Source organism: Rhizobium sp. WW22 (genome assembly GCF_047041135.1).
In the GTDB taxonomy this organism is placed as follows: Bacteria; Pseudomonadota; Alphaproteobacteria; order Rhizobiales; family Rhizobiaceae; genus Rhizobium.
In genome coordinates this window covers 1,694,885-1,751,730 of the sequence record NZ_CP178198.1, presented here as the reverse complement: position 1 = coordinate 1,751,730, position 56,846 = coordinate 1,694,885, and the positions used below count along the sequence as shown (strand labels likewise).

The window sequence follows — 56,846 nt, the reverse complement described above, 5'->3', positions numbered from 1 at the left end:
TGTTGGCGTCGGCGGAGACGAGCATGTCGACCACGAAGGGCGGCAGGCCGGCGCCGGTAAGGCCGGCGGCAAGCTGTTCGTCATTGACCTGAACGACTTCGAGAGGACGACCGGTGATCTTGCTGACGACGCTTGCGACGTCGTCGATGGTGACGGCGGTCGAGCCCGTCAGCGTGTAGGTGGCGCTGCCCGTTGCGTCAGAAGCCAGGGCAGCGGCGATGGCGAGCGCGCAATCTTCGCGGCTGATATTGCTTACGCGGCCGCCACCGGTTGCCGTGTACCATTTGCCGACTTCGAGGCTGTGCGGCAGGCCCATCAGATAGTTATCGAAGTACCAGGCGTCGCGCAGGATCGTATAGCCGATGCCGCTTGCCTTGATGGCGTTTTCCGTGCCGAGGTGGTCGGGCGCGAAGCTGACGAGCGAACCTTCCGGGGCAGGCATAGAGGTATAGAGAACATGCTTGACGCCAGCCTTCTTCGCGGCTTCGACGGCAGCCGCGTGCTGCTTCAGGCGCAGGCCGGGCACGGCGAGCGCATCGGTGCTGATCATCAGCAGCCGGTCGACGCCGGCGAAAGCGGCCGGCAGGGCGTCGGAGTGGTCGAAATCGGCCTTGCGGGTGACGACGCCCTTGGCGGTCAGGTCGGCAAGCTTCTCCGGGCTGCGCGTGGCCGCAATGATGCGGCCGGGTGCGACCTTGTATGTCTCGAGAAGGTGATGGATGACGCGCTGGCCAAGCTTGCCGGCGGCGCCGGTGACGAGAAGAGTGCTGCTCATGTGTTTTCCCTTGTTCGACCGCCGCACATTCGCAGAGGCCTTGTTGCTCTCAAAAAGAGACTAGCACTAGAATAGGAATTGACTTCGCAGTGTAAAGGAGGCAGTTTTTCGGCTCCAAGTTACCAAAAGGGAACCGGCATGGCAGCTAGCGCCGTCGTCAATCTGCGTGACAGCATAAATCCGCCGTTACGCGACGTCGATCTCAGCAATCTCGATTTTAGTAACTGTCCGGTGCGGGATCTGATCTCGCAGATCGGCGGAAAATGGTCAGTGCTGTTGCTGGAGACACTGGCCAAACGGCCATACCGTTTCGGCGAGTTGCGCCGTCTTGTGCCCGATATCTCCCAACGCATGCTAACACAAACCCTGCGCGACCTCCAGCGCGACGGCTATGTCGATCGCGAGGTCTTTCCCACCAAGCCGCCAAGCGTCGAATATCGCATGACGGCTCTCGGCCATTCGCTTTACGAGCCACTGGCGCTGCTTCTGAATTGGGCGGAAGCCAATCATGGGGCCGTAAAGGCCGCAAGAGCTCGTTTCGATCAATCGCCGGACTGAGCTGTCACAGTGAAGCCCTTGAAGATCGCCATCGTCGGCGCCGGGCCTGCCGGTCTTGCCGCCTCTCTCTTTCTCACTCGCGCCGGCCATACGACTGATATCATCGAACGGTTCGATAGCCCGGCTCCCGTCGGCTCAGCGCTGATGCTGCAGCCGACTGGATTGACCGTGCTGGAATCGCTCGGGCTTGGTCCCGCCATCCACGCCGCCGGCAACCGCATCGATCGATTGTTCGGCACGGAAACCACACGGGGGCGCATCGTTCTCGATGTGCGCTACAATGCCTTGCCGGGCGGGCGCTATGGGCTTGGCGTTCATCGTGCGGCCCTGTTCGATACGCTTTACGACGAAGTCTCCGCGCGGCAACATCCGATCCATACCGGCCAGCGTGCTATCGGTGTGGCGGAGGAGGGCGGTGAAAGCTATCTCTCTGTCGAAGGTGGCGAGCGCCTCGGACCTTATGATCTCGTCATCGACGCCAGCGGCGCGCGCTCGGAACTGGTGACGGCATCGCCCGTTGCGCCGCGTGCACGCAACCTCGTCTACGGCGCCTTTTGGGCGACGCTCGATTGTCCGGATGGGCTCGTGGATCAGGCGGCGCTGACGCAGCGCTATGACAAGGCAAGCGTGATGATCGGTGTATTGCCGATCGGCAGCAGAAGGCCGGATTTGCCGCAGCGGGCGGCTCTGTTCTGGAGCCTGAAGGTGGCGGATGCGGATGAGGTACGCAGGCGTGGGCTTGAGCGCTGGAAGCAGACAATCCGCGGCTACTGGCCTGAATGCGAGCCTTTGCTGGAGCAGATTACAGACTGGGACCAGTTGACGCTGGCGCGTTATGCCCATCGCACGGTGATGACGCCCTATAGCGGGCGGACTGTTTTCGTCGGCGATGCGGCCCATTCCACCAGTCCGCAGCTCGGGCAGGGCGCCAACATGGCGTTGCTCGATGTGGCCGCGCTCGCACATGCTTTAGCAGGACATGAAACGATCGATGCCGCTCTTGCTGCCTATGCCAAGGCACGGCGGATGCATGTGCGGTTGTTTCAGCTGCTCTCAGCGGCCTTCACGCCCTTCTATCAATCGGACTCTGCGGCACTGGCCTGGATCCGCGACCGACTGGTCGCAACCATCGCCAAAGTACCGCCGGCACCGCAGATCCTGGCCGGCATTGTCTCCGGCACCCTGGTCGATCCGTTTCACGGCGCAGGCTTGCGGGAATGTGACTGGCTGCGGCAGGCGGTGCCGCAGCCGTCCTGATCATTTCTCGCGCTCGGTTAGAAAGGCAAGCAGCGCAATGACCGGGAAGGCGACGCCGATCCAGGAGGCCATGCTCCAGCCGCCGGTGGCATAGGCCCAGCCGCCGAGCGCCGAGCCAAGGGCGCCGCCGGCGAAGAAGGTCGCCATATAGAGGCCGTTGAGGCGACTGCGATGTTCGGCGCTGAGCGCAAAGATGGCGCGCTGACCGAGCACGAGATTCGTCTGGACGCCGAAGTCGAGCATGATGCCTGACAGCGTCAGCGTGATTAACGCCAGCAATGAACCGCTGCCGGAAAAATGGCCGATCAGGAAGGCGATGATGGCGAGCACTAGGGCGAAGGCTGTGGCAAGCTTCGTCCAGCCACGGTCGGCAACGCGTCCGGCAATCGGCGAGGCGACGGCGCCGGCGGCTCCGGCAAGTGCGAAGAGGGCGATGCCATTCTGTGTCAGGCCGAAGGCAGGGCTTGCCAGCAGCAGCGGCGTCGTCGTCCAGAAGAGGCTGAAGGCGCCGAACATGCAGGCCTGATAGAGCGCCCGCCGCTGCAGGACCGGCGTGCGGAGCGCGAGGTGGCCCATGGAGGACAGCAACTGCCCATAATGCAGTTTCGTATGGGGCACGCGGGTCGGCAGAACAAGGCGCAGGATAACGATCAGCCCGATCATGACACCCGCCGAGATGATATAGACCGCGTGCCACGACAAAAGCTCGGACAGGAAGCTCGCAGCCGGACGGGCCAGCATGATGCCGACGAGCAGGCCGCTCATGACATTGCCGACGACAGCGCCGCGGCTGGCGTCAGGCGCCATATGAGCGGCAAAGGGAACAAGGACCTGCACAGCGACGGATGCAAGGCCTATGCAGAGCGAGGCGAGCAGGAACAGCGACGGCGACCATGCGAAGGCCGCGCCGACAAGCGCGACGGCGGCGAGCGCCACCAGCGTCAGGACCAGTTTCCGGTTCTCGAGAAGATCGCCCAGCGGTACGATCAGCAAAAGGCCGAGGCCGTAGCCGATCTGGGTCAGCGTGACGATGAGGCCGGTCGCCGCCGGGCTGAAGCCGAGTGACTGGCTGATGGGGCCGGCAAGCGGCTGGCCATAGTAGAGATTGGCGGCCACCAGCCCGCAGGCGGCGGCGAACATGAATGTCAGCAGCGGCGAAATGGTTTTTTCCGGGAGCGGCGTGCTCTCCCGTCTGGCAGCGGCAGTTGCGGGCATGTCTCGTCCTCAATAGGAGCGGGGTTACGTTCCCCGAAATTTCAGTGAAAATCAGTTCAGCAGTTTCATGGATGTCTCGGCGACGGCGAGCATCTGTTCGGTCTTGCGGCCGGTCTTGCCGATCACGCGCATGCCCTTCGTCAGGGCCAGCAGCGTGCAGGCGGTGCTTTCCGGATCGACATGCTTCGATATGGAGCCATCCTCCTGTCCGAGACGGATCAAATTGAGGATACGCCTTTCGTCGAAATCGAAGGCGACGCCGACGCGACCGGCGACTTCTTCGTCGAAAAGTGCAAGTTCGGTTGCGCTTCCGACGACAAGGCAGCCGCGGCGGCCGATCTCCCCGCATGAGGCCTCCGCGAAGAACGTCACCAAGGCACGAAGTTTTTCATGAGCATTCGGAGCTTCCGCAAGCGTCTCGTCGATGAGTTGCTGGCGGACCTGACGATACCGGCTGAACGCGGCGAGGAAGATCCCGCGCTTGTCGCCGAAAGCCTTGTAGACGCTTCCTGCGGTCAGACCCATGGCCTCGGTCAATTCGCTGATCGAGGCGGCATAATAGCCGCGCTCGGAAAAAACGCGCAGCGCCTCGTCCAGCGCGGAATCCATGTCGAATTCACGCGGACGTCCACGAAGCTTCGGTGCGATGTCGAGCGTGTCTGTCGTCATGTCACTCTTTTAGGAAATGATCGTTTCCAAATCAAGCGAATTTTTGCATCGCAGCAAGAATCGGAAGAATACTGATTGCGACCGGTCCCGCTACTCGTGGAAAAACGCCATGTGGATCGCGTCCTTATAGCGGCCGTCGATGCGTACGGAATTGCGGGCGAGGCCCTCGCGGATGAAGCCGACTTTTTCGTAGAGCGCGACGGCCCTGCTGTTGTCGGCATGCACGCTGAGTTCGACGCGTTCTATTCCTGCATCCCGCGCGGCTCGCAGCGTCGCCTCTAACAATCGACGTCCCAATCCCCGGCCGCGATAGGTGGGGATGATGCCTATGCCGAGCTTGCCGGCGTGGGCATGGGAAGGAAAGCCATGACGGCTGATATCACACCAGCCGACAACTTTCCCATCGTCTAGGGCGACGAACTGCGGATTGCCTTTTTTGATCATGCCAAGCACGAAAATGCGTGTTTCTTCCAGCGGAAAGGCTTCGAGCAGCGACAGATATTCCCGCTCACGCGCGACCGTGTCGAGCGCCCTGTGAAAACCTTCGATATGCTCGGCTGATATGGGTTCTATCCGGATTTCGCCACTTTCGGCCATCGTTGGTATCTCATTGCAAATCAGGGAAGCATTGAGGATATGGGCAAAACCAGAGGGTGTCCATTCACGCAGTCAGCCGCCTGCGTTCAGAGATCGAGTTCCCATGTCTGACCGTTCAGTTCCGGGCCGAACATGCGGTGCTTCTCCTCTGCGGCGAGCTTGAAGCCCGCCTTGATGTAGATGGCGCGTGCAGTATCGAGAATGTCATTGGTCCAGAGCGAGAGTGTTCTATAGCCGGCATCGCGCGAGAAACGGATGCATTCATCGACCAGCATCTTACCGAGGCCGAGGCCGCGCGCTGTCTTGTCGACATAGAGCAGCCGAAGCTTTGCGATGTCGTCGCCGCCATCGGTGATCATGGCGGACCCGACATTGAGGCCGCCTCGCTCGGCAATCCAGCACCGATCTTTTTGCGGGTTGAAATTAGACAGGAATTTGCCGGCGACTTCGGCTACCAAGCCTTCGAAGCGATCGTCCCAGCCGAATTCTTCGGTGTAGAAGCGCGCCTGGCTTTGTACGATCCAGCCGATATCACCGGGTCGGTGATTACGAATGAGCGCGGGAGGCGCTGCGGTTCGATCGGGGCCGAGTGTTTCCTGTATCGTCTGCATCGCTGCAACGACACGCTCGGGTTCGCCAGGCGCGAGTTTTTCGAAATAGCCGGCGATCTGCGCGCGTGAGCGGCGGACGAACTCCTCGAACTGCGCCTGTCCCTTGTCGGTGACTTTTATGACCTGGCTGCGCGCATCGTTCGCATCCGGTGTCGTTTCGACCAGCCCGTCCTCGCGAAAGCGCTTGACGATACGGCTGAGATAGGCGGGGTCGAGATGCAGCTCGCGTGTCAGCGCGGAAGCTGCGACGCCACCGCGGAAGCCGACTTCGAACAGCACGCGCACATCCGTGAGCGTATAGGGGCTGTCGAGATAGGCCTTGTTCAGGACGCCGAGGAAATTCGTATAGAAGCGATTGAAGTTACGGACGGCATCGATGGTCGTGAAATCGGCAGCGGCGGGCATGACATCGTCTCCTCAGGTATGGAGACGATGTTGGTTATTTATTGGACTCAGTCAAGTAAATTGATCGAGGTCAGGCAGCGCAGCTTTTGCTGCTCTTTTCATTCGCAAGCGCGAAGTCGACGGCCGCCTCGGCATGGATCGTCGTCGTGTCGAAGCCTGGCAGGATCAGTGCCTTCGGATCGAGGATGAGGCAGATCTCGGTGCAGCCGAGAATGACGCTGTCGGCACCTTCCGCCTTGGCGCGCTCGATGATGCCGTTCAGCTTCCGGCGCGACTCGTCCTTGATGATGCCAGCGCAGAGTTCGTTGAAGATGATATCATGCGTGACGGTGCGATCCTCGGGACCGGGCACCATGATGGAGACGCCGTTTTCAGCCATACGCTCGGCATAGAAGCCGTGTTCCATCGTGTAGCGTGTGGCGAGCAGCAGCGGCTTGACCCTGCCGGCGGCCTTCAAGGCCGCGGCGGTCTCATCGATGATATGGATGAGCGGAGCTGAAACGCGTGCGGCAACCTGAGGTGCGATCAGGTGCATGGTGTTAGTGCAGATGAGCACGCATTCGGCCCCGGCCTTTTGCAGGCCTTCCGCCGCATCGCCGAGGCGCTCGGCGGCATCGTTCCAGCGCCCGGCCTTCTGTAGCGCGACGATTTCCTCGAAGTTGACGGAGTACATGACCAGCTCCGCAGAGGAGAGGCCGCCGAGGCGCTCGCGGACCATTTCGTTGATCAGGCGATAGTAGACTGCCGAACTCTCGAAACTCATGCCGCCGATCAGGCCAATAGTGCGCATAATGCTGTTCTCCGCTCGTGGATTTTGAATGGAGGAATAGTGCGGCGATTCACCCGCCGCATGTTTGCGTTTTTTGAAGCTTATCAGGATCTCTCTGCAAATGTTTGCGCATTTTTCGATTTATGTGCAAAATATTGGCGTATATATGAGGAGTTGCCGTACATGCTTGATGAACGTGACCGAAAGATTCTCGAATTTCTGCAGGCGGATGCCGGCATCTCCGTCACCGAACTTGCCGATCGCGTTGCCCTGTCGGTGTCGGCCTGCTCGCGCCGCATACAGCGGCTTGAGGAAAGCGGGCATATCGCCCGGCGTATCGTCGTGCTCGATCGCGAGAAGATGGGAGTGCCAACCACGGTCTATGCGATGATCAAGACGGCGCATCACGCCGACGAGTGGATAGAATCCTTCCGCAAAGTCATCGGTGATATCCCCGAGATCGTCGAGGCGCATCGGCTTACCGGGAATTATGATTATATCCTCAAGATCGTCTTGCCGCGCGTCGAGCATTACGATGTCATCTATAAGCAGCTCGTGCGCAAGATCGAGCTCTTCGACGTCTCGGCGTCGATCTCGATGGAGGAACTTAAAAGCGGCGCCTCCGTTCCTGTCGGGTATGCACAATAGGCGCCTTGACCATATCGTAGCCGTGCAGAGGTGCCATGCATAAAAGATGGTTGCTGCATATCCTTCTCAACCCTACGTTTTTGAGCAGAGTTAATCGCGAGGTGTTGCCATGCAGGATCATCATGTCGTCGTGGTCGGAGGCGGCTTTGGCGGGGTACAGCTCGCCAATGATCTGAAGGGTGCTCCCGTCCGCATCACGATGATCGATCGGCGCAATCATCACCTCTTTCAGCCACTCCTCTATCAGGTCGCAACCACTCTGCTTGCGACCTCCGAGATCGCCTGGCCGATCCGCAATTTCTTCCGCGATCGACCTGACGTGACGACCTTGCTCTGCGAGGTTGTCGGCGTCGATAGCGCGGCGCATGAGGTGCTTCTGAAGAACGGTCAGAAGATCCATTACGACACGCTGGTGCTGGCAACCGGCGCTACCCATGCCTATTTCGGCCATGACGAGTGGGAGCCGGTGGCGCCTGGATTGAAGACGTTGGAGGATGCAACCACCATCCGCCGGCGCCTCTTGCTGGCCTTTGAGCAGGCGGAAATGGAAACCGACCCTGCCGTCCGCGAGGCACTGTTGACCTTCGTGATTGTCGGCGCCGGTCCTACCGGGGTTGAACTCGCCGGGATCATCTCGGAACTGGCGAGGACGACATTGCCGAAGGAATTCCGCAATATCGATACCCGCAAGGCGAAGATCCTGCTCGTGGAGGCCGGTCCGCGGGTGCTGCCGGCTTTTGCGCAGGAACTCTCCGACTATGCGCACAAGGAACTCGAGCTGCTGGGCGTCGAGGTCCGTTTCGGCAAACCCGTCACCTCATGCTCGGCAGAAGGCGTGACGATCGGCGACACCTTCGTGCCGTGCCGCACCATCGTCTGGGCGGCTGGCGTCGAGGCGTCGCCGGCGGCGAAATGGCTTGGCATTCCAGCCGATCGTGCCGGCCGCGCCATTGTCGACAAGGATCTGAGGGCGCCGGGCAAGGAGGATATCTTCATCATCGGCGATACCGCAGCCGTCATGCGTGACGATGGCAGCCCCGTGCCGGGGATCGCTCCGGCTGCCAAGCAGCAGGGCGCTTATGTCGCCAAGGTCATCAAGGCAAAGCTTGCGGGCCAACCGGCGCCGGGACCGTTCCACTATCGCCATCAGGGCAGCCTTGCGACGATCGGCAAAAGTGCTGCGATCATCGATTTCGACTGGATCAAGCTGAAGGGATGGCTCGCGTGGTGGGTCTGGGGGCTTGCCCACATCTATTTCCTGATCGGCGTGCGTTGGCGCATCGCCGTCGCCTGGAGCTGGCTTTGGATCTATATCAGCCGGCAGCACAGCGCCCGGCTGATCACGCAGAAGGAAACCATGCGCGAGGAATGAAAAAGGGCAGCCGTAGCGGCTGCCCTTTTTCGTATGAGTTGCTGCGCAACAGCGCTTATGCCAGCGAAGCGATGTCGATGACGAAGCGGTAGCGCACGTCGCTCTTCAGAACGCGCTCATAGGCTTCGTTGATTTCCTGGATGTTGATCTTTTCGATCTCGGCTACGATGTTGTGCTCGCCGCAGAAGTCGAGCATTTCCTGGGTTTCCTTGATCGAGCCGATCATGGAGCCGGAGAGGCTGCGGCGGCCGGGGATCAGCGAGAAGGCATGCACCGGAACCGCATGTTCGGGAACGCCGACCAGCACCATGCTGCCATCATACTTCAGCAGGTTGAGATAGGCGTTCCAGTCGATCGCCGTGCCGACCGTGTTGATGATCAGATCGAAGGTGCCGGCGAGCTTGGTGAAGGTCTCGGCATCGCTGGTGGCGTAGTAGTCCTTCGCGCCCAGCTTGAACCCGTCTTCCTTCTTCGACAGCGTCTGGCTCAGAACCGTGACATCGGCGCCCATGGCATGGGCCAGCTTCACGCCCATGTGGCCGAGGCCGCCCATGCCGACGATCGCGACCTTCTTGCCCGGCCCGGCTTTCCAGTGGCGCAGCGGCGAAAAGAGCGTAATGCCGGCGCAGAGCAGCGGTGCGCCCGAATCGAGCGGGATATTGTCGGGAAAGGAGAGGACATAGCCTTCCTTGACGACGATCGAGTCGGAATAACCGCCGAAGGTCGGCGTCTTGCCGTCGGCTTCGACGTCGTTGTAGGTCTGGACGAGACCGGGCATGTAATGTTCGTAATCCAGGTCACGTGTGGCGCAGGTCGTGCAGGAATCGACGAAGCAGCCGACGCCGACGCGGTCGCCGACCTTGAACTTCGTGACCTCGGAACCTACGGCGGTCACGATGCCGGCGACTTCATGGCCGGGCACCATCGGATACTTCGAGCCGCCCCATTCGTTGCGGGCCTGGTGAATGTCGGAATGGCAGACGCCGCAATATTTGACGGAGATGACGACGTCGTCCGCGTTCGGGTCGCGACGGTCGAAAGTGAATGGTGTGAGCGGCTTGGACGCGTCGGTTGCTGCATAACCCTTTGCGATAGGCATGGGAGATTTCCTTATCTTTTCGGATGGGTTGGGAGTAGAATTTCGATGCCCCACCATGCATCAGGTCCGGGCCACAGCGTTAGAGCGATCCTGCAAGCTTTATGTACGATCCTGCGAATCTAAATAAGCAGCGGGTCTTTCGCGATCGAACGGTGCTACCTAGATAGGCATCGATATCTGCTCGAAAACAGTTGGTTGCGCATGACACTGCCTTTCAATCCCAATCAGGAACTCGCGTCGATCGTTGCACGTTTCGCCACGGAAGACGGCGAACACCGCACACCGATAGACAATCTCAATCTCTATCGGCAGTCGGCTGCGACCGTATGGCAGCATGGGGCCTATCGGCCCTGTTTTGCAATCGTGGTTCAGGGGCGCAAGAACCTGACAATCGGCGCCGAGACCTACAATTACGGTGTCGGCGAGTATATTTTGACCGCGCTCGACCTTCCAGTATCGACGCAGGTCACCAATGTCGGCAGCGATACGCCTTATCTTTGTTTCGGTATGGCGCTCGACAGCGAACGGTTGAAGGAGCTCCTGTCGCGCGTCAGCATTCCGCGTCAGGCGGTGACCGAGCCTGTGCGCGGAATTGCGGTCAATGCCGCCTCGCCGGAACTGCTCGATGCCTCGCTACGGCTGCTCCGATTGCTTGATCGGCCCGAAGATATTCCAGCCATGGCGCCTTTGATCGAGCAGGAAATCCTCTATCGCCTGCTTATCGGTCCGAATGGCCCTCGGCTGCTGCAGATCGCGATGGCGGAGAGCCAGAGTAACCGGGTGGCGCGGGCCGTCGCCTGGCTCCGCGGCAACTATACGCAGCCGCTGCGTATCGAAGAACTCGCCGAGCGCGTCGGCATGAGCGTTTCGTCGCTGCATCACCATTTCAAGACTGTTACGGCACTATCGCCGATGCAATATCAGAAGCAGCTTCGGCTTCATGAGGCGCGCCGGCTGATGATCGTCGAGCAGCTTGATGTGGGATCGGCCGGCCATCGCGTCGGATATCAAAGTCCCTCGCAATTCAGCCGGGAATACAGCCGCCTTTATGGCCTGCCGCCGCTGAAGGATGTCGAGGCGATGCGCAATAGCGTGGTTGCCGCTGAGTAGGTAGTGTTTCCGACCGATCATTTGCGTCGAGCTCTCTTCATCAAATGACCGGCTCGCGGCAGCTGCCAGCGTTTAGCAGCGTGACAAGCACTCTCGTTTTTACCGCAATGCAGCAACGAATTCCGCTTGACGGCTGCGTCGGTGTCCTGCATAAAGCGCCACGAACCGTACCGTACGGTACGCATTTGGGAGTAACCATCGTGCTGAGCGAAGCAGGACAGTCGAGCGAGTTTTCGCCGCGCCAGAACGCCGTTCTGGAACAGGCGTTGCGTCTGCTCGTCGACGGCGGCGAGAAGGCGCTGACGACCTCGGGTGTTGCACGCGCCGCCAATTGCTCCAAGGAAAGTCTTTACAAATGGTTCGGCGACCGCGATGGCCTGCTGTCGGCGATGATCACCTATCAGGCCAGCAAGGTTCGCACCTTCGAGCGCAATGGCGAGCGGCTGAATACGATAAGTCTGCACGATCATCTCGTGATTTTCGCGCGTGATCTTCTGGAGGTTTTGGCCGGCGACGTTTCACTTGCGTTGAACCGTCTGGCAATCGGTCAGTCGAACCGTGACGGCTCCAAGCTCGGCAAGCTCCTGCTGGAGCGCGGCCGCCGGCAGATCGACCGCCGCGCCATCGGTCTCATTGATGCCGGCAAGCGGGCGGGGCTGCTGCGCTTTACCGATGCCGACGAGGCATATCACACGCTTTATGGGCTCATCGTCTCCGACCTGCATGTGCGCATGCTGCTCGGCGAGCCCGGTCTGAAGGATACGAGCCGTCAGGCTGAGAAGGCGGTCAGCGCCTTCCTCAAGCTTTACGGCACGGAAAAGGTATTGGCGGAAGCAGCAGCGACCGTCTGACAATTTAAAATCTGCACCCAGACAAGCAAAGGGAAGGACAAACAATGCGCGTCTATTACGATCGTGATGCCGATCTCAACCTCATCAAGTCGAAGAAAGTCGCCGTCATCGGCTACGGTTCGCAGGGCCGCGCTCACGCGCTGAACCTGAAGGACAGCGGCGCACAGAACCTTGTGATCGCGCTGAAGGCCGGTTCCCCCACGGTCAAGAAGGCCGAAGCCGACGGCTTCAAGGTCATGACCGTCGCCGAAGCTGCTGCCTGGGCCGACCTGATGATGATGGCGACCCCAGACGAACTGCAGGCCGACATCTACAAGGCCGACATCGCTCCGAATATCCGTGACGGTGCTGCGATCGCGTTCGCCCACGGCCTCAACGTTCACTTCGGCCTCATCGAGCCGAAGGCTTCGGTCGACGTCGTCATGATTGCTCCGAAGGGTCCGGGCCACACGGTTCGCGGCGAATACCAGAAGGGCGGCGGCGTTCCCTGCCTCGTTGCCGTTCACCAGAACGCTTCCGGCAACGCGCTTGAACTCGCTCTCTCCTATGCTTGCGGCGTCGGCGGCGGCCGGTCGGGCATCATCGAAACCAACTTCCGCGAAGAGTGCGAAACCGACCTCTTCGGCGAACAGGTCGTTCTCTGCGGCGGTCTGGTCGAGCTCATCCGCGCCGGCTTCGAAACGCTTGTCGAGGCCGGCTACGCTCCGGAAATGGCCTATTTCGAGTGCCTGCACGAAGTGAAGCTGATCGTCGACCTGATCTATGAAGGCGGCATCGCCAACATGAACTACTCGATCTCGAACACGGCAGAATGGGGCGAATACGTCACCGGTCCGCGCATCATCACCGAAGAAACCAAGGCTGAGATGAAGCGCGTCCTCAAGGACATCCAGACCGGCAAGTTCACCTCCGAGTGGATGCAGGAATACCGTTCGGGTGCTGCCCGCTTCAAGGGTATCCGCCGCAACAACGACAGCCACCAGATCGAAGAAGTCGGCGCCAAGCTGCGCGGCATGATGCCCTGGATCGGCAAGAACAAGCTGGTCGACAAGTCGGTCAACTAAGCTTTCGGCGAGAGCAGGATTGGAGGGCCGGGGCGAAAGCTCCGGCCTTTCTATTTTTGAGCTTTGACGTAGAGCCATCTCGTCGGTTCGCCATCAAAGCCGCCACCATCGGCTTCGGTCATGGTGATGCTCTTCCATCCTCTGGCGCTCAGCATAGCCTCAAGCCATACGGCGGAAGGATAGTTGTAATAGCGTCCGAACTTGTCGTGTCCCTCTGCTTCACCCGCCTTGAAGCTGGCGTGGAAGATGCCGCCCGTTTTCAGGGCGCGCAAAATGCGATCGAAGATATCTGGCAGAGCGGATCGCGGAACATGCAGCAGGCTGGCCTCCGCCCATATGCCGTCGAAGATTTCGGTAGCGTCCAAGACTTCGAAACGCATCACTCGAACGGGCCTGCCAAGACGCTTTTCCGCTTCCTTCGCAAGCTCGGCCGAACCGTCCGTCGGCGTAACGTCAAAGCCGCGCGATAGCATGTAGGCGGCATCCTGGCCGCTGCCGCAACCCAGTTCGAGGATGGTTGCGCGGGCGGGCAGGGCGGCCAGAAAGGCATCCAGCCTCTGGCGCGGTAGCCGGCGTTCACGCGCTGCGTAGATGGCGGCGTTGTCGGTATAGAAGGACGCTGTCGGGTCGGTGCTCATGCTGGCTGGCGTTCATTTCTTTGTAAGGCCATCGTCGATGCTAGCAGGAAAGGCAGACAATATCTGTCACCATGACAAACAAAATAGGTCAGTATTGTTGACTTATCTTTTGTTGCGTGATTTTGTGTTGGAAAGACCAAAAATTACGAGGAAGCCCCATGTTGAATTGGGAAAATATCTTTGCGACGCGCTCGAGCCGTATGCGCGCCTCCGAAATTCGTGAGCTGCTGAAGCTGCTGGAGCGGCCGGATATCATCTCTTTCGCCGGCGGCATTCCCGATCCCGCATTGTTTCCGGATGCGGAATTCAAGCAGGCCTATGCCGACATCTTTTCCGGTCCGACTGTCAATGCAGCGCTGCAATATTCGGTCAGCGAAGGCTACAAGCCGCTGCGCGAATGGCTCGTTGGCCAGATGGGCGCGCTCGGCATTCCCTGTGAGCTCGAAAATGTCTTCATCGTTTCCGGTTCGCAGCAGGGGCTCGATTATCTCGGCAAGCTTTTCCTGTCGCGGAAGGACACGGCGCTGGTGACGGCGCCCACCTATCTCGGCGCGCTGCAGGCCTTCAACGCTTATGAGCCGACCTACGATCAGTTGACGCCGAACGGCAACCGCACGCCGGATTCCTACCGCGCCGCGGCTTCGCAGGCGGGGGGCAGGGTGAAGTTCGCCTATCTCTCGGCCGACTTCGCCAACCCGACGGGCGAGACTGTCGATCTGGCCGGCCGCAAGAAACTGCTCGACCTTGCCGAAGAGCTGGATATCGCTGTCATCGAAGACGCTGCCTATCAGTCGCTGCGCTATGACGGTGAGCCGGTTGCGCCGATCCTGGCTCTGGAAATCGCGCGCAAGGGCAGCATCAACGACACGCGCACGATCTATTGCGGCAGCTTCTCCAAGACGCTGGCGCCCGGCCTTCGCGTCGGCTTCGTCGTCGCCAATGCGCCCGTCATCCGCAAGCTGGTGCTGATGAAGCAGGCGGCCGACCTGCATTCCTCGACCATCAACCAGATCGCGATCCATCAGGTCGCCGAGCGCGGTTTCGATGCGCAGGTCGCGAAGGTCCGCAAGACCTATAGCCACCGCCGCGACTGCATGCTGGCGGCGCTTGCGAAATACATGCCTGACGGTACGAGCTGGACGAAGCCGCAGGGCGGCATGTTTGTCTGGATCACCCTGCCGAAGGGAATGGATGGCGCTAAGTTGCTGGCACGGTCGCTGGAAACGGCGAAGGTCGCCTTCGTGCCGGGTCAGGCATTCTTTGCCGACGGCAGCGGTGCGAACACCTTCCGCGTCAGCTTCTCCTGCGCCAATGACGAGATGATCGAAGAGGGCATCTCGCGGCTCGGCAAGTTGATTGCTGATGAGATCGGGGCGATGGCGGCCTAGTTTTTACCTTCTCCCCTGGGGGAGAAGGTGGCCCGAAGGGTCGGATGAGGGGGCCAATTGCTGTGTCCCATTCGTCTTTGTGCTCTCGGTATCCCCCTCATCCGCCTGTCGGCACCTTCTCCCCGAGGGGAGAAGGGGTTTATCACTTTGCCAGATGCGGGCCGATCAGCGCCAGATCGGCCTCGCTCAGCCTGTCGCTGGCCGTATTGCGCTGGTGCCAGTAGGGATACATCAGCGGCTGCAGGCTGACGTCGTCCAGCCGCTTGCGTTCCTCGTCCGTCAGCTTTAGCTCGGCGCTGGCGAGATTGTCCTTGAACTGGGCCTTCGTGCGGCCGCCGATAATGACTGAGGTCACACCCTTGCGGCCGATGAGCCAGGCAAGCGCCACCTGAGCGGCCGAAACGCCGCGACCATCGGCGATTTCCACCAGCGTATCGACGATATTCCACAGGCGGTTTTCATCGCGGATCGGCGGTTGGTCCAGCCGGCGAACTGGCGTGTACCCTCGGGCGTCGCCTGATTGCGGCGATGCTTGCCTGAGAGCAGACCACCGGCAATCGGGCTCCAGACGAGAATGCCGAGGCCCTGGTCGATGCTGATCGGCACCAGTTCGTTCTCCGCGTCGCGCGCTTCGAGCGTGTAATGGATCTGCTGGCTGACGAAGCGTTCGCGCTTGTCGCGCTCGCTGACGCCGAGTGCCTTCATGATGTGCCAGCCGGAAAAATTCGAGCAGCCGATATAGCGGACCTTGCCCTGGCGAACCAGCGTGTCGAGCGCTTCCATCGTTTCTTCCAGCGGCGTCTGCCCGTCCCATTCATGCAGCTGGTAGAGATCGATGACGTCGGTCTTCATGCGCTTCAGGCTTGCCTCGCAGGCCTGGATAAGATGCTGGCGGGATGAGCCGACATCGTTGACGCCCGGCCCCATCGGGAAGCGTGCCTTGGTGGCGATGAGCACGCCGTTCTTGCGCGGGCCGCCGATGATCTCGCCGAGAATCTCCTCCGAGGCGCCTTGCGAGTAGACATCGGCGGTATCGAGCAGGTTGACGCCGGCATCGATGCACATGTCGACGAGCTTCTTGGCCTCCTTGACGCCGAGATCACCAACGGTTTTTGCCCAGCCGACTCCGCCGAAGGTCATGGTGCCCATAGTGATGGTGGAAACTTTGAGGCCGGAGCGGCCAAGCAGGCGATATTCCATAGATCTATCCTCCTCGATCCCGTCTGAAATACGTGCCTCAGAAAATAGTGCCCGATGGCTGGGGTCAAGATTCAATCATCATATGAACGGCAGTCTATTCAAATTCAACTGTCACAATCATGTTAAGCCCTGCGTCTAGACAACCTCCTACAATCTAGCCGAGGACGTTTTCATGAAGACCTTTGTTTCCGCCTTTGCCGGCCTGTTGGCCATTGCTCTTTTCTCCAGCAGCGCCAATGCTGCCGATCTCGTCCTCTACACCAGCCAGCCGAACGCCGATGCGCAGGCAACCGTCGATGGTTTCATGGCCGCCAATCCCGGCATCAAGGTCGATTGGGTTCGTGACGGTACGCCGCAGATTATCGCCAAGCTTCAGGCCGAAATGCAGGCCGGCGCTCCGGTTGCCGATGTCCTGTTGATCGCCGATACGGTAACGCTCGAGCGCTTGAAGGAAGCCGGCAAGCTGCTCGCCTACAAGTCGCCGGAAGCCGCGAATTACGATGCGTCGCTCTATGACGCCGGCGGCTATTACTATTCCACAAAGCTGATCACGACCGGCATCGTCTACAACACTGCTGCCGCCATGAAGCCGGCAAGCTGGCAGGACCTGGTGAAGCCGGAAGCCAAGGGCCTCGTCGCCATGCCGAGCCCGCTTGCTTCGGGTGCTGCTCTCATCCACGCACAGACGCTCGCCGGCGTCGGCAGCCTCGGCTGGGACTACTACAAGCACCTCGCCGACAACGGCGCGATCGCTTCCGGCGGCAATGGCGCCGTGCTGAAGTCGGTTGCTTCCGGCGAGAAGGCCTATGGCATGATTGTCGATTACATGCCGATCCGTGAAAAGGCCAAGGGCGCTCCGCTGGAATTCGTCTTCCCGAAGGAAGGCGTTTCGGCTGTCACCGAGCCGGTCGGCATTCTCGCCGGCACGCAGCACGCCGATGCCGCCAGGAAGTTCGTCGATTACGTCCTTTCCGAAAAGGGCCAGGAAGGCTTCCTGAAGCTTGGCTACATCCCGGCTCGCAACGGCACGCCGCTGCCGGAAGGCTTCCCGGCACGTGACAGCATCAAGGTTTTGCCGTTGAATGCCGCCGATGCTCTCAAGAACACGGATCAGGACCTCAAGACCTTCTCCACCTACTTCAAGTCGAAATAATCCAACCCGGATTTGGAATGTACTCATATGTGCGTCGAGGAAACAGCCAGCCGACCTGGCTGTTTCCTTTTGTTGTTACCGTTGTGCTTTTGCTCAGTGTCCTGCCGCTGGCACGGCTGGCGTTTGCCGGCATCGAGGCGCTGCTTAGGGGCGGCACCTATGAACTCATCACCGATCCCTCGCTCTGGCGCTCGGCCTGGTACACGATCGAAACGGCCGTGCTCGGCACTATCGTTTCGGTGGTCCTTGGTTGCCTCTTCGCATTCCTGCTGACATTGACCGATCTGCCGAGCAGGGGGCTGCTCGGCTTCCTCTTCGTATTGCCGATGATGATTCCGCCGCAGGTAACGGCGCTTGCCTGGGTGCAGATGTCCGGTCCATCGAGCCCCTTGCTGAAAGCGTTGCACATCGCGCCGCCGCTCGGTTCGCCGCAGCCGCTCTATTCTGTTGGCGGCATTGCGCTGCTCTACGGCGTTCAGCATGCGCCGCTCGTCTATCTCGCTCTGCGCGCCGGCCTGATGGCGCTGCCGCGCGATGGCGTCGAGGCCGCAAGGCTTTCGGGCGCGTCCGGCATGCGTGTCTTCCGCGATATCATTCTGCCCTTGTCTCTGCCCGGTGTCATTGCTGGAGCCGCCATCGCCTTCGTTTCCTCCATCGGCAATTTCGGCATTCCGGCGATCCTTGGCATTCCCGCCTCGATCTATACGCTCTCGACCTTGATCTTCACGAAGTTCTCCAATTTCGGGCCGCGCACCTTCGGCGATATCGCCGTCCTCTCGACGATGATCGCCATCATTGCGATTGCCGGGCTTGCCGTGCAGGGCAGGGCCTTGAAGGGGCGTGACTATCGCGTCATCGGTATTTCCGGCGCGACGGCTGCCTTTTCGCTCGGCCGTTGGCGCTATCTGGCGCTGCCGGTGCTCTATGCCATCCTCTTCGTCATGCTCGTTGCTCCCTTTCTGGCGCTGGTCGCAGGTGCGCTTGTGCCGGCCTATGGCGTGCCTCTCACCGTCAAGACGGCATCGCTGAACGCCTTCACTGAAATCCTGTTTCGGCAGAGCATAACACGCACGGCCTTTTCCAATTCGCTATTCCTCGCCGGCGTGACGTCACTCGGTCTCCTGTTGGTGACAGTGCTCGCGGCCTATGCGCTGACGCGGCGCAAAGACATGCTGAGCCGCATCGTCGGCGGCATGATCGAGATTCCCTATGCGCTTCCGGGCATCATCATCGCTGTCTGTTTCATCCTGGTGTTTGCGGCACCCTTGCCGATCCTCAACGTCACGCTTTACGGGACGATCTGGATCATTCTGCTTGCCTATTTCTCCGCCTATTTCGCGGTCAGCCTGAAGCCGGTCATGAGCGCCTTCCTGCAGCTCGATCCGGCACTGGAAGAGGCGGCCCGACTTTCCGGGGCCGGCTTTTTCCGCCGTCTTGCCGACATCATCGTGCCGCTGATCGCGCCGGCGGCGGGCGCATCCGTGATCCTCGTCTTCCTCATCGCCTGCAACGAGCTGACCGTTTCGGCGCTGCTCTGGTCGGCCGGCACGCAGACGCTGGGCGTCGTCATCTACAATCTCGACGATGGCGGGAGCGCCGATCTAGCCTCGGCCATGTCGGTCATCGTCATCGCCATGGTCGTCATCATGATGGCGCTTCTGGAAATCATGGCCAAGCGCCTGCCGAAGGGAGTGGTGCCTTGGCGAAGCTGATCCTCAATCATGTCAGCAAGGATTTCGGCACGGGCGGACGCGCTGCCGTCAATGCCTTGTCGCTCGATGTTCGGGAAGGCGGCTTCCTGGCGCTGCTTGGCCCTTCCGGCTGCGGCAAGACGACTGTGCTTCGAATGATCGCCGGTTTCGAACAGCCGACGGACGGTTCCATCCATCTCGGCGAACGGCTGCTGGCGGATGCGGCGAGCATGCTGCCGCCGGAGCGGCGCAATATGGCGATGGTGTTTCAATCCTACGCGCTCTGGCCGCACATGAACGTCGCTGACAATGTCGGCTATCCGCTCAAGGTGCGTGGCATCTCTGGCGAGCGTTATCGCGAGAAGGTGCGCGAGGCACTGGCGACCGTGCGCCTCGGCGATTATGCGGAACGCCGGCCCGCCGATCTCTCAGGCGGCCAACGGCAGCGCGTAGCGCTTGCCCGCTGCCTGGTGACATCGCCCGATGTCGTGCTGCTGGATGAGCCGCTCGCCAACCTCGACCGTCATCTGAAGAAGGAGATGGAGGAGACCTTTCGCGAATTCCACCAGCGCTCCGGTGCCACCATGATTTATGTCACCCATGACCAGAGCGAAGCGATGGCGCTCGCGACCGACGTTGCCGTCATGTCCGAAGGGCGGCTCCTGCAGGTGGCGCCGCCGGCGGAGATCTATACGCGCCCCGAAGGCAGAATGGTCGGCAGCCTTGTCGGGCAGGGTGCCATCCTGTCGATGGCTTTTCCCGATGGCGGTCCACGCCGTATCGATTGGCCCTTCTTCCGAGGCTTGTGGGAGAATCGGGCAGGCGGCTCGGCCAGAGCGGATATTCTCGCGCGGCCGGAGGACGTGGTTGCCGATGGCGAGGGCATTTCATGCCTTGTCGATTCCATCCTTTATGAGGGTGAGCGCTATGCGCTAAGGCTGTCGATGCCGGATGGACAGGTGCTGCGCGCCTATAGCCGCGAGGCTGTTGCCGTGGGCGATGATTATCGGGTCGCGATCCGCTCCGCCTGGCGGCTTTGATCGGTAGGGGACAAGATGGTTGTTCCATGTCGCCTCCTATGCTTGATTTGCTCGACGTCACGAAGGGGAGTCGCGCATGTCCGATCATAGCTTTCCGATTTTCGATCTCGGCGCTTTCGAAGCAGCCGATCATGACGAGAAGAAGCGGCTCGGTGCGGAGGTGGATCGGATATGCCGCTCGACCGGCTTTCTGGCGATTGCCAACCACGGTGTCGCGGATGCCATGATCGCCGAGGTGTGGAAGAAGACGCAGACTTTTTTCGATCTGCCGTCTGAGGTGAAGCAGAAGGCGAAAACGCTCTATCCCGGCTACCCCTACGGCTATCTCGGGCCGGGCACTGAGGCACTTGCAAAATCGCGCAACGTGGACACGCCGCCGGATCTGAAGGAAAGCTTCAATGGCGGCCCGCTTTCTGCACCCTCAGGCATGACAGATCCTGAAGCACTCGGCTTCTGCTACGCCGCGACCATCTGGCCGGAGGGGCCTGAAGGATTCGCGGAGGCATGGAAGGCCTATTATCGGGCGATGGAAGATCTCGCGGCGCGTATCATGCGTGTCTTCGCAACGGCGCTCGGCCTCGATGAACATTTCTTCGATTCCTATGTCGACGCGCCGATCAGCGCGCTGAGGGCACTGAATTATCCCGAACAGCATGTGCCACCGCAGCCGGGCCAGCTTCGCGCCGGCGCGCATACCGATTACGGCAGCCTGACGATCCTCCTGCCGCAACCCGGCTCGAAAGGGCTGGAGATCATCGCCCCCGATGGCAACTGGACGCCGGTGCCGCCGGTGGAGGGTGCTTTCGTCATCAACATCGGCGACCTGATGGCGCTCTGGACCAACGATCGCTGGGTGTCCACGGTGCATCGTGTCGTCAATCCGCCGCCGGAAGAGGGCGGCATGCAGCGCCGCCAGTCTCTAGCCTTCTTCCACCAGCCGAACTGGTTTGCCGAAATCGCCTGCCTGCCGTCGTGCCTGAAGGAAGGCGAGGAGCCGAAATATGCTCCCGTTCTTTCCGGCCCATATCTGATGGGCAAGTTCAAATCGACTGTTACCGCCAAGGCCGGATGATGCGAGTATAATAAGCCGGCTCATATTCTTCTTAAACTGGAATGCTTCATGTCCCTGCGCCTTGCGACTTTCAATGTCGAAAATCTTCTGACCCGTTTCGATTACACTGGTTTTCGCAATCAGCTGCGCCAGGATCGCGTATTGCAGCTCTTCGATGTCCGTAATGAAGAGATCTATCAGCAGCTGGAAGCGGCACGCGTGATTGCGGCGACCGACGACACCAGGCAGATGACGGCGCTTGCGATTGCGGATGCCGATGCTGACATCATCTGCCTGCAGGAGGTCGACAACATGGCGGCGCTGCAGGCTTTCGAATATGGCTATCTCTACCGCATGGTCGGCAATGGCTATCGGCAGAAATTCCTGATCGAAGGCAATGACAGCCGCGGCATCGATGTCGCCGTGATAATGCGCGAGGAAACGCGCGACGGCCAGCCGATCGTGCTTAACGACATCAAGAGTCACGCCATGGTGACCTACGGCAATTTCGGTCTTTTTAACGACGAGCTTGCGGAGCTCGGCCTTCATTCGGAGGACAAGATCTTCAAGCGCGATTGCCTGGAGCTGCACCTCCATATTGGTGGGGTTCCGTTTTCGCTCTATGTCATCCATCTGAAATCGATGGGACCTGCGCGCGAGGGCGTGGATGGACGTCATGCGACCATGCCGATCCGCCGAGCCGAGACCATGGCGGTTCGCCGCATCATCGAAGATCGCTTCGGGGCTGGCCACACGGCGACGAAGAATTTCGCCATCTGCGGCGACATGAACGACTATCAGGAATGGATCGACGTCATCGGCACACGCCGCAGCGGCTATCGGTTCGAACCACGCGGCGAGGAGAAGGGCAGCGCCCTCGATGTTTTCAGCCATGATGGTTTTGCGGAGAACGTTGTGCGGCGGCGAGAGGAGCTTGACCGCTGGACGCTTTACCACGCCCGAGGGCCGCAGGAGCAGCGGCTTTGCCAGCTTGATTACATCTGGCTCTCTCCGGCGTTGGCACGCGCCAATGCCACGCGCATGCCCGATATCATCCGCTCGGGCCAGCCTTTCCGCACTATTTTCCCACCGGGGCAGGAGGTGGAGCGCTATCCGCGCGTCGGCTGGGACAGGCCGAAAGCCTCAGACCATTGCCCCGTCGTCATGACATTGGATTTGATATGAGCATCTCAGAACAGAACGACATGGCCGGCTGGCCGCCGGAAGGCACCGTATTTCCCGTTTCCGGGATCGATCTTGCCGTGCTGCCAGGCGAGCATCCTTTCCACGTTCAGGAGTCTGCGGCGGCGCAGGAGAACTGGGCAAGGGAAATCGCCGACAATCCGGCCCTCTTTGATGGGCGCATGATCTTCCAGCGTCGTCTTTCGCTTGCCGACGGCCTCGTCAGGGGTGAAGCCTATGTGACGCCTTTCTCGACCTTCCTTTGGTGGCGCAAGCAAAGCGAGCGGCACGGTGGCTTTCATCTTTTCGCATTTCCGGTGGCGGTATCGTCCGATGGTGCGATCATCGCGATCCGCATGGCGCCGCACACTGCCAATCCCGGCCAAATTTATTGCGCGGCTGGATCGATGGACGAAAATGATATTGTCAACGACCACGCCGACGTCGCTGGCAATATGCGACGCGAGGTGCTGGAGGAAACCGGTCTGGATTTGAACAACGCGATCGCCGACCCTGGATACTACGCAACCCATATGAATCGTTCCGTCACGCTCTTTCGGGTTTTCCGCTTTCCGTGGACGGCCGAGGATATGCTTCGGCGCATCGAGGCGCATATACTGGTTTCCGAAGAGGACGAGGTCGATGGCGTGGTCGCTATTCGCTCGGCAGATCCCGCCGCGCATCACTACAGCGTGGCGATGCTGCCGATCCTTGCCTGGTTCTTCGGTGGCGGTAGATAGCTTGGGCTTGCGCTGGAGTCGCTTGCCGTTATGAATAATTAGGTCTGGAAGTATGGATGGAGGCCAGATTGGCGCGCAGCTATAGTGTCTATGATGTGTTCACCGACAACAAGTTGGCGGGCAATCCGCTCGCAATCATCTTCGATGCGGGGGACCTTAGCGATGAGGCAATGCAGGCGATCGCCAGGGAGATGAACCTTTCCGAGACGGTCTTTGTGCTGCCGCCGCAAAATCCTGCCCACACGGCGAGCCTGCGCATATTCACGCCCGGTCGCGAACTGCCTTTTGCAGGGCATCCGACAGTCGGCACGGCGATCGCCTTGGCGGAGAAGGTCCATGCCAATCACGGCGGTGACCTCGATCTCGTTTCCGTTCTCGACGAGCGCGTCGGACCGGTGCGCTGCGCCATCAAGCTACGCCAGAACAAGGCGAGTTTTGCCGAGTTCGATCTACCGAAGAAGTCGCAGGAGATCCCGCTGCCGCTCGACAGGGCCGATATCGCCAATGCACTCAGCCTGAAGATCACCGAGGTTGGCTTCGAGAACCATGTACCCTCCATATGGAGTGCCGGAGTGCCGTTTCTTCTGGTGCCGGTGCACGATGTCGGCGCCGCTGAAAGGCTGGAGTTCGATCTGCAGCTTTGGGAAAAGACGGTGCCCTTCGTCGACGGCGCGCTTGCTTCGGCTTTCATTTATTGCCGCGGCGGCGTCAATCACGTTGCCAAATTCCACGCGCGCATGTTCCCCGTCGGAATGGGTATCGTCGAGGACCCGGCGACGGGTGCTGCAGTGGCGGCGCTGTCCGGTGCGATCAATCAGTTCGATGCTTTGCCGGATGGGCATCATCCTGTCGTCATAGAGCAGGGCATCGAGATGGGGCGGCCATCGCTGATTCATCTTCACCTCGATATCAATGGCGGCATGATCGCCAATGCCCGCATCGGCGGCCAGGCGGTGCGTGTTGCGTCAGGAATTCTTGAGCTTTGATTTCATTGAGTTTTCTGCCGCGCCTGAAATTTTTTTGACAAAAAAACAAAGAAAATTCGCCTAGCCGCTGGACAATCAAACCGATCCTATTTATATGCCCGGTCACGCCGCCAGCAAGCGGTACGGGTGATTAGCTCAGTTGGTAGAGCAGCTGACTCTTAATCAGCGGGTCGTAGGTTCGAGCCCTACATCACCCACCAAAAACTCCTTGAAATCGTTAGTTAATTCGAAACGTCTCGAGGGTTTTCGGCTGCGCGGATTCCAGCAGATTAGAAACGGTTTCCAATTCAAGTTCCGTGCTATTCCGGAATGCAGCGGGCTTGATCTCGCTCCAGCGGCTTTCCATGAGCTTCATCGCATCCGCGCTAAACTCCGTGGTGCGACGTCCCTCCCGTACTTCAGCATAAGACAGGTGTTCGTCCGCGGTTCTTCTCCCGATCGGACAGCAATCGACGTTGTCGGTAGGGTTGTCGCTCTAGTCGGAAAGCCTGCCCAGTAGAAGGCCGGTAAATAAGCCGAGGAGCGCCGTCACGATCAGGACGGAGCTTGTGGCTGTCGGATTTTCCTTTGCGGCCTGCACTACGTTCCGGCCCTCGGCGCGGGCATGATCCGCGATGTTTGCCACTTTTCCCTTTGCTGAAGAAAGGGCCTCGTCGGCGCGGTCCGAGGCGCTATCGATCCGCTTTGCCAAATCGGTGGAGAGCCTATCGATCTGGCTGCGGAGTTCATCGATCTGCGCATTGATGTCCTTGTCCAGCGAGATGTCGGCCATGATGCCCTCCTCCTTGATTGCGGGTAAGTTCCTCCAGGAACGAATGGAGGCTTGCTTTGGTTCCCATCAGGTTGAACGACGTCTTTCGCAGTTGGAGAAGTTTTGAAACGGCCACGAAGCGACCGATATGCCAATGGCTTCAGCGTAGATGCAGGAGAAACGCGGTTGGCGCTGATATCGCCATCGTGAAAAGAAATAGGGAAAGCCCATATTTCAGTCTTCGCATTCGGCGCGTCTTGATGCCGTCCCAGTCATATCCCATAAGTATATCCTGTTTGCTTCGTGCTTTATTGATGCTGGAAATATCCCATGAATTGTTTGCGCGAAGCTTGTGAATTGTTTTCATCAAGGCAATGAATAAATACGTCGGATTATACAATCCTGTGCTGCAATTTTTTATTTGGTTTTTGCAAGTATAACTGAGAAGGCTCATTATTAAACTAGAAGTAGTGAGTTTGGACCCTATCGTAGACTTTGCGCGAGCTGCAATCTCTGATTTGACTGAACATCCAGCCGGGCACTGATCGCGCATCAACCAATCCACATCACCAGATTATGCTGTTGCTGCAAGCGACGCCCGCGCCTGCGCTCGGATAGGCCGGGCCGGCCAACGGAGCTTTCCGGTGATCACTCCGCGTTCAAATAACGTCAGACATGTCCGGCCGATGGCAATGGCCATCGCTTTCGGCCATGTGCGTTCAAGGCTTCCTATATCCACCTTCCATGACGCTAAATACAAAGATAGCGGCCAGAATCACGATCAGCGTATAATCGAAGGCGGAGAGCAGTCGAAGCAGTTCCATGATGTTTCTCCTCCCACAGAGAACACGAACCAGAACAACCGCTAGTATGTTCCTCCCGCGGGCGCATGCCAAGTTTTTTGCATCCTGCGGTGCAAAAACAATGTTGTGCGAGGCACAATAACCAGTTGTTTCTAAAGACATATCAGCACTCTATTAGCTGCTACTGGTTGCGGCGAGGGCGAGCGCGCGCTGCAATCGTATTGTCAACAAATTTTATAGAGTATAGCATCGGCACAGTGATAAGTCCGATTGCCCAACGCTTGCAGAAATCACGTGGTGCGATCGATTTGGAGGGAGTTGGCTATTGACCCTTGGCTCTGACCATCAGCCGCGTGACCTGCCTGTTGTCGTTATCGTTGGCGGTGGCGTTTCCGGAACCGGGGTTGCCTTTCATCTGCTGCAGCGACAGTTGCTGCGGGCTGGGCAGGTTTTCATATTCGAGCCGCGGGAGCGTTTGGGGGCAGGGCTCGCCTACGACACGCAGGATGTCGCCCATCGCATCAACGTGCCTGCGGCGAGGATGAGCCTGCTGCCCGATGACATCGAACATTTTCAGCGCTGGTTGCTGGAAAATAATGCGCTTGCCGATGATGATGCGGCGATTGCCGTCGATGGCAGTCTTTTTCCGCGACGCTCCGTTTTCGGGAGCTATATCAACAGCATGATCCGTCCCTTCGCCGAGAACGGGCGGCTGCGCCACGTCAGGCAAAGCGTCGAGCGGATCCAGAGGACGGGCGGCCGCTGGGCGGTGACCGGTGCTGGCGGAGAGCGCGTTGATGCCGATATTCTCGTCATCGCGACAAGCCATCCGTCGCCTTTGCCGCCGCAGGTGTTGCGGGATGCGCTTGCCGATCACCCACGCTTTGTTGCCGACCCAACGCGTCCTGATGCGCTTTCGGTCGTCGGCGCCGGAGATCGCGTCCTTGTGGTCGGCAACGGCCTGACCTCGGCCGACGTCATCGCCTCGCTCGAACTTAGGGGACATAAGGGGCCGGTCACCGCGATATCCCGACGCGGTCTGCGCTCGCGCGGCCATGCCGCGGTCAAGCAGGAGCTATTCGGCGATTTTACTGATCAGCCCTCGAAAACCGCGGTTGATCTGCTGAAACGCGTGCGAGCGGCTATCCGCAGGGCGGAAGGTGATGGACGCAGCTGGCATGCGGTCATCGATCAGGTAAGGACGCAGGGGCGGCAAATCTGGGAGGCGCTTCCGATCGAGGAGCGACGCCGGCTGGTTCGGCATTTGCGGCCGTTTTGGGATGTCCATCGTTTCCGTGTTGCGCCGCAGGTGGAAGCTGTCAGCGAACGGGCGCTTGCAAGCGGCAGGCTTGAGGTGCTGGCGGCTTCGGTTGCGGAGGTTGGCGTTACCGATGATGTCATCGATTGCCGGTTGCGATTGAGCCGTTCCGACCGTTTCGTGAGAAGGCAATTCGATGCGGTCGTCGTCACCACGGGTCCCGGACACCGAGGCATTCTGCAATCCCAAGCCTGGATCGATGAGTTGTCGAAAGCCGGATATCTCACATTGGATCCCGCCCGCTTGGGATTTTCCTGCGATACGCAATCACGCGCCTTGGCGGCCGACGGTACGGTGACACCATCTCTGTTTATCTCCGGACCGCTTGCACGCGGAACCTTCGGCGAATTGATGGGATTGCCCGAGGTGGTCGAGCACGCCGTTCTCGTGGCCGACCAGGTGGCCGGCGCGATCGCCGATTACACGACGCGTGGGCAAGGAAAGGCATATTTGGACAGTAGTGCCGCCTAAAATCCAAGAAAAGCCGCAAATTCGTTGCTCAGACGATACATTTGCCTAAATTTACTCATATAAACTATACAATTTGTGAGTTACTATCTTGTTCCCACGAGATTGCGGGGTTACTTCCGCAGTCCCATGCTGACAGGATCGGCCCGTTGAGTCTCTTTCGAGCCATGCCGGGTTTTCAACAACTGACTTTGCAGTAAAGCGGACGGCGATGCTTACGAAAAAAGGAAAGTACGGATTGAAGGCGCTGGTGGATCTCGCACGCCTCGGCCCGGGTGAAACCGCGTTCATCAACGATATCGCGTTACGCAACAATATTCCGAAGAAGTTTCTCGATACCATCCTGCTCGAATTGCGAAACGCCGGCGTGTTGCGTTCGAAGAAGGGGCCAGGCGGCGGTTATTCGCTGTCGCGTCCCGCCTCGGAAATCCGCATCGGCCACGTCATCCGTACCCTGGACGGGCCGCTGGCTCCTATCCGCTGCGCCAGCCGCACGGCCTATGAAGCCTGCGACGACTGTTCCGATCCGGAGCGTTGTCAGGTACGGCGCTCGATGACGGAGGTGCGTGACGCGATTGCCGAGATTCTCGACAACATGTCGCTGGAACAATTCGTCGCCGGCGGCGCGGATTTCGACGTCCCGGAACGGGAAGATCGACGCGCTTCTCATACCGCCTGATTTTCGACGTACCTTTGCTTATCAAGGCAACCAACTCTTCAATGGCTTCACGCCGTTGAGATGGTAGTTGCCGACGATGTGGTATTTCTGGCGGGCCGGTTCATGCAGCGTATGGATGCGGGCGTTGCGCCAATGGCGGTCGAGGTTCAGGCCGATGCCCGCCGACGCCGTGCCGGCAAGCTCGAACAGTGTGTCGGCTGCCTCCATCGCAATATCAGCCGTCATCGTCTGGGCTGCCGCAACGGAGAGCGCCGCATCGATGACGTGGTCTTCCGTGAGATTGATCTGCGCCGCGTCGATCTTGCCGCCGGCTCGTTCCATCGTTGCCGTTGCCGCTTCGATTCGGACGGCAATTTCTCCGATTCTCGTTACGATCAGCGGATCATTGACGACTTGCTCATCCCCATCGCTTTCCCTCGGGTGAGAACGCGCCCACACGAACTCCATAGTCGCTGCCAGTGCGGATCTGGCGATACCGAGATTGATTCCAGCGTGCGTGAGTTGGTTCACGCAATCGATCACCGTCGGCTCCGCCAACTTTTCTCGGTCTACGAGCAGGGTGTCGGCATCGAGATAGACATTATGCAATATGACCGTGCCGTTTCCGGAGGTGCGTTGACCAAAGCCGTCCCAATCGTCAATGATTTGGATGCCTTCCGCATTTCTGGGCACGACAGCGGCTATCGATCCCTGGCGTTTATCCGCCGCGAACAGGGCGATCCAATCTGAAAAGAGAATGCTGGCGGACGGCCGGCTTCGTCCGTTGAGGCGGAGGCCAGGCCCATCTGATGTCAGATGCCAGGAATGCTCGTCGGCGCCGCTTGCACCCGCCTCGGAAAAGATGCTCGCGAAACGATCGCCGGTAATGGCGCGATCGAAAAGGGATGCCCTTTGGTCCTCACCGCCGCCAATTCTGACCGCTTCCAGCACGTGAAAATGCGTCTGCAATATCTGCGCGATGGACGGATCGGCCTCCGCAAGGATAGCGATGACTTCGGCGAGAACGCTGTTCGAAATGTCGATGCCGCCATTTTCGGAAGGAACGGAAATTCCAAGCAGCCCCGATTGGGATAGAGCCTCGGCCTCGTCATAGGGCAGGATGCGGTTGATATCGCGGTCGCTCGCCTGCTGTGCAAAGGCCGCCGCAAACGAGCGCGCAATATCGAGCGCCTCTTCTTCGCTTTGAACGCGATGGGCGGGCGGCCTGACGCGTTCATACAATTGGGAAACAGTCCCCATTTGTCACTCCTCGACCAGCGCCGGCTCGGCTCCTCAGGGCGTGGCAAATCAGCGAGATGCTGGTTTCGCACCCTTCTGTATAATAGGCGCCGACTGAAAAATTGTAAGCGCTCGACCCGATGTCAGTAGGTCGAATAGCGAACTCGATGCCTTCCAATGCCATTCCCTCCACAGCGAAAGCGGTTTCGAAATCTGATCATAGCGCCCGGAATTGCTTTCCTTTTCCCAGTTCAATCGAAGGCGCGGCACGAAGAAAGCAACCGACCGCTGGATGTTTTTCAAGCCGCATTATCGCCGATCCGATTCCGCCCGCAGAAGAAAGCGCTTGCTAGAGGCGCATTTTCGCGCTTTCATATACGACTAAATAAGTAGACAATGACAATAATCATGCCGCCTCATCGCTTCAAGAAGCAATGGCGGACGATTGCAGGCATCGGATATTGCACCGAGTTGGACCTGCCTGTCGCACCTTTCTTTCGTTGGAGAAGAATGGTGGAATTTTGAGACCCGAAGCGGCTCTTATGCGTTTTGTCAGCCGCCGTTCTTCGGTTGTCGAGCGTCAGATCAGAGTTTGAATTTCGGGCAGTTAAGTGACAAGCCCAAGAAAGGCATGATCGACCACCTCTCGCCCCAGGAGTTGATATGACGGTTCAGGGATTCTTTTCCGCCAGGACAAATGCGGCGGCGTCGGCTTATGTGATGCCGCGGATTGCCGTGATCGGACGTGGTTTTTCCGGTATGATGATGGCAATCGCCCTGCTGAAGACAGTGCGCTTTCCCTTCCATCTGCAGCTCTTCGATCCCAATTCCAGCGTCAGCGGTGGTCAGGCGCTCGCCTCGGGACACAGCAGCGAAATCCTCAACAGTCGCGTACGCGATCTTTCGGTCTCTGCCGGCGATCCCGACGATTTCAATCAATGGCTCTCCAGCAATGCGCCTTTCCGTAGCGCCGTCCCCGCCGCCATACCGGGTTTCCTGCAGATCTTCGTGCCGAAGAGCATTTTCAGCGACTACGTCTACCAGCGCTTTTCGGAAGCCTTCTCATCACGGCGCGATGTGGCAGTGCAGGTCCGCAGCGAGACGGTCTTCGGTCTCAGGCGTGTTCGCGGCGGCCGTTTCGTGGTGGAGAGCGACGGGGCCGGCAATGCGCCATTTGATATGGTGGTGCTGGCAACGGGCTACGGCATTGCCGATTGGGAGGCGCAGGCCAGCGATCTCGTGACGGTCCCGACCACCGTTCGTGCGCGACGCCTTGTGTCGCGACCGCACACGATCCTGCTGGGAAGCGGCCTGCGCGTGGTCGATCGGCTGCTGCAGATGCGCGAAAACGGCTATACGGGGCAGATCACCATCGTTTCGCGGCGGGGCTTCCTGCCGCAGAGCCATACGCGCAACAACGCCGACCCGGTTTTCCCTGCAGATGAGATGCCAGATAAACTCAGCGAAATTGTTCGCTTCATTCGCCGCGCTTGCGAGGAGGCGGAGGCGAACGGGCAGAGCTGGCAGTCCGTCATGAATGGATTGCGCAAGCATGCCCGATCGCTGTGGCGATCCTTGCCGGCCGGTCAGAAGCAGCAGTTCAACCGTCATCTGCGGGCGCTCTATGATAGCCATCGCAATCGGTTGCCCGAAGCCCTGCATGTTCGCCTCAATCAGGAGATGGCTGAGGGTAACACGTTGTTGCGGCGCGGTCACTTCATCCGGCGGACGCCTACAGGGCTGGTTTTGAGGCCCGCGGGACGGCAGGAGACCGAGCAGCTCTATGCCGATGACGTGATCGATTGTCGATGCCAGGCGCCCGATCTGAATGCGCCGTTGCTCCGCAGCCTTATCGACGCCGGCCTTGCGGTGCCGGACGAGCTCGGCCTTGGTCTCGCGGTCGATGCAGCGGGTGCGCTCGAGGTTAATGGGCGTTCGACGGAGGGGCTCTTTGCCATCGGCCCCCTGGGGCTTGGAAGTCTCCCGGACATCGATCTCGTGCCTGAGATCGTGACGCAGGCCTATGCGGCCGCCGAAAGCGTGGCGGAACGTTTTCATCCGCAATGCAAGGCGGTCTGACCACTCAGCAGCGTCTCCATTTGCAAGCAAGGTGGCGATCGTTTGGTTCTTTAAGCGTACCGCGTCGCGGCAGAATAGCGGCTTGCTGCGGGCGCCGATCATGGCGCCACCTTCATCCTGATTGCCCAGCGCGTATAATCTATCATTGCCAAGGTGGTTCTCTGGCCTATTTCTGGATGGGCGCTGGTCCGTGCGATAGGTTATGTCCAGTATGAGGCGGCGTTGCCAAGTTTTGAGCGAGGTTCTGGACAGGATAAGGGCGTGAAATGCCTTCGTGTCGCCTTTCTTTGTCTTACAAGGCGTACGCGTAAAGACTATGGAATTCGCAATCATATTATAGGACGAGTCGGATCTCTGTTTTTGCGGAGATTTCGGTCATCCATTGGCTGCGACTTCATGTGCAACGAGGAGCTCTGCTTGCGCCCGCTGAAATCTCGTCTTTTTCTATTGCCTTTTTTGCTGCTGGGATTGGCTATGTTTGCCATCGTCGGTCCGCTGCTGGTGGGCGAGAATGCCTTTGCGCAGGATCAGCAGCCGGCCCAGACATCGCAGCAAACGGATCAACCGCCCGGGCAGCTCGCCAATGCGCTGCTGGACACGGCCGTCACCGAACTCGGCAAGGCAAAGAAGACCTACGCATCGCTTCAGGAGGCGGCGAAGCAGGCAACAGCTGATGATGAGACGCTCGTAGCGCTCTCCGGCCAAGTTGACGAACTCAATCGCACCACTGCTGCTATTTCCGCGCGCCTAAAACCCCGTACCGCCGAGATCGATGCACGCCTGACGCAACTCGGTGCTGCCCCGAAGGAAGGCCAGCCGCCAGAGGCTCCGATCGTGACACAGGAGCGCGACCGGCTCAATGCCGAACGCTCGCAGATCAGTGCCGTGATCCTCGATGCAGACAATCTGACCGCAGAAAGCAATCGGCTTTCGATGCAATTCATGGAGATGCGCCGAAAGTTGTTTGCCGAGACGCTATTCAAGCGGACGGAGGTTTCCACCACGACATTCGACGATGCAGGCGCGGCTTTGGTCGAGGAGGGCGTCAAGTTTAGTGCCGCGGTGACGAGCTGGATCGCCTTCGTGTTCAAGGCAAAGCTTGCCTCGCTTCTGGCTGCCGTCTGCCTGTCGATCGGCGCTGCGCTGATATTTCTTTTTGGGGGTTATCGGCTGTTCCGCCGCTACTACGTGCAGGACGAGGCTATCGAGAATCCGCCCTATATCAGCCGACTGTCCGTCGCCTTCTGGTCGACCCTGATCCGCACGCTGTCGCTGGCAGCTTTTCTCGTCACGTCCTTCTTCTTCCTCTCGAATTTTAATGTGCTGCGGCCCGACATCGCGCCGATACTGGCTGCGGTCTTCGGCTTTATCGGCCTCGTCTATTTTGTCGGTCGCCTCAGCAATGCCGTCTTCGCGCCATTCCGGCCGCATTGGCGCTTGGTCAAGCTGTCGAACAAGGGAGCGCATTCGCTCACCTGGTGCCTTCAGGCAATGGCCGTTGTCAACGGGCTGGATTATGTCTTCGACCGCATCAGCGAGTCCATGGGATCACCGGTCGTCGTTACCGTGGCGAAAAGCTTCCTGGCGGCACTTTTGATCGGCCTCATCCTGATTGCGGCATCCTTCGGCTCGCCGATGCTGGCCAAGAATGGCGATCCGGATGCGCCTGGCCGCCATTGGCCGCATGGCATGGCCATCATTCTTCGCGCTCTCGGCATATTGGTGATCTTCACCTCGTTCATCGGCTATGTAGGGCTTGCCCGCTTCATGGCAACGCAGATGATCGTGACGAGTGCTGTCATTGCAACCATGTATCTCGGTTTTCAGCTCGGCAAGGCCGTATCCAAGCAGGGCGTTTTTGCCGAAACCATTATCGGCCGCTTTCTGGAAAACCGCCTGAAGCTGCGTGAGGTGGCGCTTGATCAGGCAGGTCTCGCAGCCGGACTTGCGACCTACGCAGTCGCGCTGCTGACGGGCATTCCCCTGATTCTGCTCTCCTGGGGTTTCCACATTCAGGATCTGGAAGCCTTCGCCTACAGGCTCTTTACCGAGATCAAGATCGGTAACATGTCGATCTCGCTGCTCGGCATCTTTGTCGGTATCCTGCTGTTTGCGGGCGGCTATCTGGTGACGCGCTGGTTCCAGCGGTGGCTCGACAGCAATGTCATGGCGCGCGGGCAGGTGGATCTGGGTGTCCGCAATTCGGTGAGAACCGGCATCGGCTATCTGGGCATAGCATTGGCGGCGATCTTTGCCATTTCCGCTGCCGGCATCGATTTGTCCAGCCTGGCGCTCGTCGCCAGTGCCCTCTCGGTCGGTATCGGTTTCGGTCTGCAGAATATCGTGTCGAACTTCGTGTCGGGCCTGATCCTGCTGGTCGAGCGACCGTTCAAGGTTGGCGACTGGATCGTTTCGGGTACATCGGAAGGCATTGTCAAGCGCATCTCGGTGCGTGCGACCGAGATCGAGACCTTCCGCAAGCAGTCTATCATCGTGCCAAACTCCGAGCTCATCAACGCGTCCCTCGGCAACTGGACGCATCGCAACAGGCTTGGCCGCTCCGAAATCCCCGTATCCGTCAGCTATGATGCCGATCCGCGCAAGGTGATGGATATCCTGCTGGAGTTGGTACGCTCGATCCCGAAGGTGCTCAGGAATCCGGAGCCGCATGTGGAGTTCCTGCGTTTCGGGCCGTCATCGCTCGATTTCGAGATGCGCTTCTATCTGTCCGATCTCTCCGACGGCATGGAGATCCGCAACAATCTACGCATCGAAATCCTCAAGCGCTTCAACGAGGAGGGGATTTCAATTCCCTATCCACATCAGGAACTGCATATCGTTCGCGACGGTAGGAGAGGCAGGCAGCTGGATGCTACAGCCGAAGCACTGACGGATGCTGCCGACGGGCCCGAGGCCGGAGATGCCATTCAGGAGGGCTCTGCTTCGTCCCGCGAAGATAAAGTGCCGGAGGCAAAAGGGGCGAGCCGGCGTCGTGGCCGGACCGCAGCGGAGTAAGTTGCACGCAGGTAAACCGCCGCCTGTGTGCTCCGTCTGAAGCTTTAAGCCCGACTTCTCGACATGGACAATGCGCTGCAAGAAAGGCCCGCGCCTCGAACCGCGTCGGCCGACCGGCATAATTTTCTTCACTTCCGGGAAACCAATCGACTTAACAAATCCGCAAAAGCTTTGTCTTAAAACAGTACAGAGGGGATCATTTTCAAAAACAGGTTTTCATTATGCCATTTCTGGGTGTTTCGGGGATGCAATATTCCGGCGCGTCTCTTGCCGGCTCGCGCATTCTTCTTGTCGAGGATTCCAATCTCTTTACATCGATGGTCAGGGCGAAGCTGAAGGAGCTTCTGGACATCGACGTCGAGATTTGCCGCAATTTCGAAGAACTGCAGCTTGCCTACGACAAGTCGTCGGAGCCGATCAAGCTGGCGATCTCAAATATGAACCTGCCGGGTGCCGAGAAGGGAGAGGCCTTGGCTTATCTTCTCGATCTCAGCATTCCAACGATTGCCTTCACGGGCACTTTTCTCGAAGGCACGCGCGACGAGCTGATCGCCAAGGATGTGGTGGATTACATTCTCAAGGACAATATCTTTGCGGTGGATATGCTGGCGGAATCGATCTGCCGCTTTCTGACCAACCACCGTCACCACGTTCTCATCGTCGACGACAGCGCAACGGCCCGCGCTTTGCTGTCCAGCCGCCTAAAACGCTACAATTTCCGCGTCAGCGTTGCGGAGAATGGCGCAAAAGCGCTCGAAATCCTGAGGTCCAGCTCAGATATCGGCCTTATGGTCACGGACTACAATATGCCCGACATGGACGGATTCGAGCTGACGCGGCGCATCCGCGCGACCACCGGCTCCCATGAGCTGCGCATTATCGGTGTCTCGTCATCCAGCAACCGGCTGCTTTCTGCCCGTTTCCTCAAAGCGGGCGGCAATGATTTCATCCTGCGGCCATTCATCGACGAGGAATTCTACTGCCGCGTGAATCAGAATCTCGATACGCTGTTGCAGATTCAGTCGGCTCAGCCGCCCGCTAGGGAGGTGCAGGCCCGATGAAATCGGCTTGAGCAATCCAGGAAAAGTGAGGAAAAATCACTTTTATGTAAATCTCCGCAATCGGCGGTTCCAATTTTTTCACGAATCCCGTTCAGGATACGGGCAAGACGGTTTAGCAGACCTGCAATTGACTGATATTCATACACCTGATGGTGTGGGAGGAATTGAAGGGAAATGGTACTGCATGCGGGAAACCTCAGCGGTGGCATCGGTCACCGCGACGGCAGCCAGAAAATACTTCTGGTTGAGGATTCGCGCATGTTTTCGGCGGTGCTATCGCATCGGTTCGAAACCGAACTCGGTCTTGCGGTAACCCATTGCTCTTCATTGAAAGTGCTGAACGAGGTGCTGGCAGGAGCGGATCGCAGCTTCACGATGGCGGTGATCGACCTTAACCTCCCCGACGCTGCCCATGGAGAAGCCCTGGATGTTGCCGTCGCCCATGACATTCCCACCATCGTTTTTACGGCATCTTTCGACTTAGCGACGCGCAATCGCATCATGGAGCGCAATGTCGTCGACTATGTGCTCAAGGATGGCGAGTTCGCCCTCGACAATCTTGTCTCCTCCGTCCGGCGCGCCATTGCCAATCGGTCTGTTCGCGTGATGGTCGTCGATGATGTGCCTTCGGCGCGGAAAATGCTGACGGACTTGCTGCACGCCCAGCAATTCAAGGTCGCTGAAGCCGGCACGGGTGTCGAGGCCCTGGCAATGCTCGAAACATTCGATGACATCGAAATCGTCGTTACCGACTACAATATGCCTGACATGAACGGGCATGAACTGACCCGCCGAATCCGCCACCGTTATGGCTCGGATCGGATGCGGATCATCGGCATTTCGTCTTCGAACGATCGTTTGCTGTCGGCGACATTCCTGAAGGCGGGTGCCAGCGATTTCATCTATCGGCCCTTCGTTCAGGAAGAGCTGCAATGCCGCATCGCATTGAATGTGGAGACGCTGTCGCAGCTGAAGCAATTGCGGGCGGCAGCGGCGAGCGACTATCTGACCGGGCTCTATAACAGGCGCTATTTCTATGATCATGGCCCGCGTCTGGTCAATGAATGCCTGCGTCGCCAGCGTCCGAGTTCCGTTGCCATTCTCGATATCGATCATTTCAAGCATCTGAACGATACTTATGGGCACGAGATCGGAGACCAAGTGCTGAAGGCCGTTGCCGGCAGGCTTCACACGCTTCTGGAAGGCACGGATAATCTGCTCTCCCGCCTTGGGGGCGAAGAGTTTGCCATTCTTTTTGCGGAAATGAATTCGCGTGCGGCAACCGAGTTGTGCGATGAGGTCCGCCTCAGCCTTGCGAGCTTGAAGGTTCATGCTGACGACGAAGAGCTTTCGGTGACTGTTTCCATCGGGGTCGCGGAAATTGCCGGCTACGAGTCCTTCGACAACTATCTCAATGCTGCCGACCAGTTTCTCTACATGGCGAAGCACAATGGCCGAAACCAGGTCTATTCCGATTTCAAGATGGCCCAACAGGCGGCCCAGTAAGCCGCCTGCAATAATCCGTTTGCCTTGATTTCCATCGCTCTCAGACGACGATGCCGGTGCGGTTGGTCGACATGGTCAGCTTGCGCTCTGCGCGCTCTTGCTGCGGCGAGCGATTATAGAGTTCGCGATAACACTTGGAGAAGTGCGAGGCCGATACGAAGCCGCATGCGACCGCCACTTCAACGACCGGCATGGAGGACTGCACCAGTAGATGCCGGGCGCGATCCAGACGAATTTCAAGATAGTAACGAGCCGGCGAGCGGCCCATTTCCTGCCGGAACAGGCGCTCGATCTGCCGACGCGACAGGCCCGCATCATCGGCGATTTCCAGCAGCGACAGCGGCTCGGCGAGGTTGCTTTCCATCAGCTCGATAATCGACAGCACCTTGGAATTCTGCACGCCGAGACGCGCGCGCAGCGGTAGGCGCTGGCGGTCATGCGGGCTGCGGACACGATCGGTCAGCTGCTGTTCGCAGACGCGGTTGACGAGGTTCTCGCCAAAGTCCTGACCGATGAGATTGAGCATCATGTCGAGCGAGGCGGTGCCCCCCGCGCATGTATAGAGGTTGCTGTCGACCTCGTAGAGATCGGCATAGACTTCCGCCTGCGGGAAGGTTTCCGAAAAGCCCGGCAGGTTCTCCCAGTGGATCGCACAGCGCTTGCCGTTCAGCAATCCTGCCTGGGCAAGCACATGCGCGCCCGTACAGAGGCTGCCGACGGCGACGCCGCGATTGTATGTCTCACGCAGCCAGGCATTGACCGACTTGTTGTGGAATTCTTCGACATAGATGCCGGAACAGACCAGCACCATGTTCGGGCGGTTCTCGCCGCCCAGATAGCGGCGCTCGTCGGTAAGGGAAGAATTGACCTCCAGCCCGATGCCGCTGGAGGAATAGACTTTCTGACCGTCCGTCGAGGCGAGCCGCCACGTGTAGGCGGGGTAGCCCAGCATGCGATTGGCAATCCGCAGCGTCTCGATCGCGGCGGAAAACGGCAGCATGGTGAAATGCGGAACAAGGAAGAAAACCAGGGAGCGCGTCTTGATCGGGGTCTTGCTCATGTCGTGAAAATCCATGTTCCAGGGCCGTTACGTATTCCTTGCGTCAAATACGCCGGCCCGATGGTCTATAAGCGACATTGGCATGGATAATCGCGGCCGCAAAGGGATATTTGCGTCTACTTTGAAAAATTGGGCTATGAAGGAGAGAAGCAAAGGGGAAGCGAGCAATATGCTCAAGCGACGAAATATATTTGTGGGTAATTCTCAGGATTAAAATGCGATTCGCATCTTGATGCGTAAATGTTCAAAAGGCGACGCTCGCTTGGGTTGAGCGCCGCCTTCAGCCGTTGTTCTTGCTGATTATCATCGGGTAGCCTTCGGCTTCTTGATTTCGTTTGCGGCCGGCCAGCCCAAGTCCTTGCGCATGTCATCGGACAGAGATTCAAGCTCGCGAAGGGAGCGCCACTGCTGCCAGCGCTTAGCGAGGCGAGAAAAGAAGGGCATGTAACTTCCGCCTGACGGAAACGGGTTCCGCGTGCCGGTCTGTCTATAGCTGATGGTCGTCATTTTCAGGGTCCTTTCAGTGTCAACCGCTCAAAATGTCACGGGTTTAATATGGGCCTGCCAGATCTATCAATCAAACGAATAGATCTTATAGCTGCCATTAGTATTATTGAACGAACGCAATTTGCCGGGTTTCCGCTCCAGCGCCGACAATGTGCGATCCGGCGGGAGGCCGCGTGCATTGACGTCATCGATCAGATGAGCGGGAAAGCGGGTGGCAATCTCGTCGAGCGTATGCTGCGCCATCCGCTGAATTTTGCGGAGGCGTAAAAGAGAGAAAAGCCGTGAGGCTTCGTCCGATACCATGCCAGCCATGATTTTACTCCTTTGAGGCTGCGATGAATTTCCATTACGTCTAATATGGTGCTTCGTTGACATTCAGACAAATGAAATGATATGGTGCTTAGGATCAGAAAAATTGAAAGGTAGTCGATATGACCGTACCGTTCCGCCGGCCCATACCGTTGCTTGACAATGAAGTTCTGCGTACCTTTGTGGCGATTGCCGAAACGGGGAATTTCTCAACCGCGGCCGATGCGGTCTTTCGTACGCCGTCAGCTGTTTCCATGCAGATCAAAAAGCTGGAAGAGCAGCTCGGCGTTACGTTGTTTCTCCGCGATGCGCGCTCGGTGAGCCTGACGCAGCACGGGGAGATGCTGCTTTCCTATGCGCGCAATATTCTGGCGCTCTCCAATGAGGCGGTGTCACGCTTCATCATGCCAGAACTCAGCGGCGTCGTGCGGCTTGGCGCGCCTGACGATATCGGCGAACGTTTGCTGCCGACCATCCTCAAGAGCTTTTCTGAGACATATCCCGGCATCATGGTCGATGTCGTCGTCGATATGAGCATCCAGCTCAAGAAGCGCATCGAGGAACAGCGGCTGGACCTCGCGCTGATCAATTGCGCGACGCGTCCTTTCCCGACCGAGGGTGAGGTCATCTACACTGAGCGTCTCGTCTGGGCCGGTGCCAAGTGCGGCACCGCCTATCGCCGCGATCCGCTGCCGATCTCGATCTGGGAAGAGGGCTGCATCTGGCGGTCTGAAGCCATGGCGCAGCTGGAGCGGCAGAAGCGCGCCTATCGCGTTTCCTATCTCAGCGCCCATACGATGGCGCAGCGCGCCGCGATCGTCTCCGATCTTGCCGTCGCGCCATTCCCGCGCTCCTACATCACCGATGACATGGAAATTCTCGGACCGAACGAGGGGCTGCCGGAACTGACGTCCTTCGACATTCGTCTGCTGACGGCATCGCAGATGACCGGACCGATGAAAGCGGTGGCAGACAGCATTCGCCAGGCCTTCGTCGAGATCGGGCGCAAAATGGCCGCGTGAACGCGGCCAACCTTCTCTTGGACAAATTGCTTTCTTACTCGCGGCTGCGGCGACGCCTGCGGCCGCTGCCTTCTCCGCCATCGTCGGAGATCTGCTTGCGCTCGGGCAAAGTCACTACCTTCGAGAGCTCCGGGAAGGCGTCCACTTTGTTCGGCAGCGCCATGGCGTAGACGAAATGCTCCTGAAACTTTGATTCAAGAGCCGTTTCTATCTTCTCGATTTTCCTGACGGTTTCCTCGATCTCGCGACGATGCCCGCGGTTGAGCAGCGCCATGCGCGCACCGGTGCCGGCGGCATTGCCGACCGCTTTTACCTTGTCGAGTTCGCAATCGGGAATGAGCCCCAGCACCATCGCATATTTGGGATCGATGAAGGTGCCGAAGGCGCCGGCGAGGCCGATGCGGTCGACATGATCGATGCTCTGCTTGTCCATCAACAGCTTGACGCCGGCATAAAGCGCTGCCTTGGCAAGCTGGATGGCGCGGATATCGTTCTGGGTGACCGTGATGCGCGGTTCGCCGTCGCGCAGAAGATAGGAGAAGGTGCGGCCATTCTGCAGGATGCGCGGCGAGCGCGCTGCCATCGAGCCATCGACGACGCCATCTTCCGAGATGATGCCGGTCAGGAACATTTCCGCGACGACTTCGATGATGGCCGAGCCGCAGATGCCTGTCACACCGACCTTGGCGGCAGCCTCTTCGAAGCCCGGCTCATCCGACCACTGTTCGATGCCGATGACTCGGTAGCGCGGCTCCAGGGTGGCGGGATCGATGCGCACGCGTTCGATCGCGCCGGGAGCGGCGCGCTGACCGCTGGAAATCTCCGCGCCTTCGAAGGCGGGCCCGGTCGGCGAGGAAGCGGCGACGACGCGATGGCGGTTGCCGAGCACGATTTCCGCATTGGTGCCGATATCGACCAGCAGCATCATTTCATCCTGACGATGCGGCCCTTCGGCAAGTGTCGCGGCAGCCGCATCGGCGCCGACATGGCCGGCGATGCAGGGCAGCATGTAGACGCGTGTGCCGGCATTCATCGGCAGGCCGATCTCGGCCGATTTCAGATGCACTGCCCCGGATACGGCAAGCGCGAAGGGCGCACCGCCGAGTTCCGTCGGGTCGATGCCGAGGAAAAGATGGTGCATGATCGGATTGCCGACGAAGACGGCATTCAAAATATCCTCGCGCGACACACCACCATCAGCGCAGACCTTGTCGATCAAGCCGTTCAAGGCTTCGCGAACGGCGTTGGTCATCGCCGCGCGGCCGTCCGGGTTCATCATCACATAGGAGACGCGGCTCATCAGATCCTCGCCGAAGCGGATCTGCGGGTTGGAGGCGCCGGCCGAAGCGACGGTTCTGCCCGATAGCAGCGACGACAGATGCATGGCGATCGTCGTCGAACCGATATCGCAGGCAATGCCATAGGCCTCGTTCTTCAAGCCCGGATAGAGCGCGATGAGGCGCGGGCGTTCGCTCTCCTGATCGCGATGGATGGCGGCCGTCACCTTCCATTCGCCCTTGCGCAGGATCGACTGCACCTGCGGGATGAGGTGGAAATCCACCTCGAGATTGTCGTATTTCCAGTCGGCCGCGATTGCCGCCTTCAGGCGATCCAGATCACCAAGCGGCTTGTGCATATCGGGCTCCTCGACCTCGACGTAGCACATGTGCACGGCCGGATCGCGGGCTATGACGCGCTCGTCGGCCGCCTTTCGCACCACCTGTGCGTTGATGACGGTATCCTGCGGTACGTCGATGACGAGATCGCCTTGGATGAGGGCGGAGCAGGAGAGCCGGCGGCCTTCGGGCAGGTCGCGCACCTCGGCATAGCGCTTTTCCTTCGGCCCGATCGGCGAAAGATGGTCATTGGCCGAGACGATCTTGTGCTTGGCGAAATTGCCTTCCTGCACGGATACCTGGCAACGCCCGCAGGTGGCACGGCCGCCACAGACACTCTCGACATAGACGCCAAGCTGACGGGCTGCCTCCAGCACGGGCGTTCCCACCGGAAAGTGGCCGCGCTTGCCGGACGGCATGAAAAGGACGAGAGGTTTGGCGCTGTCGCTGGCTTCGGCCACGGATCAGCCTTTCTATTTGCTAAGACGGCGTGCGTTCGAGCGAACGCGCTTGCTATAGGGTTTTATCGCAGCGTGGGTGACCGCATCGACGATGCTGCGCTGGCTTGTCGTGCCCGCGGACGTCAGAGCCGCGAAACCCTGTTGCATCATTGCTGCATTTACGGCAACGGCGCTTTCCGCCGCGGCCATCATCTTTTCGGAAACCATCCGGTTCATTTCGGCGGCATTCACATTGCCGGTCAGCGCGTCCATCCACATCTGCTGCAGCCTGATCGCGATCACGACAGGTGTCTGTAGCCAGAGCGTGGCAAGATCATTGGAAAGGCCGCGACCGGATGACATCTTATTCCCTCGCTGCTCCTGCACCGGCGCGCGCTGCACGACCGCCGCGGCGTCCGCCGCCGGCGGCAGGTGCCGCCGTTGCTGCGGCGGCTGCGACGCCTTCTGCCGGCTTGTAGTCACGATAGGTCATGATCCAGTTGGTGCAATTGGCGTCCGTGCCGTTCAGCACGTTGGCGGCGCGCACGGCTTCCATCTCTTGCGGGCGGCAAGGGTTCATGATCGCCGATGTCATGCCAGCACCAATGACCATCGGGATGAAACCGGCATTGATGCCATGGCGGTGCGGCAGGCCGAAGGAGATGTTGGAAAGGCCGCAGGTGGTGTTCACCTTGAGTTCATTGCGCAGGCGGTGCAGCAGCGCGAAGACTTGGCGACCGGCATCGCCGAGCGCCCCGATCGGCATGACGAGCGGATCGACGACGATGTCATGCGGCTTGATGCCGTGATCCATGGCGCGCTCGACGATCTTCTTGGCGACGGCGAAACGCACGTCCGGATCCATGGAAATCCCGGTCTCGTCGTTAGAGATGGCGACGACGGGCACGTCGTATTTCTTGACCAGCGGCAGGATGGCTTCGAGCTTTTCCTCTTCGCCCGTCACCGAATTGACCAGCGGCCGGCCCTTGGCAACCTTGAGTGCGGCTTCGATGGCCGCCGTGACCGAGCTGTCGATCGAGAGCGGTACATCGACAAGGCCCTGCACGATCTCCAGTGTCTGCACCAGGAGACCCGGTTCGGTCTCGTTCGGATTGACCGAAGTGACGCCCGCATTGACGTCGAGCATGGTCGCACCGGCGGCCACCTGCTCCAGAGCGTCCTTGATGACGGTGTCGAAATTGCCTTCGATCATCTCGGCAGCGAGCTTCTTGCGCCCCGTCGGGTTGATGCGCTCGCCGATCACGCAGAAAGGCTGGTCGAAGCCTATGATGATCTCGCGGGTGGCGGAGGCAACGATGGTACGCGTCATGTCTGATCCTCTGGTCAGTTGGCCCGATAGCTGGTCTATCGTGCGGTGATCTGGGTTACAAGCCGGACGATTCCTCTCCTGGCCCGCCTCTATCTATCGAACTCAATGCGTCTGCGGCTGCGTATGGTGGGCTGCAATTTCCGCCATCGCCTGCTGGTTTTCTTCCCGGCCTTCGCTGATCTGGTGCAGGCGCTCGGCAACCAGGGCATCGGTGCGGCCGGCTTCACGCTTCCAAGGCTGGCGGCCCTTGAGCACGCCTGAATCATGCACCATTTCGGCGACATATTCTTCCTGGCGGTAGGCCATGACGTGGATGCCGGAAACGCCCTCGATCTCCTTCACCTCGTTGATGATGTCGATGCAGAGCTGCTTGCCTTCCTTCTTCTGATCCTGAGCGCCTTCGATACGCTTGATGACTTCGTCGGGAATGTGGACACCCGGTACGTTGGAGCGCATCCAGCGGGCAGTTCTTGCCGATGCGAGCGGGCCGACGCCGACAAGAATGAAGCATTTTTCGGTGAGGCCGAGGTCGCGAACCTTCTTCATGTATTCGCGGAACATCGGCACGTCGTAGCAATACTGGCTCTGGACGAACTGCGCCCCGGCCTCGATCTTCTTCGCCAGCCGGTAGGGTCGGAAATCGTAAGGCGGTGCGAAGGGATTGATGGCGGCGCCAAGAAAGACCTTAGGCGGCGAGGTCAGCTTGCGGCCGGAGAGGAATTTCGCGTTGTCGCGCATGATGCGCACGGTTTCCAGCAACGACATGCAATCGAGATCGAAGACCGGCTTGGCGCCCGGTTGATCGCCGGCTTGTACGCCATCACCGGTCAGGCACATGATGTTGCAAACGCCCATGGCGGCTGCGCCCAGCACGTCGCCCTGGATGGCGATACGGTTCTTGTCGCGGCAGGCGATCTGCATGATGGGCGCATAGCCCATGCGTGTCAGCAGGGCGCAAATCCCCACCGAGGACATATGGCAGTTGGCACCCGAAGCGTCGACGGCGTTGATGCCATCGACCCAACCCTCGAAGATAGCCGCGCGCTCGTAGACGTCTTCGGCATTGGCGCTGTCGGGCGGGTTCAATTCGGCTGTCACGGCGAACTCGCCGCGGCGAAGCACGCGTTCCAGCCGCCCGAGCGAAGAGTGGCCGGGCAGGGGATCGAGCGGCAGATGGACGCCAAGCGGGTTTTCATCGATATGCGACATCGCTCAGGCTTCCTTTTTCGCCGTTTCGCGGGCTGCCGCGGCCTCCGCCGTGACGCGAAGCCACGAAGATGTTTCGCGCAGCGACTGGTTCACGGGCTTCTGCACGTTGAGGATCGCGTCCCCGTGGGTCATGTTCCGCGAGCCATTCCAGGCCTGCACCCAGACGCAGGGCATATCGGGCTCCACCTCGCAATTGCCGTTGGCGCGCACGCCGCCGCAGGGGCCATTGCGCAGCTGCTTCGGACAGTTCATCGGACAGGACATGCCCGTCGATGATAGCGCGCACTGGCCGCACATGCGGCAATCGAACAGGAAGCCCTTCACATTGCGTTCGATGAAGGTGATCGGGCGCTCTACGCGGTCATAGCCGAACGCCTTCCACAGCGGATGAAGCAGGAGGAAGGCGTCGGCGAAGCGACGATAGAACCATTCCAAGAAACGTGAGTGACGCACGGCCCAGAGACGGACCGTGTATTTGCGCCGGGCGCGGCGATTGGGCGAAACTCCCGCAGGCGTATAGGCACCGCTGGCCGCTTTTGCGCCCGCGGCGGCATTGCCGGGCTTCTGAACGGCATCAGCCATTATCGCGGCCTCCGGATTTCACCAGAGCCACCAGCCGCTCGCGATCATAAGCTGCCTCGAGCTCGCTCGCCGCCTTGTCTGCTTCGGCTTCGAGATCGTCCGATACCGGCACCGGGTCCGCCTTGCGCCATTCGGCGAGATAATCGTCAGTTTCAGCGGCACCGGTGCGCATGGCGCACATGTCTATTGCTTCGGTAAAGCGCAACGAAAGCTCGCGTTTTGCCGTCTGCCTGCCCTTTTTGATGATCACCTGGGCCGGAATGTCCCGCCAGTAGACGACAATGCGATCCGCCATGCACAAATCTCCTCTTCACGCCAGAATGCACGCCGGCCGACCTTGGGACTGCACTCGCCACGACGCGCCACATGCCGAAAAGCGACGCGAGATGAAAACCTTGTCTGGAAGTATCGCCAAGGCGCTTTATCCTTTGAAACGGTCGGGTTCGAACTGTGATTGAATGTTCTTCCGTCGTCCAGCATGTCGGCCCAGGCAAAGAGGAGGAAGACAGAAAAGCGACGTAGGTGTCGTAATCAGACGGTCAGCAATTCGCGGGCAAGATCGCCGTACCCGGTGTAGCGATATTCGTAGTCCAGTCCGAGATAGGCGGCGGCTTCCTTCGCCTTTGCCTGCAGCGCCGGATCTTCCTCTTGCGAGAGATAGACCACCTTGCGATAGTTGCCGAAATACATATCGCGCAATTCGGGATGACGGTCCAAACCCAGCGGGACGATGACGAAGGCTTCGAACTGGCGGGCCAGGAAGTCGGTGAGGAAGAACGAGGTGATATCATCGTCACGCGCCGCGAAGGCCTCGTTGCCGGTAAAGAAGGAATAACAATGCGGTCCGGAAAGCCGCTCTATTCCCTCGCGCTCGCAAATCCTGTCAATATCGCCACCGGTGCCGCAATCGGCATAGCCAATGAAGATCTTTTCGAAGCCGCGAGAGCGGGCATCGGCAATCGCTTCTTCCAGGGCTGGTGCGATCTTCTGCGGATAGGAGTGATAGATTGCGGGAAGACAGTGGAGATCGATGTGATCGAGCCCATTTATTCGGCTAAGCGCCAGTATTTCGCGCGCGATTGCGCCGCACGCGATCACATGAACCTTTTGCTTTGTTATACGTTTATCGCCCGGAGGGTTCTTCTCCGCATTTTTTTGATCGATATCCACTCAGAGGGGGTTCCCAATCATGACTGCATCAACACTCACAAAAATTGCAGCGGCCTGCGCCGTTCTCATGGTACTTGCTTCCTGCGCCAATACCATACGCGGCGTGGGCAGAGATACTGCAAACGCGGTCCACGCGACGGAGGACGCTGGTCATACCGTCAAGAAGGCGGCTCAATAGTCAATTTGGGAGGCCGATGCGCCGGCGGCAACCCATTGGTTATCGCCGGCCATCAGTTTCTTGCAATCAGGCGCCGGCAGCCAGGCTGTTGTGCTTGCGCTTCATGAATTCCTTGGCGGTTTCGACCGCCACGGCGGCGTCGCGGCAATAGGCATCGGCGCCTACGGCCTTGCCGAATTCCTCATTCAGCGGCGCACCGCCAACCAGCACGACGTAGTCATCGCGCAGGCCCTTTTCCTTCAGAGTATCGATGACAACCTTCATGTAGGGCATCGTCGTGGTCAGCAGGGCCGACATGCCGAGAATGTCGGGCTGTTCGCGCTCGATGGCGTCGAGATAGTTTTCGACCGGGTTGTTGATGCCGAGGTCGATGACGTCGAAGCCTGCGCCTTCCATCATCATGCCGACAAGGTTCTTGCCGATGTCGTGAATGTCGCCCTTGACGGTGCCGATCACCATTTTGCCGAGCTTCGGCGCGCCGGTCTGCGCCAGAAGCGGACGCAGAATAAACATGCCGGCCTTCATCGCATTGGCGGACAGCAGAACTTCCGGAACGAAGAGAATGCCGTCGCGGAAGTCGATGCCGACGATGCGCATGCCTTCGACCAGCGCTTGGGTCAGAATATCATAGGGCGCCCAGCCACGCTCCAGGAGGATATTGGTGGCTTCCTCGATTTCTTCCTTCAAGCCGTCATACAGGTCGTCATGCATCTGCTGCACGAGCTCTTCGTCAGAAAGTTCCGAGAGAATGATTTCGTCGTCAGACATGCGCTCCATCCCGTTTTCGTGCAATGCATCAGAGACTTGTATAAAACACTGCCGCCATTACGGATAGACCGGAAGGCCGCCAAAACTCTTTTTGAATGCGACGTCGCACGGAACAATCGCGACGGACGAAGAACAGTTGATATTAGCAGCCCATGTCTGTCCTATGCTAATTGCTGGCGCATTAAGGAACGTCCGCTTGGCGGAATCGGGTAGCATGGCGCTTGATAGACGCATCCATGCGCAGGAGTGAGGAAACATCATGGACGATATGATTGAGCAACCGGCTGCAGGCAATGATGGCGGTGGACGGCGTTCGCGCAGCGAGGGCAGGGGTGCGGCAGCCCGGCGTGCTTCGCGCAGCGGCGGTGGGCCGGGTCCTTCGCTCCCCTATATCACCCGCAAGATCGGCGTCTACGAAGTGCTTGACGAAGAGGGCCTGCAGCTCATCGAACGTAACGCCGATACGGTTCTGGAAGAAATCGGCATCGAATTTCGCGATGACGCGGAAGCGCTGGCGCTCTGGAAGGAGGCCGGTGCCGACGTGCGAGGGCAGCGCGTGCACTTTCCGAAGGGACTTTGCCGCGAGCTTCTGAAGACGGCGCCGAAGGAATTTACCTGGCATGCCCGCAACAGCGCACGCAACGCCCATGTCGGCGGCAAGGCGACGATTTTCGCGCCGGTCTACGGCCCGCCCTTCGTGCGCGATCTCGAGGGCAACCGCCGCTATGCGACGATCGAGGATTTTCGCAATTTCGTGAAGCTCGCCTATATGGCGCCGTCGATGCATTCGTCCGGCGGCACGGTGTGCGAGCCTGTCGATATCCCGGTCAACAAGCGCCATCTTGATATGGTCTACAGCCATATCAAATATTCCGACAAGCCGTTCATGGGCTCGGTGACTGCGCCGGAACGTGCTGAAGACACGATCGCAATGGCGAAGATCGTCTTTGGCGACGATTTTGTCGAGAATAATTGCGTAACGCTGAACCTTATCAACGCCAACTCGCCGATGGTGTTCGACGAGACCATGCTCGGCGCTCTGAAAGTTTATGCGCGGCACAACCAGGCTTCGGTCGTTTCGCCCTTCATTCTCTCGGGCGCAATAGCCCGGTGACGGTCGCAGGCACGCTGACACAGATTCTGGCCGAAGTGCTGGCGGGTGCTTCCTTTACGCAGCTGATCCGCAAGGGCTCGCCGGTGCTGTTCGGCACTTTCGCAGCATCGATCTCGATGCAGTCGGGTGCGCCGACCTTCGGCACGCCGGAGCCCTCGCTCGTGTCCTACGGCGCGGCACAGCTCGCCCGCCGCCTCGGTCTGCCGTTCCGTACCGGCGGTTCGCTCTGCGGATCGAAGGTGCCAGATGCACAGGCGGCGCATGAATCCGCCAATACGCTGAACATGACGCTGCTGGCCGGCACGAATTTCGTGCTGCATGCGGCGGGATGGCTCGAAGGGGGGCTCGTTTCCTCCTACGAAAAGTTCATGATCGACCAGGATCAGCTCGGCATGATGCAGAAGATGGCCGAGGGCGTGGATCTCTCGGAGAACGGTCAGGCGCTCGATGCCATCCGCGAAGTCGGCCCGGGTAGCCATTATCTCGGCTGCGGCCACACGCAGGCCAACTTCCAATCCGCCTTCTATCGCTCGGCGCTCGCGGACAACAATTCCTTCGAGCAGTGGGAGATCGAAGGCCAGAAGCGCATCGAACAGCGCGCCAATGCGCTTTGCCGTTCCTGGCTCGATCACTACGAAGCGCCGCCGCTCGATCCGGCGATCGACGAGGCTCTTCTGGCCTATATCCAGACGCGCAAGGACTCCATGCCGGACGCTTTCACCTGAAGAGAGCCCGAGGCCGCCAGGGAGCAAGGCGGTGCGACGCGCGTTGCCGACCTCATCCAGAAGGAAGTCTGGCGGCCGCACTATGAATATAAGGGGCCACGGTGAGCCGCGGCCCTCTCATACTCGAACAGCTTCGTGCGGCGCTCGGCGTCGACGGAGTTTTCGTTCGAGGTATAGTGTCCTTCGGCGACGGCGAGGGGCCGCTATTGGCCGATGGCACGGCGGCGCAAAGCGTGGTCCTGCTTGGCAATATCGGCGGCTCGATCTGGATTCCGTTTTCGCGCTGGTGGCAATTGCCCGAGAATGCCGGCCGGTCCGATCCGCTCGATGACTGGTCGAAGATAGTCATCCGGCCAGTTGCAAGCGACTTGGGTGCCACGGCCTATTTTCCTTCGGATCCGCCTTGGCAGCCGTTCCAGCGATGGGCCATGCAGGCCGAAGGCTTGAAGGCATCGCCGCTCGGTATACTGATCCATCCTGTTTATGGCGTGTGGCACGGCTATCGTGGCGCGTTGGGATTTGCAGATGCCATTGAAAATAACCTCGCACCGGCATTTCCTCAGCATCCATGCGATGTATGCGTTGACAAGCCCTGTGTCACTGCCTGCCCGGTAGCGGCCGTAACGAGAGCGGGCTTTCATGTTCCAAGCTGTCGCTCGCATTTGCGTACGCGGGAAGGGCAGGCCGACTGCATGGTCGGCGGTTGTCTCGCACGCAATGCCTGCCCGATCGGGGCCGGCTATCGTTATCCCGCCGAACAGCTTGCATTCCATATGGCGGCACTCCAGCTTTAGTTCCCGCGTACTCCTTGTTTCGCCGCATTGCGATGCGTTCTAGCGCTTGTGCTATTGATGCGGAGCTATGCGCTTGATTCGATTGATGCTCATCCTTGCCGTTCTTGCCTTTGCCGCCACCGCCTCGGCCGGTGAGGCCTGCCGCAAGGTTCAGCATCTCGGTGACGGCTACACGGTTTGCACCTTCGATCCCGCCCATTACGACGTCCAGATTTTCCAGAATGACCGCAACGGTAAGCCTTATGGCTCGTTCCGGGCGCTGGAAATGGATCTGCGCTAGGAGCGCGTCTATGTGCGCTTTGCGATGAACGGCGGCATGTATCTCGACGATCAATCTCCCGTCGGTCTCTTCATCGAAAACGGACGCGAGGTGAAGGCGATCAACACCAACAAGGGCTGGGGCAATTTCCACCTATTGCCGAACGGGGTTTTCTATGTCGATGGAGGCAGGGCCGGGATCGTGGAGAGCAAAGCCTTCGCTGCTTCCGGCGCCAGGCCATTCTATGCGACACAGTCCGGTCCGATGCTCGTCATCGATGGAAAGCTGCATCCGTCGTTTCTGGCCGATAGCACCAGTCTCAAGACCAGAAACGGTGTCGGAGTCACTATCGACGGGCTCGTCGTGTTCGCGATTTCAGATGGCTCCGTGCGCTTCCACGATTTTGCGACGCTGTTTCGTGACGATCTGAACTGTCCGAATGCCCTGTTTCTCGACGGCAGCATTTCCAGCGTCGACATACCGGAATGGCAAAGGCGCGACAGTCTGTTTCCGCTCGGGCCGATCATCGCGGTGACGCAAATGCTGCCGGGCTAGGGCAGCTCCAATATCGGGCTAGGGCCAGCTCCAATATATAGACAAGAACGCCTTCACGAAGCTCTCCACCGGCTCTCGGTCTCGCAAGGTTTGAGCAAGGCCCATCGCGCAGTTTTCAAGCGAGGGGTTCCAGCGAGTCTTCGAGAAGGATCAACATGCACGCGCAAGCGGAGAAACAGACTGTCGCATCGCATGGCGCGGAACACGCCCTGCCAGCCTTTCCTTTCGGTTGGGAACATCACAAGGATCGGCACTGCATTTGGATCGTCAGCCCAGAGGGCTACGTTCACAGCCGCGCTTTCGAGGATGTTGCCCTCGGCCTTCACTACGCCTTTGCCGAACTCGGTGGTAGCGCGCCTCTGGTTACCAATCCGCGAGATTGGAACGGACGCGTACCGATCGTTTACGGCGCAAATTTGCTGCCCTCTGTCGCGGCGCAATGGCTGCCACCTGAGAGCATCATCGTGAATATGGAGCAGGTCTCGGCTGAAAGCAGTTGGATCAATCATCGATATCTCGGACTGCTCAAGAAATTCGCCGTGCTCGATTACAGCGAGCGCAATCGCCAGGGACTGGCCAGGTTCGGCGTTCCCGCCGAAATTCTCGATGTGGGATACAACAGGCACCTGACGCGTGTGCCCCAAGCGCCGGTGAAGGATATCGACGTTCTCTTTTACGGCTCGGTCAACGAACGCCGCAAGAATGTGCTGGTGGCGCTGCAAGCAAGCGGGCTGAACCTCGTTCATCTGTTCGGTGTCTACGGCACCGAGCGCGACGCTTTCATCGGGCGCTCCAAAATCGTCCTCAACGTGCATCATTTCGACGCCGCGATCTTCGAGATTTGCCGCGTTTCCTTCCTGCTTGCCAATGGCGCCTGCGTCGTCAGCGAGGGCAATATCCACGACCCGGAAGTGGCTGCTTTTGCCGAGGGAATGGCGTTTTGCAATTATGATCGGCTTGTCGAAACCTGCATCGAGCTCGTTCGCGACGACGAGAGACGGTCGGCAATTGCGAGCCGCGGCTTCGGCCTCATGTGCGAGCGCCAGCAGGCGACTATTCTTTCCGCTTTGATGGCGAGGGGCGGCTAGGTTTTTTAGAGCATTTTGGCGGCGAACCGGGCGCCTGTGGCGGGTGGATCGGCAAACGACATGTGAAGGCGGACTGCGACTATGACTGGAAATGAAACGATCTACATCCTCTGCCCACCGAATCATATGACGGGCGGCCCGGAAGCCCTTCACCAACTTTGCGCAAGGCTGACCAAAATCGGGCGCAGCGCGAGGATGGTCTATACCAACGGTTCCGATCACTCCCTGATGCCGTCCCCTGATGGGGAAACCACAATGGTATTTCGGGAATACGAGAATGCCGTTCATCCGCAATATCGGGCCTACGCGACCGAAAGCTCGGACTATATCATCGACAACGAAAACGCGATCGTGGTGTTTCCGGAGATATGGCCGCATCTGATTCCGCTCTTCAAGAAGGCGACTAAAGCCTATTGGTGGCTGAGTTTCGATTACGGCATGCGGCATCTGATGCCGCTGGGCGGCGTACCGTTCCTTCTGGAGAACGACTGCAAGATGCTGTCGCAATCCTCCTATGCCACGGCACAGCTCAGTATTTTGGGCTTCAGCGATGTCTTGCGGATCTCGGATTTTACGACACTGGCGAACAACGTGGCGCCACAGCCGATTCAGCAGCGGCGCGACCTGGTTCTGTTCAACAACAAGGCCGAGGCTTTCGGGCGCCAACTGGCGACCATGTCTCCGCAATATGAATTCAAGATCCTCAGCAACATGTCGCCGACCGAAGTCCATCAAAACATGGCGCAAGCCAAGCTTTACGTCGACTTTGGTCCACATGCCGGCAAGGATCGCATGCCGCGCGAAGCGGCGCTGCTCGGATGCTGCGTGATCACCGGTCGGAACGGCTCGGCCAGCAATTTCGAGGATTTGCCCATTCCGGCCAAATACAAGTTTGGCAATCATCCCCAACGAACGCACGAGATTTCAAGAGCGATCGATGACGTGATCCAGAATTTCCCGGAGAGATTCGAGGACTTCGGTGTCTATCGGCGCTCTATTGCCGTCGAAGAGACAAAGTTCGAATTGGAGGTCTTCAGTGTATTCGGGCAGGTCTGATCGAAAGTTGGCGGCAAGAAGGTTGGTCTCGCGATCATGATCAATTTCGCCGATGTTGACTTGCTTGTGGTTGGCGCCGGTTTTTATGGCGCGACGCTCGCGGAGCGGGTGGCCAACGAGCTGCAGAAGAACGTGCTTCTGATCGACCGCCGGAAACATGTCGGCGGCAATGCCTATAGCGAGTTCGACAGCGAGACCGGTATCGAGGTTCACCGCTACGGCGCGCATCTCTTTCATACGCCGAACGAACTCGTCTGGACCTATCTCAACAGGTTCACCGCATTCACCGACTATAAGCATCGTGTCTATTCGACCTATCGCGATCAAGTCTATTCGATGCCGATCAACCTCGGTACGATCTCGCAATTCTTCAATCGACGCCTTTCGCCCGACCAGGCGAGGGCACTGATTGCGGACCAGGCGGCGGAAATGGCCGGCCGCCATCCGGCCAATCTGGAAGAGAAGGCGATTTCTCTGATCGGCCGGCCCTTGTATGAGGCGTTCATTCGTGGCTATACGGCCAAGCAGTGGCAAACGGATCCGCGTGACCTGCCCGAACACATCATTACGCGCCTGCCGGTCCGCTACACCTTCGACAATCGCTATTTCAACGACAAGTATGAGGGCCTGCCGGTCGACGGGTATACGGCGATTTTCGAGAGGATGCTGAAGCATCCGAAGATCCGAATTGCCCTGGGCGTCGATTTCTTCTCGCTGAAATCAACGCTGCCAGCCGGGCTTCCGATCGTCTATACCGGCCCGATCGACCGCTATTTCGATTATTCCGAAGGCGAGTTGGGCTGGCGCACCATCGACTTTGAGAAGGAGACGCTGAACACCGGCGACTTCCAGGGGATGGCGGTCATGAATTATGCCGATGAAACAATCCCCTACACGCGTATCCTCGAGTTTCGGCATTTCAATCCCGAGCGAAGCTACCAGACCGAAAAGACGGTCGTTGTGCGGGAATATTCACGATCGGCGAAGCGCGTCGATGAACCCTATTATCCAATCGACACGCGTCAGGACAAGGAGATCTTCCTGCGCTATCGCGAGCGGGCCGAGGCGGAGGCGAATGTCCATTTCGGCGGCCGGCTCGGCACCTACCGATATCTCGACATGCACCAAGCCATCGGCGCTGCCTTGAAGGCCTTCGACAGCCGGATTGTTCCGCATTTCACCGAGGGCCGCGCTATCGGCGGTGAAAGATAGGCGATCGCCCGTTACGCGCCGATATTCGGCGCGTAACTGTCGGCAGTGCCGACCAAGGCTCAAGGCAAAAATACCCGATTCGCAGGGGGAAGCTCGGTTGTCGGGCTTTCCTTAAATTGCTTAGGAGCGCCGGCGACGCTCACGCGCCGGAGCGGCGCCGCCTTCGTTGGCCGTCTTGTTGCGCATGGGGCCAATCCGCTCGATGATCGTCTCCAGCGTCGGGCGAGCGCCAGGCACGTAGCTGTCCAGCGCCTCCCGCATGGCGGCCAGATGGCCGCAGGAGGTGCCGCAGCATCCGCCGATGATCTTGGCTCCGGCATCGCGCGCGAGACGGGCATAGTCGGCCATCAGCGGCGGTGTGCCGGAATAATGGATCTCTGCGCCACGATATTCGGGAATGCCGCAATTACCCTTGACGATAACGATGGCGGCCGGGTCTGCCTCCGTCATGTCGAGGAGGCTGGACAGGATATCAGATGCGCCGACGCCGCAATTGGCGCCGACCGCGAGCGGCCCTGCACCGATATCGGTGGCGACGGCATGAATATCCTTCGGGTGTAGGCCCATCATCGTCTTGCCGGCCGTGTCGAACGAGCCGGTATACGTATAGGGCAAGCCGACCTTGGCAGCGGCTTCGGCAGCAGCGCGGATCTCGTCCGGCGAAGACATGGTTTCGATCCAGGCAACATCGGCACCGCCGGCCTGAAGGCCTTCCATCTGCTCGACGAAGGCTGCGACGGCGTCTTCATAGGTCAAGGCGCCGAGCGGCATCAGCAACTCGCCCGTCGGCCCTACCGAGCCGCCGACGATGACCTTGCGGCCGGCCTTGTCGGCAACGGCACGGGCGATCTCGGCCGCCGTCTTATTGAGACTGTGCACGCGATCCTGAGCATGATGAAGCTTGAGGCGATGGCGCGTGCCGCCGAAGGTATTGGTGAGGATGATGTCGGCGCCGGCATCGACGAAATCCTGATGCAGTTTCGTGATCCGGTCGGGATGCTGTTCGTTCCAGAGCTCGGGCGCTTCGCCGGCCTCCAGGCCCATGGCAAAGAGGTTCGTGCCGGTTGCGCCGTCGGCAAGCAGTACGCCTTTTTCGGCAAGCAGATCGGTCAAGGGATTGGTGGCGACGGTCATAGTGTGTCCTCGGATGCGGCGGCTCTAAAGAGTGTCAAATGCAGATATAAACATTTCTTTATGTGAACACAACGACAAGATGGCTGCCCCATATGTCGACGCGGCAACAAGACAGAAAAAGCGCCCCCGTAAGGGCGCTTTGTCACTTGAGATGAAAATCGCGCCGTCAGGCTGCTGCCATTTCTGCCGTGTCGTGTGTCGTGGGCGTGACCATGGCGGCGATGATGCTTTGCAGATCGATCGTGCCGATAGGCTTGCCGCTCGCATCCGTGACGACGGCTCCTGTCTGGCCCGCCTCGGTGATCTGCTTGGCGGCGACTTCCAGCGTCATGTCGCCAGGCACGCGCGTGCCGCTGGGTTCGCCCGAAAGCGGCTTCATGATTGTCTGAGCTTGGATGACGCGACCGCGGTTCACCTCCTTAACAAAGGCCGTGATATAGTCGTCGGCAGGTTGCAGCACGATCTCCTGACCGGTGCCCTGCTGCACGACCTTGCCGTCGCGCAGGATTGCGATCTTATCGCCAAGGCGCAGGGCCTCGTCGAGATCGTGGGTGATGAAGACGACAGTCTTCTTCAACTCCTTCTGCAGATCGAGCAGCACCGTCTGCATATCCACGCGGATCAGCGGATCGAGCGCCGAATAGGCTTCGTCCATTAGCAGGATGTCGGCATCGTTCGTCAGCGCCCGGGCAAGGCCGACGCGTTGCTGCATGCCGCCGGAAAGCTGGTTCGGATAGTGCCTTTCGAACCCTCTCAGTCCGACGCGTTCGATCCAATACTGACCCTTCTTTTCGCTTTCGGAGCGCGGCACGCCCTGGATATCCAGGCCGTAGATCGTATTCTCGATCACCGTGCGGTGCGGCAGCAGTGCAAATTTCTGGAATACCATCGCCGTTCTGTGGCGGCGGAATTCGCGCAGGTCGTTTTCGTTCATCTTGCAAACGTCGACGCCGTCATAGAGCACTTCGCCGGCGGTCGGCTCGATCAGGCGGTTGATGTGACGGATCAGCGTCGATTTGCCCGAGCCGGAAAGGCCCATGACGACGGTGATGGCGCCGGCCGGCATGTCGATGTTGATATCCTGCAGGCCGAGCACATGACCATGCGTCTCGTTGAGTTCGGCTTTACCCAAGCCGTTCTTGACCTGGTCGACATAGTCGCGTCCGCGAGGGCCGAAAATCTTGTAGAGGTTTTTTATCTGGATCGCGTGACTAGCCATGGATGACCTCCGAGTGCTTCTGGAGCCGTCTGCCATAGGCTTGGCTCGTTCGGTCGAAAATGATGGCGATGGCGACCAGTGCGAAACCGTTGAGGAAACCGACGGTGAAGAACTGATTGTTGATCGCCTGCAGCGTATTTCGGCCGAGCCCGCCGACGCCGACCATGGAGGCGACGACGACCATAGCGAGCGACATCATGATGGTCTGGTTGATGCCGGCCATGATGGTGGGCAGTGCGAGCGGGATCTGCACGTTGAACAGCTTCTGGCGATGCGACGACCCGAAAGCGTCGGCGGCTTCCAGCACTTCCTTGTCCACGAGGCGGATGCCGAGATTGGTCAGGCGGATCATCGGTGGGACGGCATAGATGACGACGGCGATAAGACCCGGCACCTTGCCGATGCCGAAGATGACGACGACCGGGATCAGATAAACGAAGCTCGGCATGGTCTGCATGACATCGAGGATCGGATTGACGATCGATTGCAGCCGGTCTGAGCGCGCCATCAATATGCCGATCGGCAGGCCAAT

51 protein-coding genes, 1 tRNA gene and 3 pseudogenes (2 of these 55 running past the window's edge) are annotated in these 56,846 nt (G+C 59.3%); 30 read left to right on the top strand and 25 right to left on the bottom strand.

The genetic code is table 11. The features are described 5' to 3' along the window. Positions 1–775: the 5' portion of an SDR family oxidoreductase gene (locus ACK83U_RS08700; RefSeq protein WP_112605379.1), read on the bottom strand. It extends 113 nt beyond the left edge of the window; the window shows 775 of its 888 coding nt (coding positions 1–775); the start codon lies at positions 773–775; its stop codon lies beyond the left edge, outside the window. 138 nt (positions 776–913) lie between these two features. Here ACK83U_RS08700 and ACK83U_RS08695 point away from each other — a divergent pair, with 138 nt between their 5' ends. Both ACK83U_RS08695 and ACK83U_RS08690 read left to right on the top strand, forming a co-directional pair. Next, positions 914–1,333, top strand: coding sequence for a winged helix-turn-helix transcriptional regulator (locus ACK83U_RS08695; protein WP_112605382.1), 420 nt, complete (start codon positions 914–916; stop codon positions 1,331–1,333). A 9-nt stretch (positions 1,334–1,342) separates the two neighbouring features. Further along, positions 1,343–2,590 (top strand): FAD-dependent oxidoreductase, encoded by a 1,248-nt coding sequence (locus ACK83U_RS08690; protein WP_112605385.1) that lies wholly within the window; start codon positions 1,343–1,345, stop codon positions 2,588–2,590. Here ACK83U_RS08690 and ACK83U_RS08685 read toward each other — a convergent pair whose 3' ends face one another. The 5 genes from ACK83U_RS08685 to ACK83U_RS08665 form a co-directional block, all read right to left on the bottom strand. Continuing rightward, positions 2,591–3,805, bottom strand: a complete 1,215-nt coding sequence (locus ACK83U_RS08685) for an MFS transporter (RefSeq protein WP_112605387.1) — start codon at positions 3,803–3,805, stop codon at positions 2,591–2,593. Positions 3,806–3,856: 51 nt separating this feature from the next. Beyond that, positions 3,857–4,474: a TetR/AcrR family transcriptional regulator gene (locus ACK83U_RS08680; RefSeq protein WP_112605389.1), complete on the bottom strand. Its 618-nt coding sequence runs from the start codon at positions 4,472–4,474 to the stop codon at positions 3,857–3,859. Between the two features lie 90 nt (positions 4,475–4,564). After that, entirely contained in the window at positions 4,565–5,071 is a 507-nt protein-coding gene (locus ACK83U_RS08675; RefSeq protein ID WP_112605391.1) for a GNAT family N-acetyltransferase, read from the bottom strand. Between the two features lie 86 nt (positions 5,072–5,157). Continuing rightward, positions 5,158–6,087 (bottom strand): bifunctional helix-turn-helix transcriptional regulator/GNAT family N-acetyltransferase, encoded by a 930-nt coding sequence (locus ACK83U_RS08670; RefSeq protein ID WP_112605393.1) that lies wholly within the window; start codon positions 6,085–6,087, stop codon positions 5,158–5,160. A 70-nt stretch (positions 6,088–6,157) separates the two neighbouring features. Next, positions 6,158–6,877, bottom strand: a complete 720-nt coding sequence (locus ACK83U_RS08665) for an aspartate/glutamate racemase family protein (RefSeq protein ID WP_112605396.1) — start codon at positions 6,875–6,877, stop codon at positions 6,158–6,160. A 162-nt stretch (positions 6,878–7,039) separates the two neighbouring features. Between ACK83U_RS08665 and ACK83U_RS08660 the strand changes: the two genes are divergently transcribed. Both ACK83U_RS08660 and ACK83U_RS08655 read left to right on the top strand, forming a co-directional pair. After that, positions 7,040–7,504, top strand: coding sequence for an Lrp/AsnC family transcriptional regulator (locus ACK83U_RS08660; RefSeq protein WP_015340263.1), 465 nt, complete (start codon positions 7,040–7,042; stop codon positions 7,502–7,504). 109 nt (positions 7,505–7,613) lie between these two features. Further along, positions 7,614–8,876, top strand: a complete 1,263-nt coding sequence (locus tag ACK83U_RS08655) for an NAD(P)/FAD-dependent oxidoreductase (protein ID WP_112605399.1) — start codon at positions 7,614–7,616, stop codon at positions 8,874–8,876. A 55-nt stretch (positions 8,877–8,931) separates the two neighbouring features. Here the strand turns inward: ACK83U_RS08655 and ACK83U_RS08650 are convergent, their stop codons facing one another. After that, a complete protein-coding gene (locus ACK83U_RS08650; protein WP_112400800.1) occupies positions 8,932–9,975 on the bottom strand; it encodes an NAD(P)-dependent alcohol dehydrogenase in 1,044 nt (347 codons plus the stop codon). Between the two features lie 201 nt (positions 9,976–10,176). On the opposite strand from ACK83U_RS08650, the gene ACK83U_RS08645 reads away from it, so the two are divergent. From ACK83U_RS08645 to ilvC, 3 genes are all read left to right on the top strand, one after another. Next, positions 10,177–11,085: an AraC family transcriptional regulator gene (locus tag ACK83U_RS08645; RefSeq protein WP_112605403.1), complete on the top strand. Its 909-nt coding sequence runs from the start codon at positions 10,177–10,179 to the stop codon at positions 11,083–11,085. 200 nt (positions 11,086–11,285) lie between these two features. Further along, complete coding sequence (locus ACK83U_RS08640) at positions 11,286–11,936, top strand: TetR/AcrR family transcriptional regulator C-terminal domain-containing protein (protein WP_112334581.1); 651 nt, start codon at positions 11,286–11,288, stop codon at positions 11,934–11,936. 44 nt (positions 11,937–11,980) lie between these two features. Continuing rightward, entirely contained in the window at positions 11,981–13,000 is a 1,020-nt protein-coding gene (gene ilvC, locus ACK83U_RS08635; RefSeq protein WP_015340257.1) for a ketol-acid reductoisomerase, read from the top strand. A 50-nt stretch (positions 13,001–13,050) separates the two neighbouring features. Here ilvC and ACK83U_RS08630 read toward each other — a convergent pair whose 3' ends face one another. Continuing rightward, positions 13,051–13,638 (bottom strand): class I SAM-dependent methyltransferase, encoded by a 588-nt coding sequence (locus tag ACK83U_RS08630; RefSeq protein ID WP_112605406.1) that lies wholly within the window; start codon positions 13,636–13,638, stop codon positions 13,051–13,053. Between the two features lie 158 nt (positions 13,639–13,796). On the opposite strand from ACK83U_RS08630, the gene ACK83U_RS08625 reads away from it, so the two are divergent. Next, positions 13,797–15,026 carry a PLP-dependent aminotransferase family protein gene (locus ACK83U_RS08625; RefSeq protein ID WP_112605409.1) on the top strand — a complete coding sequence of 410 codons (1,230 nt, stop codon included), beginning with the start codon at positions 13,797–13,799 and terminating at the stop codon, positions 15,024–15,026. A 142-nt stretch (positions 15,027–15,168) separates the two neighbouring features. Here the strand turns inward: ACK83U_RS08625 and ACK83U_RS08620 are convergent. Then, positions 15,169–16,226: pseudogene (locus ACK83U_RS08620) on the bottom strand (aldo/keto reductase). A gap of 172 nt (positions 16,227–16,398) precedes the next feature. Between ACK83U_RS08620 and ACK83U_RS08615 the strand changes: the two are divergent. The 8 genes from ACK83U_RS08615 (at position 16,399) to ACK83U_RS08580 (ending at position 24,269) form a co-directional block, all read left to right on the top strand. Further along, positions 16,399–17,379, top strand: coding sequence for an ABC transporter substrate-binding protein (locus ACK83U_RS08615; protein ID WP_112605415.1), 981 nt, complete (start codon positions 16,399–16,401; stop codon positions 17,377–17,379). Between the two features lie 17 nt (positions 17,380–17,396). Next, the gene (locus ACK83U_RS08610) at positions 17,397–19,091 is read left to right on the top strand and encodes an ABC transporter permease (protein WP_112605418.1); all 1,695 of its coding nucleotides are present in this window, start codon (positions 17,397–17,399) and stop codon (positions 19,089–19,091) included. Then, positions 19,079–20,110 carry an ABC transporter ATP-binding protein gene (locus tag ACK83U_RS08605; RefSeq protein WP_112605420.1) on the top strand — a complete coding sequence of 344 codons (1,032 nt, stop codon included), beginning with the start codon at positions 19,079–19,081 and terminating at the stop codon, positions 20,108–20,110. The genes ACK83U_RS08610 and ACK83U_RS08605 overlap by 13 nt, the downstream gene beginning before the upstream one ends. A gap of 76 nt (positions 20,111–20,186) precedes the next feature. Continuing rightward, positions 20,187–21,182 (top strand): isopenicillin N synthase family dioxygenase, encoded by a 996-nt coding sequence (locus ACK83U_RS08600; protein ID WP_112605423.1) that lies wholly within the window; start codon positions 20,187–20,189, stop codon positions 21,180–21,182. 48 nt (positions 21,183–21,230) lie between these two features. Further along, positions 21,231–22,346, top strand: a complete 1,116-nt coding sequence (locus ACK83U_RS08595) for an endonuclease/exonuclease/phosphatase family protein (protein WP_112605426.1) — start codon at positions 21,231–21,233, stop codon at positions 22,344–22,346. Further along, complete coding sequence (locus ACK83U_RS08590; protein ID WP_112605428.1) at positions 22,343–23,083, top strand: NUDIX hydrolase; 741 nt, start codon at positions 22,343–22,345, stop codon at positions 23,081–23,083. Before ACK83U_RS08595 ends, ACK83U_RS08590 begins: the two co-directional genes overlap by 4 nt. Positions 23,084–23,151: 68 nt before the next feature. After that, positions 23,152–24,069: a PhzF family phenazine biosynthesis protein gene (locus ACK83U_RS08585; RefSeq protein WP_412474841.1), complete on the top strand. Its 918-nt coding sequence runs from the start codon at positions 23,152–23,154 to the stop codon at positions 24,067–24,069. A 124-nt stretch (positions 24,070–24,193) separates the two neighbouring features. After that, a tRNA-Lys gene (locus ACK83U_RS08580) sits at positions 24,194–24,269 on the top strand. A gap of 275 nt (positions 24,270–24,544) precedes the next feature. Here the strand turns inward: ACK83U_RS08580 and ACK83U_RS08575 are convergent. Beyond that, positions 24,545–24,841 (bottom strand): hypothetical protein, encoded by a 297-nt coding sequence (locus ACK83U_RS08575; protein ID WP_112334593.1) that lies wholly within the window; start codon positions 24,839–24,841, stop codon positions 24,545–24,547. 1,107 nt (positions 24,842–25,948) lie between these two features. On the opposite strand from ACK83U_RS08575, the gene ACK83U_RS08570 reads away from it, so the two are divergent. Together ACK83U_RS08570 and ACK83U_RS08565 are read left to right on the top strand one after the other, a co-directional pair. Then, positions 25,949–27,412 (top strand): FAD/NAD(P)-binding protein, encoded by a 1,464-nt coding sequence (locus ACK83U_RS08570; protein ID WP_112605434.1) that lies wholly within the window; start codon positions 25,949–25,951, stop codon positions 27,410–27,412. Between the two features lie 208 nt (positions 27,413–27,620). Then, entirely contained in the window at positions 27,621–28,088 is a 468-nt protein-coding gene (locus ACK83U_RS08565; RefSeq protein WP_015340239.1) for an RrF2 family transcriptional regulator, read from the top strand. Positions 28,089–28,109: 21 nt separating this feature from the next. Here ACK83U_RS08565 and ACK83U_RS08560 read toward each other — a convergent pair whose 3' ends face one another. Next, positions 28,110–29,327, bottom strand: coding sequence for an SfnB family sulfur acquisition oxidoreductase (locus ACK83U_RS08560; protein WP_112605437.1), 1,218 nt, complete (start codon positions 29,325–29,327; stop codon positions 28,110–28,112). Between the two features lie 642 nt (positions 29,328–29,969). Between ACK83U_RS08560 and ACK83U_RS08555 the strand changes: the two genes are divergently transcribed. From ACK83U_RS08555 to ACK83U_RS08540, 4 genes are all read left to right on the top strand, one after another. After that, positions 29,970–31,385 (top strand): FAD/NAD(P)-binding protein, encoded by a 1,416-nt coding sequence (locus ACK83U_RS08555; RefSeq protein ID WP_112605440.1) that lies wholly within the window; start codon positions 29,970–29,972, stop codon positions 31,383–31,385. Positions 31,386–31,781: 396 nt separating this feature from the next. Next, positions 31,782–34,400, top strand: coding sequence for a mechanosensitive ion channel family protein (locus ACK83U_RS08550; protein WP_412474820.1), 2,619 nt, complete (start codon positions 31,782–31,784; stop codon positions 34,398–34,400). Between the two features lie 221 nt (positions 34,401–34,621). Continuing rightward, complete coding sequence (locus ACK83U_RS08545; protein WP_112605443.1) at positions 34,622–35,461, top strand: response regulator; 840 nt, start codon at positions 34,622–34,624, stop codon at positions 35,459–35,461. Positions 35,462–35,635: 174 nt separating this feature from the next. After that, positions 35,636–36,967: a diguanylate cyclase gene (locus tag ACK83U_RS08540; RefSeq protein ID WP_112334599.1), complete on the top strand. Its 1,332-nt coding sequence runs from the start codon at positions 35,636–35,638 to the stop codon at positions 36,965–36,967. Between the two features lie 40 nt (positions 36,968–37,007). Here the strand turns inward: ACK83U_RS08540 and ACK83U_RS08535 are convergent, their stop codons facing one another. The 3 genes from ACK83U_RS08535 to ACK83U_RS08525 form a co-directional block, all read right to left on the bottom strand. Further along, the gene (locus tag ACK83U_RS08535) at positions 37,008–38,027 is read right to left on the bottom strand and encodes a GlxA family transcriptional regulator (protein ID WP_348627044.1); all 1,020 of its coding nucleotides are present in this window, start codon (positions 38,025–38,027) and stop codon (positions 37,008–37,010) included. A gap of 303 nt (positions 38,028–38,330) precedes the next feature. After that, positions 38,331–38,471 carry a DUF1127 domain-containing protein gene (locus ACK83U_RS08530; RefSeq protein WP_246712041.1) on the bottom strand — a complete coding sequence of 47 codons (141 nt, stop codon included), beginning with the start codon at positions 38,469–38,471 and terminating at the stop codon, positions 38,331–38,333. A gap of 129 nt (positions 38,472–38,600) precedes the next feature. After that, positions 38,601–38,846 carry a hypothetical protein gene (locus ACK83U_RS08525; RefSeq protein ID WP_015340230.1) on the bottom strand — a complete coding sequence of 82 codons (246 nt, stop codon included), beginning with the start codon at positions 38,844–38,846 and terminating at the stop codon, positions 38,601–38,603. 119 nt (positions 38,847–38,965) lie between these two features. On the opposite strand from ACK83U_RS08525, the gene ACK83U_RS08520 reads away from it, so the two are divergent. Beyond that, positions 38,966–39,865, top strand: a complete 900-nt coding sequence (locus tag ACK83U_RS08520) for a LysR family transcriptional regulator (RefSeq protein WP_015340229.1) — start codon at positions 38,966–38,968, stop codon at positions 39,863–39,865. Between the two features lie 34 nt (positions 39,866–39,899). Here the strand turns inward: ACK83U_RS08520 and ACK83U_RS08515 are convergent, their stop codons facing one another. The 7 genes from ACK83U_RS08515 to ACK83U_RS08485 form a co-directional block, all read right to left on the bottom strand. Continuing rightward, a complete protein-coding gene (locus tag ACK83U_RS08515) occupies positions 39,900–41,900 on the bottom strand; it encodes an ASKHA domain-containing protein (RefSeq protein ID WP_112605677.1) in 2,001 nt (666 codons plus the stop codon). Between the two features lie 54 nt (positions 41,901–41,954). Further along, complete coding sequence (locus ACK83U_RS08510) at positions 41,955–42,284, bottom strand: hypothetical protein (RefSeq protein ID WP_112334602.1); 330 nt, start codon at positions 42,282–42,284, stop codon at positions 41,955–41,957. A 1-nt stretch (position 42,285) separates the two neighbouring features. After that, a complete protein-coding gene (locus tag ACK83U_RS08505; protein WP_112605452.1) occupies positions 42,286–43,251 on the bottom strand; it encodes a methyltetrahydrofolate cobalamin methyltransferase in 966 nt (321 codons plus the stop codon). A 102-nt stretch (positions 43,252–43,353) separates the two neighbouring features. Continuing rightward, positions 43,354–44,460, bottom strand: coding sequence for a methylenetetrahydrofolate reductase (locus ACK83U_RS08500; protein ID WP_112605455.1), 1,107 nt, complete (start codon positions 44,458–44,460; stop codon positions 43,354–43,356). A gap of 3 nt (positions 44,461–44,463) precedes the next feature. Then, positions 44,464–45,042: a methylenetetrahydrofolate reductase C-terminal domain-containing protein gene (locus ACK83U_RS08495; protein ID WP_112334604.1), complete on the bottom strand. Its 579-nt coding sequence runs from the start codon at positions 45,040–45,042 to the stop codon at positions 44,464–44,466. Beyond that, complete coding sequence (locus ACK83U_RS08490; RefSeq protein ID WP_095435163.1) at positions 45,035–45,337, bottom strand: virulence factor; 303 nt, start codon at positions 45,335–45,337, stop codon at positions 45,035–45,037. The genes ACK83U_RS08495 and ACK83U_RS08490 overlap by 8 nt, the downstream gene beginning before the upstream one ends. Before the next feature lie 236 nt (positions 45,338–45,573). Next, complete coding sequence (locus ACK83U_RS08485) at positions 45,574–46,212, bottom strand: DUF1638 domain-containing protein (RefSeq protein ID WP_162708025.1); 639 nt, start codon at positions 46,210–46,212, stop codon at positions 45,574–45,576. Positions 46,213–46,231: 19 nt separating this feature from the next. Between ACK83U_RS08485 and ACK83U_RS08480 the strand changes: the two genes are divergently transcribed. Further along, positions 46,232–46,390 carry an entericidin A/B family lipoprotein gene (locus ACK83U_RS08480; RefSeq protein WP_112334606.1) on the top strand — a complete coding sequence of 53 codons (159 nt, stop codon included), beginning with the start codon at positions 46,232–46,234 and terminating at the stop codon, positions 46,388–46,390. Positions 46,391–46,456: 66 nt separating this feature from the next. On the opposite strand, the gene ACK83U_RS08475 is transcribed toward ACK83U_RS08480, so the two are convergent. Then, positions 46,457–47,158, bottom strand: a complete 702-nt coding sequence (locus ACK83U_RS08475; protein WP_112334822.1) for a corrinoid protein — start codon at positions 47,156–47,158, stop codon at positions 46,457–46,459. Positions 47,159–47,417: 259 nt separating this feature from the next. Between ACK83U_RS08475 and ACK83U_RS08470 the strand changes: the two are divergent. The 6 genes and pseudogenes from ACK83U_RS08470 to glf all read left to right on the top strand — a co-directional run bounded on the left by ACK83U_RS08470 (position 47,418) and on the right by glf (position 53,961). Beyond that, positions 47,418–48,997, top strand: a pseudogene (locus ACK83U_RS08470) (trimethylamine methyltransferase family protein). 101 nt (positions 48,998–49,098) lie between these two features. Beyond that, positions 49,099–49,791: a 4Fe-4S dicluster domain-containing protein gene (locus tag ACK83U_RS08465; protein WP_112605461.1), complete on the top strand. Its 693-nt coding sequence runs from the start codon at positions 49,099–49,101 to the stop codon at positions 49,789–49,791. An 85-nt stretch (positions 49,792–49,876) separates the two neighbouring features. Further along, positions 49,877–50,605: pseudogene (locus ACK83U_RS08460) on the top strand (phosphodiester glycosidase family protein). 155 nt (positions 50,606–50,760) lie between these two features. Next, a complete protein-coding gene (locus ACK83U_RS08455) occupies positions 50,761–51,693 on the top strand; it encodes a hypothetical protein (RefSeq protein WP_112334609.1) in 933 nt (310 codons plus the stop codon). A gap of 255 nt (positions 51,694–51,948) precedes the next feature. Beyond that, the gene (locus tag ACK83U_RS08450) at positions 51,949–52,749 is read left to right on the top strand and encodes a hypothetical protein (protein ID WP_112605464.1); all 801 of its coding nucleotides are present in this window, start codon (positions 51,949–51,951) and stop codon (positions 52,747–52,749) included. A 36-nt stretch (positions 52,750–52,785) separates the two neighbouring features. Continuing rightward, positions 52,786–53,961 carry a UDP-galactopyranose mutase gene (glf, locus tag ACK83U_RS08445; protein ID WP_412474819.1) on the top strand — a complete coding sequence of 392 codons (1,176 nt, stop codon included), beginning with the start codon at positions 52,786–52,788 and terminating at the stop codon, positions 53,959–53,961. Between the two features lie 120 nt (positions 53,962–54,081). Here the strand turns inward: glf and bmt are convergent, their stop codons facing one another. The 3 genes from bmt to ACK83U_RS08430 all read right to left on the bottom strand — a co-directional run. Beyond that, complete coding sequence (gene bmt / locus ACK83U_RS08440) at positions 54,082–55,095, bottom strand: betaine--homocysteine S-methyltransferase (RefSeq protein ID WP_112605467.1); 1,014 nt, start codon at positions 55,093–55,095, stop codon at positions 54,082–54,084. Positions 55,096–55,261: 166 nt separating this feature from the next. After that, positions 55,262–56,314 carry a quaternary amine ABC transporter ATP-binding protein gene (locus tag ACK83U_RS08435; protein WP_112605470.1) on the bottom strand — a complete coding sequence of 351 codons (1,053 nt, stop codon included), beginning with the start codon at positions 56,312–56,314 and terminating at the stop codon, positions 55,262–55,264. Beyond that, positions 56,307–56,846, bottom strand: partial view of an ABC transporter permease gene (locus ACK83U_RS08430; RefSeq protein WP_112334613.1) — the 3' portion only. It continues 372 nt past the right edge of the window; only the last 540 of its 912 coding nucleotides appear in the window; the start codon falls outside the window, past its right edge; it ends in the stop codon at positions 56,307–56,309. Before ACK83U_RS08430 ends, ACK83U_RS08435 begins: the two co-directional genes overlap by 8 nt.

What these genes read in the sequence shown, in the direction of transcription:
- bmt (WP_112605467.1), bottom strand. Translation starts at nt 55,095, where the DNA reads ATGACCGTCGCCACCAATCCCTTGACCGATCTGCTTGCCGAAAAAGGC.
- ACK83U_RS08520 (WP_015340229.1), top strand. Translation starts at nt 38,966, where the DNA reads ATGACCGTACCGTTCCGCCGGCCCATACCGTTGCTTGACAATGAAGTT.
- ACK83U_RS08695 (WP_112605382.1), top strand. Translation starts at nt 914, where the DNA reads ATGGCAGCTAGCGCCGTCGTCAATCTGCGTGACAGCATAAATCCGCCG.
- glf (WP_412474819.1), top strand. Translation starts at nt 52,786, where the DNA reads ATGATCAATTTCGCCGATGTTGACTTGCTTGTGGTTGGCGCCGGTTTT.
- ACK83U_RS08550 (WP_412474820.1), top strand. Translation starts at nt 31,782, where the DNA reads ATGTGCAACGAGGAGCTCTGCTTGCGCCCGCTGAAATCTCGTCTTTTT.
- ACK83U_RS08545 (WP_112605443.1), top strand. Translation starts at nt 34,622, where the DNA reads ATGCCATTTCTGGGTGTTTCGGGGATGCAATATTCCGGCGCGTCTCTT.
- ACK83U_RS08630 (WP_112605406.1), bottom strand. Translation starts at nt 13,638, where the DNA reads ATGAGCACCGACCCGACAGCGTCCTTCTATACCGACAACGCCGCCATC.
- ACK83U_RS08500 (WP_112605455.1), bottom strand. Translation starts at nt 44,460, where the DNA reads ATGTCGCATATCGATGAAAACCCGCTTGGCGTCCATCTGCCGCTCGAT.
- ACK83U_RS08600 (WP_112605423.1), top strand. Translation starts at nt 20,187, where the DNA reads ATGTCCGATCATAGCTTTCCGATTTTCGATCTCGGCGCTTTCGAAGCA.
- ilvC (WP_015340257.1), top strand. Translation starts at nt 11,981, where the DNA reads ATGCGCGTCTATTACGATCGTGATGCCGATCTCAACCTCATCAAGTCG.
- ACK83U_RS08450 (WP_112605464.1), top strand. Translation starts at nt 51,949, where the DNA reads ATGGTATTTCGGGAATACGAGAATGCCGTTCATCCGCAATATCGGGCC.
- ACK83U_RS08655 (WP_112605399.1), top strand. Translation starts at nt 7,614, where the DNA reads ATGCAGGATCATCATGTCGTCGTGGTCGGAGGCGGCTTTGGCGGGGTA.
- ACK83U_RS08665 (WP_112605396.1), bottom strand. Translation starts at nt 6,877, where the DNA reads ATGCGCACTATTGGCCTGATCGGCGGCATGAGTTTCGAGAGTTCGGCA.
- ACK83U_RS08675 (WP_112605391.1), bottom strand. Translation starts at nt 5,071, where the DNA reads ATGGCCGAAAGTGGCGAAATCCGGATAGAACCCATATCAGCCGAGCAT.
- ACK83U_RS08575 (WP_112334593.1), bottom strand. Translation starts at nt 24,841, where the DNA reads ATGGCCGACATCTCGCTGGACAAGGACATCAATGCGCAGATCGATGAA.
- ACK83U_RS08525 (WP_015340230.1), bottom strand. Translation starts at nt 38,846, where the DNA reads ATGGCTGGCATGGTATCGGACGAAGCCTCACGGCTTTTCTCTCTTTTA.
- ACK83U_RS08535 (WP_348627044.1), bottom strand. Translation starts at nt 38,027, where the DNA reads ATGAGCAAGACCCCGATCAAGACGCGCTCCCTGGTTTTCTTCCTTGTT.
- ACK83U_RS08435 (WP_112605470.1), bottom strand. Translation starts at nt 56,314, where the DNA reads ATGGCTAGTCACGCGATCCAGATAAAAAACCTCTACAAGATTTTCGGC.
- ACK83U_RS08610 (WP_112605418.1), top strand. Translation starts at nt 17,397, where the DNA reads ATGTACTCATATGTGCGTCGAGGAAACAGCCAGCCGACCTGGCTGTTT.
- ACK83U_RS08505 (WP_112605452.1), bottom strand. Translation starts at nt 43,251, where the DNA reads ATGACGCGTACCATCGTTGCCTCCGCCACCCGCGAGATCATCATAGGC.
- ACK83U_RS08495 (WP_112334604.1), bottom strand. Translation starts at nt 45,042, where the DNA reads ATGGCTGATGCCGTTCAGAAGCCCGGCAATGCCGCCGCGGGCGCAAAA.
- ACK83U_RS08625 (WP_112605409.1), top strand. Translation starts at nt 13,797, where the DNA reads ATGTTGAATTGGGAAAATATCTTTGCGACGCGCTCGAGCCGTATGCGC.
- ACK83U_RS08530 (WP_246712041.1), bottom strand. Translation starts at nt 38,471, where the DNA reads ATGCCCTTCTTTTCTCGCCTCGCTAAGCGCTGGCAGCAGTGGCGCTCC.
- ACK83U_RS08510 (WP_112334602.1), bottom strand. Translation starts at nt 42,284, where the DNA reads ATGTCATCCGGTCGCGGCCTTTCCAATGATCTTGCCACGCTCTGGCTA.
- ACK83U_RS08615 (WP_112605415.1), top strand. Translation starts at nt 16,399, where the DNA reads ATGAAGACCTTTGTTTCCGCCTTTGCCGGCCTGTTGGCCATTGCTCTT.
- ACK83U_RS08660 (WP_015340263.1), top strand. Translation starts at nt 7,040, where the DNA reads ATGCTTGATGAACGTGACCGAAAGATTCTCGAATTTCTGCAGGCGGAT.
- ACK83U_RS08475 (WP_112334822.1), bottom strand. Translation starts at nt 47,158, where the DNA reads ATGTCTGACGACGAAATCATTCTCTCGGAACTTTCTGACGAAGAGCTC.
- ACK83U_RS08515 (WP_112605677.1), bottom strand. Translation starts at nt 41,900, where the DNA reads ATGCCGTCCGGCAAGCGCGGCCACTTTCCGGTGGGAACGCCCGTGCTG.
- ACK83U_RS08595 (WP_112605426.1), top strand. Translation starts at nt 21,231, where the DNA reads ATGTCCCTGCGCCTTGCGACTTTCAATGTCGAAAATCTTCTGACCCGT.
- ACK83U_RS08650 (WP_112400800.1), bottom strand. Translation starts at nt 9,975, where the DNA reads ATGCCTATCGCAAAGGGTTATGCAGCAACCGACGCGTCCAAGCCGCTC.
- ACK83U_RS08560 (WP_112605437.1), bottom strand. Translation starts at nt 29,327, where the DNA reads ATGGGGACTGTTTCCCAATTGTATGAACGCGTCAGGCCGCCCGCCCAT.
- ACK83U_RS08670 (WP_112605393.1), bottom strand. Translation starts at nt 6,087, where the DNA reads ATGCCCGCCGCTGCCGATTTCACGACCATCGATGCCGTCCGTAACTTC.
- ACK83U_RS08480 (WP_112334606.1), top strand. Translation starts at nt 46,232, where the DNA reads ATGACTGCATCAACACTCACAAAAATTGCAGCGGCCTGCGCCGTTCTC.
- ACK83U_RS08540 (WP_112334599.1), top strand. Translation starts at nt 35,636, where the DNA reads ATGGTACTGCATGCGGGAAACCTCAGCGGTGGCATCGGTCACCGCGAC.
- ACK83U_RS08685 (WP_112605387.1), bottom strand. Translation starts at nt 3,805, where the DNA reads ATGCCCGCAACTGCCGCTGCCAGACGGGAGAGCACGCCGCTCCCGGAA.
- ACK83U_RS08455 (WP_112334609.1), top strand. Translation starts at nt 50,761, where the DNA reads ATGCACGCGCAAGCGGAGAAACAGACTGTCGCATCGCATGGCGCGGAA.
- ACK83U_RS08590 (WP_112605428.1), top strand. Translation starts at nt 22,343, where the DNA reads ATGAGCATCTCAGAACAGAACGACATGGCCGGCTGGCCGCCGGAAGGC.
- ACK83U_RS08565 (WP_015340239.1), top strand. Translation starts at nt 27,621, where the DNA reads ATGCTTACGAAAAAAGGAAAGTACGGATTGAAGGCGCTGGTGGATCTC.
- ACK83U_RS08555 (WP_112605440.1), top strand. Translation starts at nt 29,970, where the DNA reads ATGACGGTTCAGGGATTCTTTTCCGCCAGGACAAATGCGGCGGCGTCG.
- ACK83U_RS08680 (WP_112605389.1), bottom strand. Translation starts at nt 4,474, where the DNA reads ATGACGACAGACACGCTCGACATCGCACCGAAGCTTCGTGGACGTCCG.
- ACK83U_RS08490 (WP_095435163.1), bottom strand. Translation starts at nt 45,337, where the DNA reads ATGGCGGATCGCATTGTCGTCTACTGGCGGGACATTCCGGCCCAGGTG.
- ACK83U_RS08645 (WP_112605403.1), top strand. Translation starts at nt 10,177, where the DNA reads ATGACACTGCCTTTCAATCCCAATCAGGAACTCGCGTCGATCGTTGCA.